Source organism: Thalassiella azotivora (assembly GCF_054781695.1).
The window spans coordinates 56,092-110,616 of record NZ_BAAGTX010000015.1 but is presented as its reverse complement, the minus strand read 5'-3'; the positions used below and the strand labels follow the sequence as shown (position 1 = coordinate 110,616).

49 protein-coding genes, 1 tRNA gene and 1 riboswitch (1 of these 51 only partly in view) are annotated in these 54,525 nt (G+C 74.4%); of the genes, 30 read left to right on the top strand and 20 right to left on the bottom strand.

The window, feature by feature from the left end; genetic code table 11:
- The first annotated feature begins 311 nt into the window (after positions 1-311).
- Complete coding sequence (locus tag ACYVQV_RS12065; protein ID WP_461023539.1) at positions 312-746, top strand: hypothetical protein; 435 nt, start codon at positions 312-314, stop codon at positions 744-746.
- Positions 747-1,002: 256 nt separating this feature from the next.
- Here the strand turns inward: ACYVQV_RS12065 and ACYVQV_RS12060 are convergent, their stop codons facing one another.
- Complete coding sequence (locus ACYVQV_RS12060) at positions 1,003-2,223, bottom strand: ATP-binding protein (RefSeq protein WP_461023538.1); 1,221 nt, start codon at positions 2,221-2,223, stop codon at positions 1,003-1,005.
- 369 nt (positions 2,224-2,592) lie between these two features.
- A tRNA-Gly gene (locus tag ACYVQV_RS12055) sits at positions 2,593-2,666 on the bottom strand.
- Positions 2,667-2,780: 114 nt separating this feature from the next.
- Here ACYVQV_RS12055 and dcd point away from each other — a divergent pair.
- From dcd to ACYVQV_RS12040, 3 genes are read left to right on the top strand one after another with little or no spacing between them, the layout of a single operon-like run.
- On the top strand, positions 2,781-3,356 hold the full coding sequence (gene dcd / locus ACYVQV_RS12050) for a dCTP deaminase (protein ID WP_461023537.1): 576 nt from the start codon (positions 2,781-2,783) through the stop codon (positions 3,354-3,356).
- Positions 3,353-4,360, top strand: coding sequence for a hypothetical protein (locus ACYVQV_RS12045; RefSeq protein WP_461023536.1), 1,008 nt, complete (start codon positions 3,353-3,355; stop codon positions 4,358-4,360). The genes dcd and ACYVQV_RS12045 overlap by 4 nt, the downstream gene beginning before the upstream one ends.
- Positions 4,361-4,370: 10 nt before the next feature.
- Positions 4,371-5,084 (top strand): maleylpyruvate isomerase family mycothiol-dependent enzyme, encoded by a 714-nt coding sequence (locus ACYVQV_RS12040; protein ID WP_461023535.1) that lies wholly within the window; start codon positions 4,371-4,373, stop codon positions 5,082-5,084.
- A 19-nt stretch (positions 5,085-5,103) separates the two neighbouring features.
- On the opposite strand, the gene ACYVQV_RS12035 is transcribed toward ACYVQV_RS12040, so the two are convergent.
- On the bottom strand, positions 5,104-6,039 hold the full coding sequence (locus ACYVQV_RS12035) for a VOC family protein (protein WP_461023534.1): 936 nt from the start codon (positions 6,037-6,039) through the stop codon (positions 5,104-5,106).
- A gap of 331 nt (positions 6,040-6,370) precedes the next feature.
- On the opposite strand from ACYVQV_RS12035, the gene ACYVQV_RS12030 reads away from it, so the two are divergent.
- Positions 6,371-7,741, top strand: coding sequence for a glycoside hydrolase family 68 protein (locus ACYVQV_RS12030; protein ID WP_461023533.1), 1,371 nt, complete (start codon positions 6,371-6,373; stop codon positions 7,739-7,741).
- Between the two features lie 60 nt (positions 7,742-7,801).
- On the opposite strand, the gene ACYVQV_RS12025 is transcribed toward ACYVQV_RS12030, so the two are convergent.
- The 5 genes from ACYVQV_RS12025 to ACYVQV_RS12005 form a co-directional block, all read right to left on the bottom strand.
- Positions 7,802-8,680, bottom strand: a complete 879-nt coding sequence (locus ACYVQV_RS12025) for a glucosyl-3-phosphoglycerate synthase (protein WP_461023532.1) — start codon at positions 8,678-8,680, stop codon at positions 7,802-7,804.
- Between the two features lie 76 nt (positions 8,681-8,756).
- Positions 8,757-11,351 carry a GH32 C-terminal domain-containing protein gene (locus ACYVQV_RS12020; RefSeq protein WP_461023531.1) on the bottom strand — a complete coding sequence of 865 codons (2,595 nt, stop codon included), beginning with the start codon at positions 11,349-11,351 and terminating at the stop codon, positions 8,757-8,759.
- 143 nt (positions 11,352-11,494) lie between these two features.
- A complete protein-coding gene (locus ACYVQV_RS12015) occupies positions 11,495-12,313 on the bottom strand; it encodes an ATP-binding cassette domain-containing protein (RefSeq protein ID WP_461023530.1) in 819 nt (272 codons plus the stop codon).
- Positions 12,310-13,347 (bottom strand): ABC transporter permease, encoded by a 1,038-nt coding sequence (locus tag ACYVQV_RS12010; protein WP_461023529.1) that lies wholly within the window; start codon positions 13,345-13,347, stop codon positions 12,310-12,312. Before ACYVQV_RS12010 ends, ACYVQV_RS12015 begins: the two co-directional genes overlap by 4 nt.
- A 5-nt stretch (positions 13,348-13,352) precedes the next feature.
- Positions 13,353-14,429 (bottom strand): substrate-binding domain-containing protein, encoded by a 1,077-nt coding sequence (locus tag ACYVQV_RS12005; protein WP_461023528.1) that lies wholly within the window; start codon positions 14,427-14,429, stop codon positions 13,353-13,355.
- Positions 14,430-14,651: 222 nt separating this feature from the next.
- Here ACYVQV_RS12005 and ACYVQV_RS12000 point away from each other — a divergent pair, with 222 nt between their 5' ends.
- Genes ACYVQV_RS12000 through ACYVQV_RS11990 form a run of 3 tightly spaced genes read left to right on the top strand, consistent with a single transcriptional unit; the run spans position 14,652 to position 17,044 of the window.
- Positions 14,652-15,797 carry a LacI family DNA-binding transcriptional regulator gene (locus ACYVQV_RS12000; RefSeq protein ID WP_461023527.1) on the top strand — a complete coding sequence of 382 codons (1,146 nt, stop codon included), beginning with the start codon at positions 14,652-14,654 and terminating at the stop codon, positions 15,795-15,797.
- Complete coding sequence (locus tag ACYVQV_RS11995) at positions 15,794-16,192, top strand: universal stress protein (RefSeq protein WP_461023526.1); 399 nt, start codon at positions 15,794-15,796, stop codon at positions 16,190-16,192. Before ACYVQV_RS12000 ends, ACYVQV_RS11995 begins: the two co-directional genes overlap by 4 nt.
- 33 nt (positions 16,193-16,225) lie before the next feature.
- Positions 16,226-17,044 carry an ArsR/SmtB family transcription factor gene (locus ACYVQV_RS11990; RefSeq protein WP_461023525.1) on the top strand — a complete coding sequence of 273 codons (819 nt, stop codon included), beginning with the start codon at positions 16,226-16,228 and terminating at the stop codon, positions 17,042-17,044.
- A gap of 99 nt (positions 17,045-17,143) precedes the next feature.
- On the opposite strand, the gene ACYVQV_RS11985 is transcribed toward ACYVQV_RS11990, so the two are convergent.
- The 4 genes from ACYVQV_RS11985 to ACYVQV_RS11970 form a co-directional block, all read right to left on the bottom strand.
- Positions 17,144-19,474, bottom strand: a complete 2,331-nt coding sequence (locus tag ACYVQV_RS11985; protein WP_461023524.1) for a (Fe-S)-binding protein — start codon at positions 19,472-19,474, stop codon at positions 17,144-17,146.
- A 312-nt stretch (positions 19,475-19,786) separates the two neighbouring features.
- Entirely contained in the window at positions 19,787-21,040 is a 1,254-nt protein-coding gene (locus ACYVQV_RS11980) for an MFS transporter (protein ID WP_461023523.1), read from the bottom strand.
- A 21-nt stretch (positions 21,041-21,061) separates the two neighbouring features.
- Positions 21,062-22,009, bottom strand: coding sequence for a homocysteine S-methyltransferase (gene mmuM, locus ACYVQV_RS11975; protein ID WP_461023522.1), 948 nt, complete (start codon positions 22,007-22,009; stop codon positions 21,062-21,064).
- On the bottom strand, positions 22,006-22,383 hold the full coding sequence (locus tag ACYVQV_RS11970; RefSeq protein WP_461023521.1) for a helix-turn-helix domain-containing protein: 378 nt from the start codon (positions 22,381-22,383) through the stop codon (positions 22,006-22,008). The genes mmuM and ACYVQV_RS11970 overlap by 4 nt, the downstream gene beginning before the upstream one ends.
- 104 nt (positions 22,384-22,487) lie before the next feature.
- On the opposite strand from ACYVQV_RS11970, the gene ACYVQV_RS11965 reads away from it, so the two are divergent.
- Genes ACYVQV_RS11965 through mnhG form a run of 6 tightly spaced genes read left to right on the top strand, consistent with a single transcriptional unit; the run spans position 22,488 to position 28,770 of the window.
- A complete protein-coding gene (locus ACYVQV_RS11965) occupies positions 22,488-25,367 on the top strand; it encodes a Na+/H+ antiporter subunit A (RefSeq protein ID WP_461023520.1) in 2,880 nt (959 codons plus the stop codon).
- Entirely contained in the window at positions 25,364-25,858 is a 495-nt protein-coding gene (locus ACYVQV_RS11960) for a Na(+)/H(+) antiporter subunit C (RefSeq protein WP_461023519.1), read from the top strand. Before ACYVQV_RS11965 ends, ACYVQV_RS11960 begins: the two co-directional genes overlap by 4 nt.
- Positions 25,855-27,447, top strand: a complete 1,593-nt coding sequence (locus ACYVQV_RS11955) for a Na+/H+ antiporter subunit D (RefSeq protein ID WP_461023518.1) — start codon at positions 25,855-25,857, stop codon at positions 27,445-27,447. The genes ACYVQV_RS11960 and ACYVQV_RS11955 overlap by 4 nt, the downstream gene beginning before the upstream one ends.
- Positions 27,444-28,070, top strand: a complete 627-nt coding sequence (locus ACYVQV_RS11950) for a Na+/H+ antiporter subunit E (RefSeq protein ID WP_461023517.1) — start codon at positions 27,444-27,446, stop codon at positions 28,068-28,070. Before ACYVQV_RS11955 ends, ACYVQV_RS11950 begins: the two co-directional genes overlap by 4 nt.
- Positions 28,067-28,405: a monovalent cation/H+ antiporter complex subunit F gene (locus ACYVQV_RS11945; protein ID WP_461023516.1), complete on the top strand. Its 339-nt coding sequence runs from the start codon at positions 28,067-28,069 to the stop codon at positions 28,403-28,405. The genes ACYVQV_RS11950 and ACYVQV_RS11945 overlap by 4 nt, the downstream gene beginning before the upstream one ends.
- The gene (mnhG, locus tag ACYVQV_RS11940; protein ID WP_461023515.1) at positions 28,402-28,770 is read left to right on the top strand and encodes a monovalent cation/H(+) antiporter subunit G; all 369 of its coding nucleotides are present in this window, start codon (positions 28,402-28,404) and stop codon (positions 28,768-28,770) included. The genes ACYVQV_RS11945 and mnhG overlap by 4 nt, the downstream gene beginning before the upstream one ends.
- A 179-nt stretch (positions 28,771-28,949) precedes the next feature.
- Here mnhG and ACYVQV_RS11935 read toward each other — a convergent pair whose 3' ends face one another.
- Entirely contained in the window at positions 28,950-29,735 is a 786-nt protein-coding gene (locus ACYVQV_RS11935; protein WP_461023514.1) for an IclR family transcriptional regulator, read from the bottom strand.
- Between the two features lie 96 nt (positions 29,736-29,831).
- Between ACYVQV_RS11935 and hutH the strand changes: the two genes are divergently transcribed.
- The 8 genes from hutH to ACYVQV_RS11895 all read left to right on the top strand — a co-directional run bounded on the left by hutH (position 29,832) and on the right by ACYVQV_RS11895 (position 38,829).
- Entirely contained in the window at positions 29,832-31,379 is a 1,548-nt protein-coding gene (gene hutH / locus ACYVQV_RS11930) for a histidine ammonia-lyase (RefSeq protein ID WP_461023513.1), read from the top strand.
- A gap of 71 nt (positions 31,380-31,450) precedes the next feature.
- Positions 31,451-33,115 carry a urocanate hydratase gene (hutU, locus tag ACYVQV_RS11925; protein WP_461023512.1) on the top strand — a complete coding sequence of 555 codons (1,665 nt, stop codon included), beginning with the start codon at positions 31,451-31,453 and terminating at the stop codon, positions 33,113-33,115.
- Positions 33,112-34,326, top strand: coding sequence for an allantoate amidohydrolase (locus tag ACYVQV_RS11920; protein ID WP_461023511.1), 1,215 nt, complete (start codon positions 33,112-33,114; stop codon positions 34,324-34,326). The genes hutU and ACYVQV_RS11920 overlap by 4 nt, the downstream gene beginning before the upstream one ends.
- Complete coding sequence (locus tag ACYVQV_RS11915) at positions 34,323-35,753, top strand: formimidoylglutamate deiminase (protein WP_461023510.1); 1,431 nt, start codon at positions 34,323-34,325, stop codon at positions 35,751-35,753. The genes ACYVQV_RS11920 and ACYVQV_RS11915 overlap by 4 nt, the downstream gene beginning before the upstream one ends.
- Entirely contained in the window at positions 35,750-36,907 is a 1,158-nt protein-coding gene (hutI, locus tag ACYVQV_RS11910) for an imidazolonepropionase (RefSeq protein ID WP_461023509.1), read from the top strand. The genes ACYVQV_RS11915 and hutI overlap by 4 nt, the downstream gene beginning before the upstream one ends.
- Before the next feature lie 200 nt (positions 36,908-37,107).
- On the top strand, positions 37,108-37,704 hold the full coding sequence (locus ACYVQV_RS11905) for a hypothetical protein (protein WP_461023508.1): 597 nt from the start codon (positions 37,108-37,110) through the stop codon (positions 37,702-37,704).
- On the top strand, positions 37,701-38,348 hold the full coding sequence (locus tag ACYVQV_RS11900; protein ID WP_461023507.1) for an OmpA family protein: 648 nt from the start codon (positions 37,701-37,703) through the stop codon (positions 38,346-38,348). The genes ACYVQV_RS11905 and ACYVQV_RS11900 overlap by 4 nt, the downstream gene beginning before the upstream one ends.
- Before the next feature lie 103 nt (positions 38,349-38,451).
- Positions 38,452-38,829, top strand: coding sequence for a hypothetical protein (locus ACYVQV_RS11895; protein WP_461023506.1), 378 nt, complete (start codon positions 38,452-38,454; stop codon positions 38,827-38,829).
- An 8-nt stretch (positions 38,830-38,837) separates the two neighbouring features.
- Here ACYVQV_RS11895 and ACYVQV_RS11890 read toward each other — a convergent pair whose 3' ends face one another.
- A complete protein-coding gene (locus tag ACYVQV_RS11890; RefSeq protein WP_461023505.1) occupies positions 38,838-40,961 on the bottom strand; it encodes an EAL domain-containing protein in 2,124 nt (707 codons plus the stop codon).
- A gap of 198 nt (positions 40,962-41,159) precedes the next feature.
- On the opposite strand from ACYVQV_RS11890, the gene ACYVQV_RS11885 reads away from it, so the two are divergent.
- A complete protein-coding gene (locus tag ACYVQV_RS11885) occupies positions 41,160-42,503 on the top strand; it encodes a multidrug effflux MFS transporter (RefSeq protein ID WP_461023504.1) in 1,344 nt (447 codons plus the stop codon).
- A 15-nt stretch (positions 42,504-42,518) separates the two neighbouring features.
- Here the strand turns inward: ACYVQV_RS11885 and ACYVQV_RS11880 are convergent, their stop codons facing one another.
- From ACYVQV_RS11880 to ACYVQV_RS11870, 3 genes are all read right to left on the bottom strand, one after another.
- Positions 42,519-42,989 carry an aminoacyl-tRNA deacylase gene (locus ACYVQV_RS11880; protein ID WP_461023503.1) on the bottom strand — a complete coding sequence of 157 codons (471 nt, stop codon included), beginning with the start codon at positions 42,987-42,989 and terminating at the stop codon, positions 42,519-42,521.
- Positions 42,990-43,075: 86 nt separating this feature from the next.
- Entirely contained in the window at positions 43,076-43,219 is a 144-nt protein-coding gene (locus ACYVQV_RS11875) for a hypothetical protein (protein WP_461023502.1), read from the bottom strand.
- 69 nt (positions 43,220-43,288) lie between these two features.
- Positions 43,289-43,576: a DUF4235 domain-containing protein gene (locus ACYVQV_RS11870; RefSeq protein WP_461023501.1), complete on the bottom strand. Its 288-nt coding sequence runs from the start codon at positions 43,574-43,576 to the stop codon at positions 43,289-43,291.
- 124 nt (positions 43,577-43,700) lie between these two features.
- Positions 43,701-43,806, top strand: a riboswitch (TPP riboswitch).
- Between the two features lie 76 nt (positions 43,807-43,882).
- Here ACYVQV_RS11870 and ACYVQV_RS11865 point away from each other — a divergent pair.
- From ACYVQV_RS11865 to ACYVQV_RS11855, 3 genes are read left to right on the top strand one after another with little or no spacing between them, the layout of a single operon-like run.
- On the top strand, positions 43,883-44,734 hold the full coding sequence (locus ACYVQV_RS11865) for an ECF transporter S component (protein WP_461023500.1): 852 nt from the start codon (positions 43,883-43,885) through the stop codon (positions 44,732-44,734).
- A gap of 40 nt (positions 44,735-44,774) precedes the next feature.
- Positions 44,775-46,286 carry an ABC transporter ATP-binding protein gene (locus tag ACYVQV_RS11860; RefSeq protein ID WP_461023499.1) on the top strand — a complete coding sequence of 504 codons (1,512 nt, stop codon included), beginning with the start codon at positions 44,775-44,777 and terminating at the stop codon, positions 46,284-46,286.
- On the top strand, positions 46,283-47,092 hold the full coding sequence (locus ACYVQV_RS11855; protein WP_461023498.1) for an energy-coupling factor transporter transmembrane component T family protein: 810 nt from the start codon (positions 46,283-46,285) through the stop codon (positions 47,090-47,092). Before ACYVQV_RS11860 ends, ACYVQV_RS11855 begins: the two co-directional genes overlap by 4 nt.
- Before the next feature lie 15 nt (positions 47,093-47,107).
- On the opposite strand, the gene ACYVQV_RS11850 is transcribed toward ACYVQV_RS11855, so the two are convergent.
- Complete coding sequence (locus ACYVQV_RS11850; RefSeq protein WP_461023497.1) at positions 47,108-48,328, bottom strand: ROK family protein; 1,221 nt, start codon at positions 48,326-48,328, stop codon at positions 47,108-47,110.
- A 120-nt stretch (positions 48,329-48,448) separates the two neighbouring features.
- On the opposite strand from ACYVQV_RS11850, the gene ACYVQV_RS11845 reads away from it, so the two are divergent.
- From ACYVQV_RS11845 to ACYVQV_RS11830, 4 genes are read left to right on the top strand one after another with little or no spacing between them, the layout of a single operon-like run.
- Complete coding sequence (locus ACYVQV_RS11845; protein WP_461023496.1) at positions 48,449-49,765, top strand: ABC transporter substrate-binding protein; 1,317 nt, start codon at positions 48,449-48,451, stop codon at positions 49,763-49,765.
- 35 nt (positions 49,766-49,800) lie between these two features.
- The gene (locus ACYVQV_RS11840) at positions 49,801-50,736 is read left to right on the top strand and encodes a carbohydrate ABC transporter permease (RefSeq protein ID WP_461023495.1); all 936 of its coding nucleotides are present in this window, start codon (positions 49,801-49,803) and stop codon (positions 50,734-50,736) included.
- Positions 50,736-51,632 carry a carbohydrate ABC transporter permease gene (locus ACYVQV_RS11835; RefSeq protein WP_461023494.1) on the top strand — a complete coding sequence of 299 codons (897 nt, stop codon included), beginning with the start codon at positions 50,736-50,738 and terminating at the stop codon, positions 51,630-51,632. The genes ACYVQV_RS11840 and ACYVQV_RS11835 overlap by 1 nt, the downstream gene beginning before the upstream one ends.
- The gene (locus ACYVQV_RS11830) at positions 51,629-53,275 is read left to right on the top strand and encodes a glycoside hydrolase family 13 protein (protein ID WP_461023493.1); all 1,647 of its coding nucleotides are present in this window, start codon (positions 51,629-51,631) and stop codon (positions 53,273-53,275) included. The genes ACYVQV_RS11835 and ACYVQV_RS11830 overlap by 4 nt, the downstream gene beginning before the upstream one ends.
- 18 nt (positions 53,276-53,293) lie before the next feature.
- Here ACYVQV_RS11830 and ACYVQV_RS11825 read toward each other — a convergent pair whose 3' ends face one another.
- The gene (locus ACYVQV_RS11825; RefSeq protein WP_461023492.1) at positions 53,294-53,773 is read right to left on the bottom strand and encodes a Fur family transcriptional regulator; all 480 of its coding nucleotides are present in this window, start codon (positions 53,771-53,773) and stop codon (positions 53,294-53,296) included.
- Positions 53,774-53,825: 52 nt separating this feature from the next.
- Positions 53,826-54,525, bottom strand: partial view of a polyphosphate kinase 2 gene (ppk2, locus tag ACYVQV_RS11820; RefSeq protein WP_461023491.1) — the 3' portion only. 143 nt of this gene lie beyond the right edge of the window; 700 of the gene's 843 nt are visible here — the last part of the coding sequence; the start codon falls outside the window, past its right edge; the stop codon is at positions 53,826-53,828.

The following is a 54,525-nucleotide window of genomic DNA, read 5'->3' as shown; positions in this document are numbered from 1 at the left end:
CAGGAGGTCGACACCGCTCAACTGCTCACGGCATGATCACCGCACTGACCCGCACGGTGTCGAGCAACTCCACCACTCAGCGGGACGTCACCCTCGATTGAAGACACAACCGTAGACACGCCAACGGATTTGACGCCACGACACCCTCCGTATTCGATCTTGCACGCACCGTCGGCGGGTACCACCCATCGAGCGTGCTCACCAGGCGTCGACCCGCGAACCGGGCTGCGCCGACGAGCCGTTCTCCGGCGGCGGCACACCACCCACCCTCCGCCCGATCGGCGGGGACAACCGGAAGGACAGGACGAACGATGACGTCTCTCGTCGCACGCACCCTCGGCACCGTGGCCCTCGTCGGGGCCGCGATCGGTGCAGCGGCCGTCCCGGCTGCCGCGGTCGACAACACGTTCCAGCTCGCCCACGGCGGCGTCACCGCCTCGGGCACCTACGACCGCATGATGAGCATCCCCGAGCGTCCCGTCCCGCCGGTCCGCGTCGCGGGCACCCTGGTCGTCGACTCCGCCAACCGCTGCGGCGTCGTGCAGATCGCCCAGAGCGGCCCGGCCGACCGCACCGTGTGGCACACCGTGGCCGGCCGCTGTGGCGCCGGTGCCACCACCTTCACCGTGAACGCCGACCTCCTGCGCGGGAGCGTCGACCCGGACGTGCGGCTGTGCGAGGGCGCCACCCCGTGGCAGGCGGTCCGTGGCGCGTCGTGCACGTCCTTCACCCCGGCGGCCGGCTGACCACTAGCTCGTCACGGACGCGGCGACTCGGTGCGCGTGCATTGAGGGCGCTTGACGAGGGCGCTCCCGGAGACCCTGGGAGCGTCCTCGTCGCGTCGGAGCGATCTTCGCGGATTCGAGAACCCGTAGGTCAGCGAAGTGATCGCGCGAACGGATGACGGAACGTGCAGCCATGTCGTCCCAAGGTGGACGCCGCCCTGAGCGGACACCATCACCGCAGCCACGAGGGAGCCACACGGCCGGACGCCGGGGGCCGCTACGTGCCGAGCGCACCGACCGGGATGACGACGACCCCGTCGGGGCGGGTGTATCCGTACCCGGTGGAGGTGATCACCCCGAGGACGGCGGGCGCGCCGACACGGCTGGTGTCGACCTTGGCAGCGAACGCAGTGAGCCCGGCGGCGGCCTCCTCGACCTGGCCGACGCCGAGCTTCACCTCGAACGCGCCCCACCCGGCGGAGGTGGACACGACCGCGTCGACCTCGAGACCGTCGCTGTCGCGGTAGTGGTGCACGGTCCCGTCGAGGGGGTCGGCGTAGATGCGCAGATCGCGGACAACCATCGACTCGAACAGCAGCCCGAGAGTGTTCAGGTCGGCCAGCAGTGCGGCAGGGGTCGCGCCCAGCGCGGCGACGGCGAGGGAGGGGTCGACGAAGTGGGTGCGCGCCGCAGTGCGCAGCCGGGCGCGGGAGCGCAGGTGGGTGTCGAACGCCGGCTGCGTCTCGAGCAGCAGCAGCCGCTCGAACGCGGCCAGGTAGTCGTAGGCGGTGGTGCGTGCCAGAGGTCCCTCGTCACCCTCGGCCTCTGCGGACAGGCGGGCGACCTTGTGCTCGCACGCGGTGTTGCGGGCCAGAGCCCGCAGCAGCCGCATCGCCCGGGTCGGGTCGTTGCGGGCGGGGTCCACGCGGCGGACGTCGACCTCGGCGACGGTGGTCAGGTAGTCGCGGTTGGCCCGCACGGCCTGGCTGATGCTCAGACCCAGGTTGAGTGGCCAGCCACCGCGGACGACGAGGTCGATGACGTCAGGGACGGTGAGCCCGGGGTCGGCGGTGGCGGGTCGCTGCCCGGCCAGGAGGGCGGCCAAGCTCATCACCCCGGTGGATTCCCCGGACTCGAGCAGGCTGAACGGGCGCATCCGCAGGCGGGCGAACCGGCCGGCGCCGGTGTGCCGGGACACGTCGTCGTGCGGCACTGCCGACCCTGTGAGGACGAACTGGCCGGGCAGGCCGCGGCGGTTCACCTGGTCGCGGACGTGGTTCCACACGGTCGTCGCCTCGAGCTGCCACTCGTCAACGAGCTGGGGTGGGGCGCCGTTGAGCACGATCGAGGGGTCCACGGCGAGCGCGGTCCGTGCACCCGGGTCGACGTCGAGGTAGGTGTAGGAGGCGCAAGCACGCTCGGCGCTGTAGGTCTTCCCGCACGCCTTCGGGCCCTCGAGCAGGACCGCCCCGGACGAGGCGAGCCGGTCGGCCAGCATGCCGTCGAGGACACGGGGATGGTAGGTACCGGACCGTTGAGGCACCGTCTTCACCTCCTGTCGATACCGGGGCTACACTTTGCAGCCATTCTAGGCTACATGATGCAGAGGATCGAGGCATCACTCTGCAGTCGGTGCAGGCTACACATTGCAGGAGCCCCAGGCTGCGCTTTGCAGACGATTTCGGCTTCAGGTGTTGTACGGCACCGCATTCTGCAGCGATCTCTGGGAGTGGGGGGTCGGGATCCGTCGTTCGGTCCGGCGCTCGTTCCTCGCGCCGTCCCCGCCTCCTCCCGGTTCCCGGCTCGCCTGGCGGGAACGCGACGAGGGCGCCCCCGAAAACCTTGGGGGCGCCCTCGTCGCGTCTGGTGGAGCGGGTGACGGGAATCGAACCCGCACTGTCAGCTTGGGAAGCTGATGTTCTGCCATTGAACTACACCCGCGTCGCGTGCCGGAGGCGCTGGCGACCGGTCGCGCGGTGGCCAGGATAGCCGAACGCCGAGGGTGCTCCGCCAGCACCCGCCACGGGCCGCCGCACCCCCCGCTACCGTGTGCTCGTGCTGCTCTCCGATCGGGACATCCGGGCCGAGCTGGACGCCGGGCGCGTGGTGCTGGAGCCGGACGACCGGTCCATGATCCAGCCGTCCAGCGTCGACGTCCGGCTCGACAAGTTCTTCCGGTTGTTCGACAACCACCGGTACCCGTTCATCGACCCGGCGGAGGAGCAGCCGGAGCTGACGCGGCTGGTCGAGACGCCCGACGGCGAGGCGTTCGTCCTGCACCCGGGCGAGTTCGTCCTCGCGTCGACGTTCGAGGTCGTCACGCTCCCGGACGACGTCGCCGCGCGCCTCGAGGGCAAGTCCAGCCTCGGCCGCCTCGGTCTGCTGACGCACTCGACCGCGGGGTTCATCGACCCCGGGTTCTCCGGCCACGTGACCCTCGAGCTGTCGAACGTGGCGACCCTGCCGATCCTGCTGTGGCCGGGCATGAAGATCGGGCAGCTGTGCTTCTTCCGCCTCACGAGCGCCGCGGAGGACCCGTACGGAAGCGCCCGGCACGGCTCGCGGTACCAGGGCCAGCGCGGCCCGACGGCGTCCCGGTCGTTCCAGAGCTTCCACCGGACGCAGGTGTGAGCACCCCAGCGCTGACCGCCGAGCAGATCCGGCACCTGCACGTCCTGCTGTTGCCGGCGGAGGTCGACCCCGAGGACGTCGAGGCGCTCGTCGTCACCCGGCACCCCGAGGCCGACCAGGACGACGGCGCCTACCGGATCGGCCGGCACCTGCGGCTCGTCGGGCCGCTCGAGGTGGACGACGCCCTCGCCGACGCCATCGAAGCGCCCCGCGGCTGGCCGCTGATGTACGTCCTGGACTCGCCCGTCGAGCGGGAGGACCCGCCGCTGCCCGGCACGTCCCACCCCGACGGCCTGCACCGCGCCTTCCACGACGGCATGCCCGTGCGCGCGGAGGCGCGGGGCGTCGAGCTGCTCGTCGCGATCGCCCGCCGCCTCGACGGCGCCGTCCGGGTGGCCGACCCCTACGGCACCGGGACCGTCCTGCGCCCCGACCCGGGCGCGCGGATCGACCTCGTCGTCCACTCCCCGTACTGGCTCGAGCCCGACACGCTCCTCGGCGTCGTCCGGCTGCACGAGCCGGGCGCCCGGCTCGCGCTCGACGGCGAGCAGTGGATGGGCCCGCCGCGCGGGCTGGTGGACAACCCCGCCGACGAGGCCGCGGCCGCGCTGCGCCCCGAGCTGCGGGTCGCCCTGCACGCCCAAGCGGACCGATACGACGCGGCGGCGCTCGCCGGGGACGACGTCCTCGACGCGTACGCGGTCGTGGTCGACCTCGGACCCGAGGGCCGGTTCGGCGGCATCGAGGTGATGGCGCACCCGGAGGAGGTGCGGATCCCAGCGCTGGCCGGCGTCGAGTGGGCGGACGACGTCATCAGCTACGAGGTGCGCTGGACCCCGCCGGACGAACGGGAACGCGCCCTGGAGGACCCGTCGCCCGAGTACGTGGCGTCCCGGGCCGTCGCCGCCACCGCGGTCGGTCTCATCGCGTCCGCGGTCGTCGAGGCCACCGACGGCGTCCTCGTCGACTCCGACGGGTTCCTCGTCGACCGGTACGACATCTGAGGACCGGCAGGTGCCCCTCCCGGACGCCGACTACCTGCCGCTGCTGCGCGCCGAGCTCGACGCGTTCGCGGCCACGCTGGCCGACGACCACCTGGGCGCGCCCGTCGCCGGCTGCCCGGGGTGGACGCTGCGGGACGTCGTCCTGCACCTCGGCGAGACGCACCGGTGGGCGCGGCACGCCGTCCTCGCCGGGACCGGTGACCACTGGCCGCAGCCCGGCCCCCGGGACGACGCCGGCCTGCGGGCCTGGTTCGCCGACGGTGCCGGCGCCCTCGTCGAGACGCTCACCCGCACCGGGCCGGACACCGCGTGCTGGACGCTGTGGCCGCCCCGCACCGCACGGTTCTGGCGACGGCGTCAGGCGCTGGAGGCGCTCGTCCACCGTTGGGACGCCGAGACCGCGACCGGGTGCCAGCCCGAGCTGCCCGCCGACCTTGCCGCCGACGGTGTCGACGAGGTCGTCGGCACCATGGTCCCCCGCCAGGTCCGCCTGGACCGGACGACGTGGCCCCGGCAGCCGATCGCGCTCGTCGCCACCGACACCGGGCACCGCAGGGTCCTCGGCGCACCCGGTGACTGGGCGGTGGCCGCCGCGGTCCACGGGACCGCGGCCGACCTGCTGCTCCTGCTGTGGAAGCGCCGGGCGCTGAGCGGTGACGGTCTGCGGGTGGACGGCGACGCCGACGCCGTCCGCGACGCGCTGGACCGGCCCCTGACCCCGTGACGACGGCAGCCCCCGCCCTTCAGTGACCGGCCCCGTCGCGGTAGCGGGCGGCCAGCGCCACGTACGTCTCGGCGTTGCGGTGGATGCGTTCCACCTCCTCGCCGGTCACCTCCCGCTTCACCGCGGCCGGGACGCCCGTGACGAGCGACCTCGGCGGGACGACGGTGCCCTCGCGGACGACGGCCCCGGCGGCGACGAGCGACTCCCGGCCGATGCGGGCGCCGTTGAGGACCACGGCCCCCATCCCGACGAGCACGTCGTCCTCGACGGTGCACCCGTGCAGGACCGCCCGGTGCCCCACGGACACCCGCCGGCCGACGGTGACGGGCAGGTCCCGACCGGGGTGGACGACGCACCCGTCCTGCAGGTTGGAGCCCTCGCCCAGGTGGATGGGGGAGTCGTCCGCGCGCAGCACCGACCCGAACCACACGCTCGACCCGGCGTCCAGGGTGACGGCGCCGACGAGGGCGACGTCCGGTGCCACCCACGACTCGGGGTGCAGCACCGGCCTCCCGCCGGCGAACGGCACCAGCCGCGGCCCCGGAGCCGTGGCGTCCCGGGCCGCGTGACCGGCCGCGTCGCCTCCGAGGACGTCCTGGACGGTCCGGCTCAGCAGGCAGAGCTCGTTGCCCTCCGGGTCTGCGAGCACGACCCAGGTGGCGTCGTCCGGCTGGCCGACGTCCACCCGGCGCGCCCCGAGGGAGAGCAGCCGGTCGAGCTCGGCCTGCGTGGTCGTCCCGTCGGCGCGCAGGTCCAGGTGGACCCGGTTCTTCCCGGTCTTGCCGTCGGGTGCGCGGATCACGTCGATCGCCGGCCACGACCCGTCCGGCGGCGCCAGGCTGACCCCCTCGTCGTCCACCTCGGTGACCGGCCAGCCGAGCGCGGCGGACCAGAACGCGCCGACGCGCGCAGGGTCGACGGCGACCAGGGAGATGGCGGAGATGCGGCTCGTCACGGGGCGAACCTAGCGCCGGGGCCGCGCGCGCCGACGACGGAGAACGAGCACGGTCAGGTGCCCGAGAAGTGACGGGATGTCGCCCTCGCGAACTTCTTGTCGGTCCCTCCCGTCGCTGCTAGCGTCGCGACGCTGCAGCATCACCGAACGCGTCCAGGACCCGACCGCCGTGACGACCCCGGCCGGCTCCTCCTCCGGCGGCCCCAGCCCGCCGGGTCTCCCGACCTCGGGCGCTGCCGCCCGTCCACCGTCCCCCGACCGGCGCGTCCCGTCGCGACGCGCCGGCGGGATGCGGTCCGCCGGTGGTGCCCACCCAGCTCCAGGAGCCCCCATGCGACGCCTCATCGCTCGACTGGCCGTCGGCTCGATCGCGCTGACCGCCTCGTTCGCCCTCGTCGTCCCCACCTCCGCCGCACCACCCGACACCGGTGGCGGCGGCGTCTCCGTCAACGCCGTCTTCGACCCGCGCGCCGACGTCCAGGCCAACTGGACCCGGGCCCAGGCCCTGCGGATCGCGCCGGACGCCACCAACACCAAGCCCCGGATCCCCGAGGACTTCCCGATCATGACCGACGAGGTCTGGGTCTGGGACACCTGGCCGCTGACCGACCTCGACATGAACCCGGTGAGCTTCAAGGGCTGGAACGTCATCTTCTCCCTCACCGCACCGCGGGACATCTTCTTCGGTGACCGGCACTGGCAGGCCAGGATCGGCTACTTCTACTCCCGCGACGCGCGGAGCTGGACGTACGGCGGGGACCTCTTCCCGGCCGGCTCGTCCTTCGGCTCGCGCGAGTGGGCCGGCTCCACGGTGCTCGAGCGCGGCAACCGCGTCCACGCGTTCTACACCGCCTCCGGCCGCGACGACGGCGGCATCGACCCGACGGACGCGCTGCAGCGCCTGGCGCACGCCGCGGGCCGCATCCACGCCGACCGCGACGGCGTGTTCTTCCGCGGGTTCAACGACCACACGATCATCGCCGAGGCCGACGGGGAGATGTACCAGACGCTCGAGCAGTCCGAGGCCGGGCCGATCATCTACGCCTTCCGCGACCCGTTCGTCTTCCGCGACCCGGTGGACCGGAAGATCTACGCGCTGTTCGAGGGCAACAACGGCGGCGTCGCCGGCAGCCACACCTGCGACCGGCACGAGATCGGCCGGGTCCCCGCGGGCCACGAGGTCCCCGCGGACGCCCGGTACTACACCGGCAACATCGGCCTGATGGAGGTGCAGAACGCGCGGATGACCCAGTGGAGGCTGCTGCCGCCGCTGCTGTCCGCCGAGTGCGTCAACCAGCAGACGGAGCGGCCGCACCTCGTCGTCCACGAGGGCAGGTACTACCTCTGGACCATCAGCCACACGTTCACGTTCGCTCCCGGGCTGACCGGTCCCGACGGCCTGTACGGCTTCGTCGGTGACGGCCTGCGCAGCGACTACCGGCCGCTGAACCGCAGCGCCCTGGTGCTCGGCAACCCGGCCGACGCACCGTTGCAGAACTACTCCGACTACGTCATGCCGAACCTGCTCGTCGAGAGCTTCATCGACACCGTCCCCACCAGCGACGGTGGGGTGAGGTACGGCGGGACCCTCGCGCCGACGATCCAGATCGAGATCCTCGGCGACCAGGGACGGCGCACCCGCATGGTCGGGGAGCTGCCCTACGGGTACATCCCGGCGCTCGCGGCGGCACCCGTCCGCTGACGCCCACCGGCACGACCCGCGAGGGTCCCGGCGCGCACCGCGCCGGGACCCTCGGCCGGCCTAGGGCCGCCCGGCACCGCACCGCGGGGGCAGCTCCTCCAACGGGACGGGGACCGTCACCTCCCGGCGGCCACCCGCCGCGCTGACGTACTGCCGGATCTGCCGTCCGGGGACGTCCACCCCCAGCCGCAGCAGCGCCGTCCCCATCACCTCGGCGGCCATCACGCCCAGGGCGTCCTGCGACTGCTGCCGGTGCGTGCGCCGGCCCAGGTCGACCTGGGCGATGACGTCGGACCCGTGCCGTCCCAGCGTGTCCAGCAGGACGGCGATCTCCACCCCGTACCCGGTGGGGAAGGGCAGCGACTCGAGCAGCGAGCGCCGACCGGACCACTCGCCCGCCAGCGGCTGGACGAGGGCCGCGAGCTCCGGCCAGTGCAGGTTCAGCAGCGGTCGCGCCACCAGCTCGGTGACGCGGCCACCGAAGCCGGTGACGGTGCCGTCGTCCCCGACGAGCGGCCGGTCGTAGAAGCCCTTGACCAGGAGCGTCTCCGGGTCCGTCAGCAGCGGCCCGAGGAGGCCGAGGCCGTAGTGCGGTCCGGCGTCAAGGAGGTCGGCGTCGCAGAACGCGACGAGCGAGCCGCTGGTCTCGCCGAGCGCGTGCCACATCGCCGCGCCCTTGCCGGCAGCCTCGCACCGGACGACTCGCGCGCCGGCGTCCGCGGCCACCTCGGCGGTGCGGTCGCCGGACCGGCTGTCGACGACGACGAGGTCGTCGACCAGCCCCGCGCAGTGCAGCGGGCGCAGCGACCGGACGACGTCCCCGACCGTCTCCTCCTCGTCGCGGGCGGGCAGCACGAGGCTCACGGTCTCGCCCAGCGCACGCTTCGCCTCCCGCAGCTGGTCGACCGTCCACGCGTCCGCCGGCCAGGTCGTCACCACCCGTGCACCGTACGCGTCGACCCCGCGGGGGCCACCCCGCGCCCGCGGGGCCGACGCGCCCCGCCCTACCCGGCGCTCACCCGCCCGTGCTGCGGTACGAGTCGAGCTCCCACACCCGCAGCGACTCCACCTGCGTCGCGGCACCGTCGGAGAACAGCTCGATGCCGTCGCTGGCCGGGTCCGGGAACACCAGGCTGGTCACCACGGCCTCACCCTGCCCACCGAACACCTCGACGGACGACGAGTCCACGAGGACCCGCAGCCGCACCGACCCGTCGACCGGGACCAGCGGCGCGGCGTGCCGGCCGCTGAAGTCCGGTCCGAGGTCCACGCCCGACCGGGTGCGGTCGACGTACACCTCCTGCCGCGCGACGTCGTACCCGACGACCGTCTCCTGGCCGTCCCCGACCCGCACGCGCAGCCCGAACGCGTCGGCGTCGCCGACCGCGAACGTCGCGTCCACCTCGAAGGACGTCGCTGCGACGGGCAGGCCCCGGGTCGTCCCCGTCCGCGTCGTCACCGCCGACGTCCCGGTCGGCGCCAGGCTCGGGCGGCCGGTCACGAGGGGGCGACCGCGCAGCCGCTCCAGCGCCCCGACCGGCTGCTGCACGAGCCGGACCTCGCCGTCGACCGTCTGCAGACCGACCTGGCGGGGCACGCTCATCGCCCCTCGCCAGGTGCCGGTCGGGGTGGCGCCGGCGTACTGCCAGTTGCTCATCCAGCCGATCATCCGACGCGTCCCGGTGGGGTCGCCGTCCCACGCGACCGCCGCGTAGTAGTCCTTGCCGTGGTCGAGCCAGTCGGCCCGCTGCAGCGCGGACAGCGCCGGCTCGGCCGCCAGCACCACGTGGTCGACGAGCACCTGCCCCCAGCCGCCGGGGTTGGCGTCGACGGCGCGCACACGGGCGGTGCGGCCCTGCCAGCGGCGCAGGTCGAACGACGCCCAGTCCAGGACGCCGCTGTTCGCGCCGGTCGCGCTGTCGACGACCTCGCCGTCGACGAGCAGCTGGACGGTCGTCTCCGTGGACGCCCGCTGCGCGGGGGCGTCCGACAGCATCACCGAGTCGACGTTGACGTGCCCCCACCCGCCGGTGTTGGCGTCGACCACCTGCAGCCGGGCGCTGCGGCCCGTCAGGTCCGTGACGTCCCACGCCCGCCAGCTCAGCCGCTCCTCGTCCCGCCCGGTCGCCGTGCGCACGACCTCGCCGTCCACGAGCAGGTTCACCGCCGTCGGGGCGTCCGACGTCATCGGGTGGCGACCGCCCCCGACGAGGAGGTTCACCCAGGCGTGGGTGAGCTCGAACTCCGGCGAGGTGAGGACGCCGGTCGTGCGGTCCCCGTCGACGAACGTGTTGACCAGGCCGGCCCCCTGGAACCCGGTGACCGCCTGCTGCCCGGGGAGGGTCCCGGTGGCGGGGGCGTCGCCGAACGCCTCGCCCTCGACGACCCAGCCCTCCCCGTAGGCGCCGCCCTCGAAGTCGGCGACCACCCGCGCCGCCACCGGCGGTTCGGGGTCGAGCACCGCGCCGGGGTCGTGCGGGTGCCGGCCGCCACCGACGAGGAGGTTCAGGTACGGCGCGTCGACGGTGAACTCCGGGGACGTGAGCGTGCCGGTCCCCGCGTCGTAGCGGTGGAAGCTGTTGGCGAGGCGCTCGCCGAGGTACCCGGTGACGCCGCTCTGGTCGGTGCCGTCGGCCCGCCCGGCGACCGGGCCGTCGCCGAACGCGTCACCGGTCACGGTCCACTCCCCGAAGCCGTCGCCCTCGAAGTCCGCGAGCACCCGCAGGGCCGGCGGGGGCTCGTACGAGCCGTCGTCGTCCGGCGTGAAGGTGGTGCCGTCCCACTCGCCGACGAAGTACTGCATCCCCGAGCCACCGTGCGGCCCGCCGGGGTTGAGGCTGACGACGAGCACCCACTTCTGCCGGTCGGGGTCGCCGTCGACCGGCAGCCGGAACAGGTCCGGGCACTCCCACACCCCGCCCACCGCGCCCTGCGGCCCGAAGTCCGACAGGTGGGTCCACTCCTTGAGGTCCGGCGAGGAGTAGAAGGCGATCCGCTTCTCGGTGGCCAGCGCCACGGCCATCAGCCACGTGCCGGTCGACTCCTGCCAGGTGACCTTGGGGTCGCGGAACTCCTCGTTGTCCAGGTCCAGCACCGGGTTGCCCTCGTACTTCTGCCACGTCCGGCCGTTGTCGAGGCTGTACGCCAGCGCCTGGTCCTGGCCCGGACCGTCCCTGCGCGCGCTCGTGTAGACGGCGACCATCGGCGGGTCCTCGACGCTGCCGAAACCGCTGGTGTTGCGGTGGTCGACGACGGCGCTCCCGGAGAACACGTACTCGTCCTGGTCGTGGGGGATCGCCAGCGGCAGCTCCTCCCAGCGCACGAGGTCACGGCTGACCGCGTGGCCCCACGACATGTCGCCCCACTGCGTCCCGTTCGGGTTGTGCTGGTAGAAGAGGTGGTACTCGCCGTCGTGGAAGACCAGCCCGTTCGGGTCGTTCACCCAGTTCCGCTCCGGGGTGTAGTGGTACGCGGGGCGGTACGGGTCTGCGCCCACGTCGGCTCCCGGTGGGGCGTCGGTCCGTCCCGTCGCCGTGGCCGGCGCCGTCGACAGCGCGGTGGCCACGGCGAGGGCCGCGGCGGCGAGGGTCGTGGTGCGGTGGCTCGTCATCGTGCCTCCTGGTCACCGGGAGGGCCTCGTCGCCCGCCCGAGGGTGTGACGGACCACGGGGACGGCGCTGCGCCGTCCCCGTGGTCGCGTCCGGGTGTGCCGGCCCGCCGGCGCCGTGGTGGCACGACGCCGGCGGGGGCGTCTCAGGCCACCTGCTCGGGCGGCTCCATCGCGCCGGTCATGATCGCGACGGCGTCGGACATCGAGATCGACCTCGGGTCGACCACGGCCTTGCGGCGTCCGAGGCGCTGGATGTGGATCCTGTCGGCCACCTCGAACACGTGCGGCATGTTGTGGCTGATGAGGATGACCGGCAGCCCCCGGTCGCGGACCTGCAGCACCAGGTCCAGGACGGCGCGGGACTCACGCACCCCGAGCGCCGCCGTCGGCTCGTCCATGATGACCACGCGGCTCCCGAACGCCGCGGCGCGGGCCACCGCGACGGCCTGCCTCTGACCACCGGACAACGTCTCCACGGCCTGGTTCGGGTTCTGGATCGTCATGATCCCCAGGTCGTCGAGGTGGCGGCGCGCCTCGTCCCGCATGCCGTTGCGGTCGAGCATCCGGAACACCGACCCCAGCACCCCCGGACGCCGGCGCTCGCGGCCGAGGAAGAGGTTGCTGGCGATGTCCAGGGACGGGGAGACGGCCAGGCTCTGGTGCACCGTCTCGATGCCGGCCTCCCGCGCGTCGATCGGCGTGCTGAAGTGGACGACCTCGCCGTCGACCCGGATCTCGCCCTCGTCCGGGACGAGCGCCCCGGACAGCGCCTTGATGAGACTGGACTTGCCGGCGCCGTTGTCGCCGATGACGGCGAGGATCTCCCCGGGCAGCAGGTCGAGGTCGGCGCCGGTGAGCGCGGTGACCCGCCCGTACCGCTTGACCAGCCCGCGGGCCTGCAGCACGGGGGTGGGCTCGGCGGCTGGGGCGCTGCGGCCGGCCGCCTCGGTCGTGGTGCTCACGGCTTCACCTTCCTGATCCACTGGTCGATCGAGACCGCCGCGATGATGAGGACGCCGACGGCGAAGTTCTGCCAGAGCACGTCGACGCCGGCCAGGGCGAGGCCGTTGCGGAACACCCCGACGATGAGGGCGCCGATGAGCGTGCCGACGATCGCGCCGCGGCCACCGAACAGGCTGGTCCCGCCGATGACGACGGCGGTGATCGAGTCGAGGTTCTCGGTCTGCCCGGCCTGCGGGCTCGCCGAGGCGATGCGGCCGATCAGGATCCACGCGGCCAGGGCGTAGACGGCGCCGGCCGCCGCGTACACGCTGAGCAGGACCCGCGCGGTGCGGATGCCGGACAGCCGGGACGCCTCGGCGTCGTCCCCCGTGGCGTAGACGTGCCGCCCCCACATGGTGTTCTTGAGGACGAACGCCATGGCGACCACGAGCAGCACCATGATCACCGAGCCGTAGGTGATCCTGGTGTTCCCGACGGTGAACGTCTCGCCGGTCCACAGCAGCAGCCGGGGCATGTCCGTGCCGCGGATCGTGGCGCTCTGGGAGTACCAGAGGTTCAGCGCGAAGAACACGTTGAGCGTCCCCAGCGTCACGATGAACGGTGGCAGCTTGAGCCGGGTGACGAGCAGTCCGTTGACCAGCCCGGCGGCGGTGCCCACGGCGAAGCCGATGAGCAGGGCCACCACCCCGGGCATGCCCTGCTCGGCGGCCATCTTCGCCATCACGATCGAGCTGAGGACCATGATCGCGCCGCAGGACAGGTCGATCCCCGCGGTGAGGATGATGATCGTCTGACCGACGGCGAGCGTGCCGACGACGGCGACCTGCTGGAGGATCAGCGACACGTTCCCCGGTTGGAGGAACCGGTCGGACAGCAGCGCGAAGACGATGACGGCGAGCAGCAGGACGACGGCGGGGCCGATCGTGGCCTGCGCGTGCAGCAGGTGCTGCAGCCTGGTCAGCGGGGTGCGCCGGCCGGCCGGCTCACCGACAGGGTTGGTCCCCCCGGGGCGCGTGGCGGTCAGGGTGGGCACGGTCCTCAGCCCCAGCAGTTCTCGAGGCCCCAGGCCGAGTCCTGGGACTCGACGCCGTCGAACGGCTCGTCGGTGATGAGCGTGACGCCGGTGTCGACGAAGTCCTTGCCCTCGGTGTTCTCGGGCTTCTCGCCGGTCTCGGCGTACTCGACGACCGCCTCGACGCCCATCTGCGCCATCTTCAGCGGGTACTGCTGGGAGGTCGCGCCGATGACCCCCGCCTGGACGTTCTCCACGCCCGGGCAGCCGCCGTCCACCGAGACGATCGTGACCTGGTCCTCCACGCCGGCCGCGCGCAGCGCCTCGTACGCACCGGCCGCGGCGGGCTCGTTGATCGTGTAGACGAGGTTGATGCCGGGGTCCTTCTGCAGCAGGTTCTCCATCGCCGTGCGCCCGCCCTCGGGGGAGCCGTCGGTCACGTCGTGCCCGACGATGCGGGGGTCGTCCTCGTCGCCGATCCGGGTCTCGTCCTTGACGTCGACGCCGAAGCCCTCGAGGAAGCCCTGGTCGCGCTGCACGTCGACCGACACCTGGTTGGGGTTGAGGTCGAGGAGCGCGATCCTCGCCTCCTTGCCCTCGGCCTCGAACTTGGCCTTCGCCCACTCGCCGATGAGCTGGCCCGCCCGGTAGTTGTCGGTCGCGAAGGTGGCGTCGGCCGCGTCGGCGGGCTCGAGCTGGGTGTCGAGGGCGATGACGAGCAGACCCGCCTGCCTGGCCTTGTCGACGGAGGGCACGATGGCCTTGGAGTCGTTGGGGGTGATGAGGATGCCCTGCGCACCGGCGCCGATGAGGTTCTCGATCGCGTCGACCTGCGCCTGGTTGTCGCCGTCCTGCTTGCCGGCGAACGACTGCACCTCGGCACCGGTCTCGCTGGCGGCCTCCTGGGCGCCTTCCTTCATCTTCACGAAGAACGGGTTCGTGTCGGTCTTGGTGACCAGGCCGACGAGGACGTCGCCGCCCGAGCCGGCACCGCCGGCGGTCGTGGAGTCCTCACCGCAGGCGGTGAGGGCCACCAGCGGCGCCGCGGCGAGGACGAGGGCGGCGGTCCGCAGACGCGCGGACCGGCGGTGGATGGCGCTCATGGGGGCTCCTGGGGTGATGTACGACAACGTTGACGTCACTGGGCGCACTCGGGCGTGCGTGAGAGGTGCGCAGCGGCCTCTCGGCCGTGCGATGCGTTGTGTCGCAGGGGCCTTGGGAAGTCGGTCGGCGTCGGCTGTTCCCTGACGACAACGTTGACGCTAATGTGACTTGGGACACAGCGACAACCCCGAGTTACCCAATCGTTACCGACAGGAGGCGACGTGGACGACCGACGACGGGTCCGCCGGCCGCACCCGACCATGCGGGACGTCGCCGCCCTCGCCGGCGTCAGCATCAAGACCGTGTCCCGGGTCGTGAACGGCGAGCCAGGGGCCGGCGCCGAGGTCACCCGGCGGGTCCGGGAGGCGGCCGAGTCGATCGGCTACCGGCCCGACCACTCCGCCAGCAGCCTGCGCCGGTCGGACCGGCGCAGCGGCACGCTCGGGGTGGTGTTCGAGGACCTGTCCAACCCCTTCGACGCGGCGATGCTGCGTGCGGTGGAGGACCGCGCGTCCGCTCGGGGGGTGCTCGTCCTGGCGTCCAGCAACGAGGACGACCCGCGGCGGCAGGAGGTGCTGCTGAGGTCCCTGTCCGTCCGGCGGGTCGACGGCATGGTCGTCATGGCGGCCGACGGGGTCCAGGACGCGCTGCAGCACGAGTGCCGCCGGGGGACCCCGCTCGTCCTGGTCGACCGGCCGCCCACGTTCGAGCACGCCGACAGCGTCACCACCACGAACCGGGAGAGCACCTGCGAGGCCGTCGTGGAGCTGGCGCGGCTGGGGCACCGGCGCATCGCCTTCCTCGGGGACCGCACCGCGCTCGCCACCAGCCGCGACCGGCGGACCGGCTACGTCGAGGGCCTGGCATCGACGGGTCTCGTCCTGGACCCCGCACTGGTCCGCACGGACCTGCGCGGTCCGGACGAGGCGTCCCGGGCCACGACCGCGCTGCTCGGGCTGGCCGACGCCCCGACGGCCGTCTTCGCGGCTCAGAACCTGCTGACGGTCGGGGCCATGCAAGCGCTCCGGGGCCGGGGGGTGCAGCAGCAGGTGGCGCTGGTCGGGTTCGACGACTTCCCCCTGGCTGACATGCTCGACCCGCCGGTCACCGTCGTCCGGCAGGACGTGCCGCGGATGGGTCGCGTCGCCGCCGACCTGCTCCTCGCCCGGGTGGACGGCGACGCCTCGCCCGCCGTGCACGAGGTCGTGCCGGCGTCCCTGGTCCGGCGCGGGTCGGGCGAGATCCCGCCGCCGGCCGCCCGCCGCCGGACACCGACGCGTCGGCGGCCGCAGCGCCGCGCGGACGACGCCCCCACGGGCCGGCGCCCCGCCGGTTCCCGGACCGCAGCACCGGAGGTACGAGCATGAGCATCGTCGTGGGCTACGTCCCCACCGAGACGGGGGCGGCCGCGATGGCGGCTGCCGCGGCCGAGGCCCGGCTCCGGGGCTCGGACCTCCTCGTCGTCAACACCGCCGTCGGCAGGGACTACGCCGCTCCCACCTACGCCGACGAGCGCACCCTGGACGGCGTCGTGGCGTCGCTCACCGAGGAGGGCGTGACCGCGCACGTGCGCCACCTGGACGACGCCGACCCCGCGGAGGCGCTGCTGCGTGCTGCAGCGGAGCCAGGGGTGGAGCTGCTCGTGATCGGGCTGCGCCGCCGGACCCCGGTGGGCAAGCTCATCACCGGCAGCACCGCCCAGCGCGTCCTCCTCGACGCCCCCTGCCCGGTGCTGGCGGTGAAGGCGCCGGGAGGCCCTTGATAGGTGACTATTGAGTCACCTATTGTCGTCGTCGTGAACGACGACCGCCGTGAGGCCGAGACCGCCCGGGTCCTCCGGGCGCTGTCGGACCCGCACCGCAGGGCGATGCTCGACGCCCTGAGGCAGCGCGACGGTCGCAGCGTCACCGAGCTCGGCGAGCGGCTGCCCGGCCTCGGCCGGCACGCCGTCCTCAAGCACCTCGGGGTCCTCGAGGACGCCGGCCTCGTCACCACCCGCAAGGTGGGCCGCCAGCGCCTGGCCCACCTCAACCCCGTCCCCGTCGTCGCCCTCGCGCGGCGGTGGCTGGACGACTTCGGCGCCCGGATGGGCCTCACGCTCACCGGCCTCCGCGACCTCCTCGAGACACCCGAACACCAGGAGCCCCCCATGACCGAGACGGTCACCCGCGTCGCGACGGTCGTCGTCGCCGCCTCCCCGGAGCAGATCTGGGCCGCCATGACCGATCCGCACCAGACCGTGCGCTACTACCACGGCACCGAGGTCCACTCGACGTGGGAGGTCGGTGCCCGGATCGAGTACCGCTACCCCGGCGGACCGGCCGCCCTGGAGGGCGAGATCCTCGAGATCGAGCCCGGGCGGCGTCTGGTGCACACCTTCCACGCCGTGTGGGACGACACGATCGCCGCGGACGCGCCCACCCGCTACGAGTGCCGGCTCGAGCCGGCCGGCGACGGGCTGACCCGGGTGACCGTCGAGCACTCGCAGGTCGTCGCGGGGTCGGTGACCGACCAGCAGACCAGCGGCGGGCACGAGTACGTCCTCAGCGCCCTGAAGACGCTGGTGGAGACGGGCCGCAGCATCGACGAGCTGGCAGCCACCGCCGCGCGCTGACGCACGTGGGGACGACGGCGCCCGCGGCGGGTCGACCGGCTCGGAGCCGGTGACCACTCGCCGCGGGCGACGTCGTGGGTGCCCTGCGGGCCCTGGGGGTCAGCCGGCCGGGACCGGCTCCGGGTCGGGGTCGGCCTGCCCGCCGGCGGCCGGGCCGGCGTCGCTGCCCCCGTCGCCGCGCCGGACGGCGGCCAGCAGCATCTGCGCGACGTCCAGGACCTGGACCTCCTCGCGCGCCTCGCCCTTGCCCTTGGCCTCGGTCAGGCCGTCGGAGATCATCACGCGGCAGAACGGGCAGCCGATGGCGATGGTGTCGGCCCCGGTGGCGACGGCCTCCGCCGTGCGGTTGCCGTTGATCCGGGTGCCCAGCTTCTCCTCCATCCACATCCGCGCACCGCCGGCGCCGCAGCAGAACGAGCGCTCCTTGCTGCGCTCCATCTCCCGCATCTCCACGCCGGGCAGCGAGCCGATGAGGTCGCGCGGCGGCGAGTACACGCCGTTGTGGCGGCCGAGGTAGCACGGGTCGTGGTACGTCACGGACGGCGCCGACGCGCCGGCCTTGGACGCGCCCACCCCGCTGACGGGACCGGACGGCGGCGCGACCGGAACCAGCTTCTTGTCCCGCACGAGGCGGTTCAGCAGCTGGGTGTGGTGCACGACCTCGTACGTCCCGCCGAGCTGCGGGTACTCGTTCGACAACGTGTTGAAGCAGTGGGCGCAGGTGACGACGATCTTCGTCGCCTTCATCTCGTTGAGGACCTCGACGTTCTGCTGCGCGAGCATCTGGAAGAGGAACTCGTTGCCGGCGCGCCGGGCCGGGTCGCCGGAGCAGCCCTCGCCGTCACCGAGGACCGCGAAGTCCACGCCCGCGGTGTGCAGCAGCTCGGCGACGGCCTGCGTGGTCTTCTTCGCCCGGTCCTCGAACGCGCCCGCGCAGCCGACCCAGAACAGGTACTCGACCGCGGAGAGGTCCTCGACGTCCGAGCCGACCTGCTTGACCTCGAACGGCAGGTCCTTGGCCCAGTCGAGGCGGCCGCGCGGGGACATGCCCCACGGGTTCGCGTTCTTCTCGAGGTTCTTGAACAGGCCGCCGAGCTCGGACGGGAACGCCGACTCGATGAGCACCTGGTTGCGGCGCATGTCGACGATGTGGTCGACGTGCTCGATGTCGACCGGGCACTGCTCGACGCACGCGCCGCAGGTGGTGCAGGACCACAGGACGTCGGGGTCGATGACCGCGGACTCGCTGTCGTACGCCTGGAGCACGTCCGCCATGTCGTAGCCGGTGTCGCCGACCAGCGGCTTCTCGGCGAGGGCCAGGACGTCGGCGGGCAGGTCGGCGCGCGTCTCCTCCGACGCCATCAGCCACGGGGCCTTCGCGTGGGCGTGGTCGCGCAGCGCCAGGACCATCAGCTTCGGCGACAGCGGCTTGTCGGTGTTCCACGCGGGGCACTGCGACTGGCAGCGGCCGCACTCGGTGCAGGTGGAGAAGTCGAGCAGCCCCTTCCAGGTGAAGTCCTCGACCTTGCCGACGCCGAGGGCGGCGTCCTCGTCGAGCTCGTCGATGTTCTCGAAGTCGACGGGCTCGCCCTTGACCTTCATCGGCTGCAGGGCACCGAGGGAGGTGCGGCCGTCGGCGTGGCGCTTGAACCAGATGTTGAAGAACGCCAGGAAGCGGTGCCAGGCGACGCCCATCGTCGGGGTCAGCGCGATCGTGATCATCCAGACCATCGAGATGAGGATCTTGATCGCCGCGACGACGAGGATCGCCGTCTCCAGCGCACCGACGGAGGCGCCGGAGAACAGCTCGCCCATCCACGCCGTCAGCGGGAAGTGGAAGGCGCTGGCGTACTCCTCGCCGGTGGCGCTGAACAGCGCGTACTCCAGACCGCGCAGCAGCAGGATGCAGGTGCCGACGCCGAGGATGACCGCCTCGACGAAGTACGCCTGCCAGAAGCTCGAGCCGAAGAACCGCGACCCGCGCTCGCCGGACGCGATGGTGCGGCCCTCGTCGCCGCGGAACGACCTCGGGTGCTTGAGCTGCCGGATCACGATCAGGGTGAGGATGCCGAGCAGGCCGGCCCACGCCATCAGCTCCGTGACCCACTCGTACGGTGCGAAGTGCCCGATGAGCGGGAGGGTGAAGTGCGGGTCGAACAGCTGCCCGTACGCGTTCACCAGCGTCAGGAAGAGGACGCCGAACGAGACCATGACGAACCAGTGCGCGGCGGCGACCACCGGCAGCCGGGCCATCCGGGTGTGCCCCAGGAACTCCCGCACGAGCGTGACCGTGCGCGCCCCGGGGTCGTCCGAGCGGTTCTCCGGTTGGCCGAGCTTGAACTGGCGGACGAAGCCCGCCACCGTCCGCGCCAGCAGCGCGACCCCCACGGCCGTGACGGCCAGGCAGATCACGATCAGGGCCACCTGCATGAGTCGCGCTCCTCGTCCGGGGAACCTGCTGCGGGTCGCGACCACAGTAGGCCGCGGACCAAGCCAATAGCCTACTCGCCGGTAACTTCGACTGCCCGGCCAGGTGAGTCGGCTCACTCGCCCGGCCGCCACCCCCGCGACCGCACCTTTCCACCAACCTGCGGGCTCGAGGGCCCCCGTGACCGCACCTTTCCACCGACCTGCGGGCCCGGGGGCGCCCGTGACCGCACCTTTCGACCAACCTGCGGCTCCGGAGGGGGGCTGGACCGCACCTTGGTGGAAGGGTGCGGTTCGGGTGGGTCAGTGGCCGGGTCAGTGGCCGGGGCCGGGGGACGGCGGCGGGGTCAGCAGGGACGTCGTCGGCACGAGCGCCACCGCGAGCGCCAGGGTGACTCCCACGAGCGCCCCCGTCAGCAGGAGGACGCCGGCCCAGCCGCCGGCGGCCCACGCGGTCCCGGCGAGCCCGCCGAACACCGACGACCCCAGGTAGTAGGAGAAGAGGTACAGCGACGAGGCCTGCGCCGTCCCGCCGGCGCCGAGGTGCGCCCTCGCCGCGACCCACCCGCTGGCGAGCCCGTGCGCGGCGAAGAAGCCGGTCGTCAGCACGCCCAGGCCCACGACGACCAGCCACAGCGGCTCGGCGGCCGTCAGCGCCAGACCCGCCGCCATCACCACCACGGTCACCGGCAGCACCGGACGGCGACCGCGGACGGCGACCACCCGGCCGGTCACGGTCGACGCGACGCTGCCCAGCGCGTAGACGACGAACACCGAGCCGGCGACCGCCGGGCCGAGCCGGTACGGGTCCGCGGCCAGCCGGAAGCCGGTGGCGTTGTACACGGCGACGAAGGCGCCCATCGCCGTCCCGCCGACCGCGAACAGCGCCACGAGCACCGGGTCGCGCAGCAGCGCCGCGGTCTGCCGGCCCAGGTGCCGCCAGGACGTCGGCGCGGGGCTGAAGCGCCGGGACGGCGGCAGCAGGCGGACCACCAGCACCGTGCACGCCACGGCCACGACCGCGATGCAGCCCAGTGACCACCGCCACCCGCCGACCTCGGCCAGGACCCCCGCCAGGAGCCGGCCCGTCATCCCGCCCAGCGCCGTCCCGCCGATGTAGAGCCCCGTCGCCCGGCTGAACGCCCGCTCGGACAGCTCCTCGCGCAGGTACGCGACCGCCACCGCCGGCAGGCCCGCCAGCGCGAACCCCTGCGCGGTCCGCAGCCCGAGGACGACGTCCCACGTCGGGGCGACCGCGACGAGCAGGCCCAGGAGGGACGACAGCCCGAGCGACCAGTGCATCAGCCGCACCCGGCCGCGGACCTCGGACAGCGGCCCGGCCACGAGCAGCGCGGCGCCGAGCCCGAACGTCGCCACCGACACGCTGAGCGCGGCGCGGCCCGCGGTCAGGTCGAAGTGCTCGGCGAGCTGCGGCAGCAGCGGCTGGGGTGCGTAGAGGAGGGCGAACGTGGCCAGCCCCGCCGCGAACAGGGCCACGCTGACGCGGCGGTACGCGGGGTCGTCCAGCTCGTACGGCGCGGCCCCCTCACCCGCGCGGCCGTCGCTCATCCTCGCGTGCTCACGGGCCGGTCACGGGCCCGCCAGCTGCGCCGCCACCCGCCGGACGTCGTCCGGCCCGACCCGGCAGCAGCCGCCGACCAGGCGCGCCCCGGCGGACACCCACCGGCGCGGCAGGTCGTCGTCCCAGCGCGCGTCGCCTCGCCACGTCCTGGCGACCGCGTCCCAGGTCTCCCCGCTGTTGGGGTAGGCGACGAGCGGGACGTCGACCGCCGCACCCAGGGCCGCGAGGGCCGGCTCGACGTCCGTCGGCTCGCAGCAGTTCACGCCGGCGGCGACGAGACCGGGGACGTCGCGCAGCGCGGCGCCGACGTCCGCCAGGTCGTCACCGGCGCGGGTGCGGACCGCGCCGTCCGGGCCGGTGGCCACCGTCACCGACACCCAGGTCGGCACCCGGGCACCCGCGAGCTCGAGGGCGAGCGCCTCGACCTCCGTCAGGGAGGGGACCGTCTCGCACGCCAGCACGTCCGCCCCGCCGTCGGCGGCGCCGTCCGCCACGCGCTGGGCGAGCACGTCGAGGCGCGGTCGGTGGAACCGTCGCAGCGCCGCCACGGTCGCGTCGTGCCCGCCGAGCCCGTAGGCGCCGGTGTACTCCGACCCGTCGGCCAGGCTGGCCCCGTACGGCCCGACGGACGCCGCCACCCAGGTGCCGGGTGCGTGCTCGACGCGGGCCCGGTGGGCGACGTCGACGGACCGGCGCAGCAGGTCGGGTGCGCGTTCGGCGGGGACGCCGGCGCGCGCCAACGAGGTGGCGCTCAGCTGGTACGACGCGGTCGTGCTGACCTGGGCCCCGGCGTCGAGGAAGTCGCGGTGGGCGGCGGCGACCGCGTCGGGGTCGTCCAGCAGCAGGCGCGCGGACCACAGGGCGCCGCCGAGGTCGTGGCCGGACGCCTCGAGCCGGGTGGCCAGCCCGCCGTCGAGGACGACGGGACCTGCGGCCAGCGCGTCGGCGAGTCTCACGACGCACCCGGGTCGTCGTCGCCGTCGCCGTGGTGGCACTGCCGCTGGAAGGCCAGGACGTCGGCCAGGTGGACGCGGCGGTGGCGTCCCGGCTGGTCGTAGGGGATCCGGCCCTGCTCCAGCAGCCGGACGAGCGTGGGGCGGCTGACCCCGAGGACGTCGGCGGCCTCCTGCGTCGTCAACGTCGCGGCGTGGGACGTGACGGTGACGGACAGCCCCCGGTCGAGGGCGTGCCGGATGTCCTCGAGGACGCCGTCCAGGTCGTCCCCGGGGACGAGGGTGCGGCAGTGCTGCTGGTGGCCGTGACCGCCCGGCGGTGCCGCCCGGTCCGCGGTGCCGCCCGGGCTCGCTCGGCCGTCGTCGTGGCTGTGCACGAGAGCATCCTCCGTCCTTCAAATCGAACGATTCGAACGTAGCGTGTACGCTGCGACCAGTCCACCCGCAGCCGCCCCGACCGCAGCGACCGCCAGGAGGTGACGTGACCGCCCTGCTGGCCCTGCACGTCCTGGCTGCGGCATTCGCCCCCTGGCTGGTCCACCGGCTCGGGTCGCGCGCCTTCCTGCTGCTGGCAGCCGTCCCGGCGTCGGCGTTCGCGTGGGCCCTGGCGGTCACCGGCGACGTCCGGTCGGGCGACGGCCCCCGCGAGTCGGTCACGTGGGTGCCCTCCCTGGGCGCCGAGCTCTCCCTGCGGCTGGACACGCTGGGCTGGTTGATGGTCCTCGTCGTCGGCGGCGTCGGTGCGCTGGTCCTGCTCTACTGCGCCGCGTACTTCGACGACGCGGAGGTGGCCCTGGGACGGTTCGCCGCCAGCCTGGTCGCGTTCGCGGGGGCGATGCTCGGCCTCGTCGTCAGCGACGACATGCTCGTGCTCTACCTGTTCTGGGAGCTCACGACCGTCCTGTCGTACCTGCTCATCGGGCACCTGTCCGACAAGCGCACCAGCCGCGCCGCCGCCATGCAGGCCCTCGTCGTCACCACCGCGGGCGGGCTCGCGATGCTGGTCGGCGTCGTGGTGCTCGGGCAGAGCGCCGGCACCTACTCGATGTCGGAGCTGTTCGCGGACCCGCCGACCGGCGCGGCCACCACCGTGGCCGTCGTCCTGCTCCTCGCCGGGGCCGTCACCAAGTCGGCGCTCGTGCCGTTCCACTTCTGGCTCCCCGGGGCGATGGCCGCGCCCACCCCGGTCAGCGCGTACCTGCACGCCGCGGCGATGGTGAAGGCCGGGGTCTACCTCGTCGCGCGGTTCGCGCCCGCGTTCGCCGACACCCCGCTCTGGCGGCCCGTCGTCATCGTCCTCGGCGCGACGACCATGGTGCTCGGCGGGTGGCGGGCCCTGCGCCAGACCGACCTGAAGCTGCTGCTGGCGTTCGGCACCGTGTCGCAGCTCGGCTTCCTGGTCACCCTCGTCGGGGCGGGCACGCGGGACGCCGCCCTGGCCGGCCTCACCCTGCTGGTCGCGCACGCCCTGTTCAAGGCGTGCCTGTTCCTGGTCGTGGGCGCGATCGACCACTCCACCGGCACCCGGGACCTGCGCCGGCTCACTGGCTTACGGCGGAGCATGCCGGTCGCGTTCTGGGCGTCGGCGCTCGCGCTCGCGTCGATGGCCGGGCTGCCGCCGATGCTGGGGTTCGTCGGCAAGGAGGCCGCCTACACCGCCTTCCTCGCCAGCGGCACCCTCGCGGACGGTGCGACCCTGGCCGTCCTCGTCGCCGGCTCCGCCCTCACGTTCGCGTACGGGGCGCGCTTCCTCTGGGGCGCCTTCCTCGACGTCCCCGGCCGCGAGCCGACCCCGGTGCACCGGCCGGGGTGGCTGCTGCTCGGGCCCTCCGCGCTGCTCGCGGGGATCGGCCTGGTCGCCGGGCCGCTGTCACCGGCCGCCGAGCCGATGCTCACCGGGTACACCCAGGCCTGGCCGCAGAGCGAGCACCCCGCGCACCTCGGCCTGTGGCACGGCCTCGGCCTGCCGCTGCTGCTGTCCGCCGTCAGCCTCGCCCTCGGCGCCGGGCTGTTCCTGCTCCGCAGCCGGGTCGAGGCCGCGCAGCAGCGGCTGACCACGCGGCTGGACGCCGACACCGGCTACCGGGTGACGATGCGCGCGCTGGACCGTGTGTCCCTCGAGGTCACCGGCGCCCTGCAGCGCGGCTCGCTGCCCCTGTCGCTGGGGCTGATCTTCGTCGTGCTCGTCGTGCTGCCCGGCGGGGCGGTGCTGCTGCACGGTGTGTGGCCCGACGCCGTCCGGCCGTGGGATAACGCGGGGCAGGTCGTCGTCGCCGTCATCACCGCCGTCGCCGCGGTCTGGACGGCGCGGTCCCGGCGGCGGCTGCGGGCGGCGATCCTCGTCGGGGTCGTCGGCTACGGCACGGCGATGCTCTTCCTGCTGCACGGCGCGCCAGACCTGGCCCTGACCCAGGTGCTCGTCGAGACGGTGACGCTCGTCGTGTTCGTGCTCGTCCTGCGCCGGCTGCCCGCGAAGTTCTCGGACACCCCACCAGGCCTGGGGCGCTGGGTGCGCGTCGCGCTCGGCACCGCGGTCGGCGTCGTGGTCACGGGGCTGGCGCTCACGTCCGCGGCCGTGCGGACCGCCGTCCCGGCGTCGGAGGACTTCGCCGAGGGCGCCGTCGGGTTCGGCGGCGGCTACAACATCGTCAACGTCACCCTCGTCGACATCCGCGCCTGGGACACGATGGGTGAGCTGTCCGTCATCCTGGTCGCCGCGACCGGGGTCGCCAGCCTCGTCTTCCTCCGCGAGCGGCACGCCGCCCGGCACGCGGCCGCCCTCGAGCAGACCCGCAGCGCCCGCGGCACCCACGCGGCCGTCGGCGGCGCCGGCGGGTACGCGTGGCTCGCCGGGGTAGGAGTGGGCCGTGACCGGCGCAGCGTCATCTTCGAGGTCGTCACCCGGCTCGTCTTCCACACGATCGTCCTGTACTCGCTGTACCTGCTGTTCTCCGGGCACAACAACCCCGGCGGCGGCTTCGCCGCGGGGCTCGTCGTCGGCCTCGCCCTGGCCGTCCGCTACCTGGCCGGCGGTCGCGACGAGCTCAAGGCCGCGGCACCGGTGATGCCGGGCTGGCTGCTCGGCACCGGCCTGTTCCTGTCCGCGGGCACCGGCCTGGTCTCCATCCTGCTCGGCGGCGACGTGCTGCAGAGCTGGATCCTGCAGGCCGAGCTGCCCCTGCTCGGCGACGTCAAGCTCGTCACGTCGCTGTTCTTCGACGTCGGCGTCTACGTCGTCGTCCTCGGGCTGATGCTCGACGTCCTGCGCAGCCTCGGGGGCGAGCTCGACGTGCAGATCGCCGCCGAGCGCGGGGAGGACGACGACCCCTTCGTCCGGGCCGACACGGGAGGACCGGCGTGATCCCCAACCTCACCCTCTGCCTGCTGGTCGGGCTGCTCTTCGGCACCGGCGTCTACCTGGTGCTGGCGCGCAGCATCTCCCGGGCGCTGCTCGGCCTGCTGCTGCTCGGCAACGGCGCCAACATCCTGTTCCTCGTCGCCAGCGGCGAGCCGGGCCGGGCGCCCATCGTCAACGTCAACGACGAGGCGGAGATCAGCGACCCGCTGCCCCAGGCGATGGTGCTCACCGCCATCGTCATCACCCTCGGCATGACCGCGTTCATCCTCGCGATGGCGCACCGCTCCTGGCAGATCGCGCAGTCCGACGTCGTCGAGGACGACGTCGAGGACGTCCGCATCCTGCGCAAGGCCGCCCAGGACGACATGACGCACAGCGACTTCGCCGGGGACGACGACATCACCGACGACGTCCACGACGCCGAGGAGCTGCACGTCGCCGGCACCCCCGGTCTCGTCGTCGACCCGGACCGACCCGAGGACCTCGCCCCGTGACCGCCGGCCTGAGCCCGCTCATCGCGCTCGTCGGCGCCGCCGCCGACACCACGGCCACCGCCTGGCACACCCTGGTGCCGCTGCCCGTCGTCCTGCCGCTCGTCGGTGCCGGCATCACGATCGCCGTCGCCCGCCGCACGCACCTGCAGCGCGTGGTCTCGGTCCTGGTCCTCACCGCCGTGCTGGCGGTGAACGGCGCCCTGCTCGTCGGTGCCGACCGCGAGGGCCCGCTCGTCGTCGAGGCCGGAGGCTGGCCCGCGCCCACGGGCATCGTCCTCGTCGTGGACCGGCTGTCCGCGCTGATGCTCGTGGTGTCAGGCCTCGTCACCCTCGGGGTGCTGCTCTACTCCATCGGCCAGGGCCGCGCCGCAGGCGACGACGACGAACGGGACGGCGAGGCGCCGCTGCCGATCTTCCACCCCACGTTGCTCGTGCTGTCCGCGGGCGTGGCGAACACGTTCGTCTCCGGTGACCTGTTCAACCTGTACGTCGGCTTCGAGATCCTGCTCGCCGCGTCGTTCGTCCTGCTCACCCTCGGGGGGACGGCGCCACGCATCCGCGCCGGGATCACGTACGTCGTCGTCAGCCTCGTGTCGTCGCTGGTGTTCCTCGTCGCGATCGCGCTCGTGTACGCCGCCACCGGCACGGTGAACCTGGCGCAGCTCGCGGGACGGTTGGACGACCTGCCCGACGGCACCCGGCTGGTGCTGCAGCTGATGCTGCTGCTCGGCTTCGCGATCAAGGCCGCCGTCTTCCCCCTGTCGGGGTGGCTGCCCGACTCCTACCCGACCGCGCCCGCGCCCGTCACCGCCGTGTTCGCCGGCCTGCTGACGAAGGTCGGCGTGTACGCGATCATCCGCACGCAGACGCTGCTGTTCCCCGACGGACGGCTCACCGACCTGCTGCTGTGGGCGGCGCTGGCGACGATGCTCGTCGGCATCCTCGGGGCGGTCGCACAGGACGACATCAAGCGGATGCTGTCGTTCACCCTCGTCAGCCACATCGGGTACATGGTGTTCGGGATCGCGCTCGGCTCCTGGACCGGGCTCTCGGCGGCCATCTTCTACGTGGCGCACCACATCACGATCCAGACCACGCTGTTCCTCGTCACGGGCCTGATCGAGCGGCGCGGTGGCAGCACCTCGCTCACCGAGCTCGGCGGGCTGGCCCGGCTGGCGCCGGTGCTGGGCGTGCTGTTCTTCGTCCCGGCGATGAACCTGGCGGGCATCCCGCCGTTCTCCGGCTTCCTCGGCAAGGTGGGGCTGCTCCAGGCCGGCGTGGACGACGGGTCGTGGCTGGCGTACGTGCTCGTCGCCGGGTCCGTCGTCACCAGCCTGCTCACCCTCTACGCCGTGGCCCGCACCTGGGGTCGCGCGTTCTGGCAGGCGCCGCCGGAGCGACTGGCGAGGACCGCGGGCCGGGTGGCCATGCCGCTCGGGATGGTCCTGCCCGCCACCCTGCTCGTCGTCGCCGGGCTGAGCCTGACCGTCGTCGCCGGTCCGCTGTTCGCCGTCACGGACCGGGCCGCCGCCGACCTGCTGGCCCGCACCCCCTACGTGGACTCCGTCTTCCCCGGCGGTGCGCCGTGACCCGCGCGCGCAGGGTGCAGGCCTTCCCGGTCCTGTGGCTGGCCGCCGTCTGGGTGCTGCTGTGGGGCAACCTCAGCTGGGCCAACGTGCTGGGCGGCCTGGCGCTCGGGCTGTTCATCACGGTCGTCTTCCCGCTGCCGCGGGTCGTGGCGGGGGTGCGCGTCCGGCCGCTGAAGGCGTCGGCGGTGGTGCTGCGCTTCCTGCGCGACGTGCTGGTCGCGAGCTTCCAGGTGTCGTGGCTGGCGCTGCGGCCCCAGCCGCTGCCGGCCAGCAGCCTCGTCGTCGTCCACCTGCACGGCCGGGCCGAGCTCTTCCAGACGATCGTCGCGGAGATGACGGCCCTCGTCCCGGGCTCCGTCGTCATCGACCTCGACCCCGAGTCGGGCCGGCTGGCGCTGCACGTCCTGGCCGCCGACACCCCGGAGAAGGTGGAGGGCATGCGCCAGCGCACCCTGGACCTCGAGCGGCGCGTGGTCGCCGCCCTGGCCGCCGACCCCGAGGACGTCGGACGCCGCGACTCCGGCTTCGAGACCCGCGACACCGACGACTCCTCCGACGGCTCCTCCGGCGGTGCAGGTGTCGAGGACGTCGACGCGGGTGTCGAGGCGCGGGAGGGGATGTGAGCGACCTGCTGACCGCCGTGGCGACCGTGGTCGTCGTCGCCCTGCTGGGCACGGCCGCCGCCCTCGTCGTGGCGCGGATCGTGCGCGGTCCGACGGTGCTGGACCGCGTCATCGCGATCGACGTGCTCATCTCCATCGTGGTGTGCGCGCTCGGGTTGGAGGCTGCGGTCAACCGGCACTCCACGACCCTGCCGATCCTCATCGCCCTGTCGCTCATCGGGTTCGTCGGGTCGGTCAGCGTCGCCCGGTTCGTGGCCCGGGACGTCGACGACCCCGACGACGTGGGCACGGCGACCCCCGGCCCTGCCGGCTCTGGCGGGGAGGTGACCCGGTGAGCGGCGGTGACGTCCTGGACGTTCTCGGACTGGCCTGCCTCGTCGTCGGCGCGTTCCTGTCCCTGGCGGCGGCGGTCGGGATGCTGCGCTTCCCCGACCTGCTCGCGCGGATGCACGCGGCCACCAAGCCGCAGGTCCTCGGCGTCCTGCTGACCCTGCTCGGGGTGGGCCTGCGGATCCGGTCCGGCCTCGACATCGGCATGCTCGTGCTGGTGGGTGTCTTCCAGCTGCTGACCATCCCCGTCGGCGCGCACATGGTCGCGCGCGCCGCGTACCGGACGGGCCAGATCGGCGACCTCGACCTGGCCGTCGACGAGCTCGCCGAGGAGCCCGAGATCGAGGAGCGGCGCCCGCCCACCCCCTGACCGCACCTTTCCACCACCGTGCGGTCCGAGCGCGCCCCGTGACCGCACCTTTCCACCAACGTGCGGCCTGAGTGCGCCCCTTGACCGCACCTTTCCACCAACGTGCGGTCCCAGAGGCCCGATCTACCGCAGGTTGGTGGAAAGGTGCGGGAGGGGCAGGGGAGGGGCAGGGGGCGGGGTCAGGGGGTGGTGGACGGGCGCCCGGCGAGCCGGGTGGTCAGGCCCGCGGCGACGCGCCGGGCGTGCCGGGCGGCGTCCACCGTCGCCGCGTCGTCCAGGTCGTCCGCCGGGTAGGTGATCGCGACGGCGGCCACCGGGTGCCCGGTGTGGTCGTGCACCGCCGCGGCGACCGACGCGAACCCCGGGGTCACCTCGCCGTCCTCGACCGCCCACCCGCGCGAGCGCACCTCGACCAGCAGCCGGCGCAGGGCCGTCAGGGACCGCGGTCCCGTCCCGTGCCGGTCCACGAACGCCGACGCGTCCGGGAAGAGCGCGCGCACCTGCGCGGCCGGCAGGGAGGCGAGCAGCGCCCGCCCGCTGGCGGTGAGCTGCGCCGGCAGGCGCACGCCCACGTCCGTCACGAGCGGCGGGCGCCCCGGCGCGCGTTCCTCGATGACGTACAGCACCTCCCGGCCGTGCAGGACGGCGAGGTGCGCGCCGTGCCCGACCTCGTCGACGAGCCGGGCGAGCGGCCCGGCGGCGAGGCGGGCCAGCGGGGCCTGGCGGGAGTACGCCGAGCCGAGCTCGAAGGCGCTGACCCCCAGACCCCAGCGCCGCTCCGCGGGCAGGTGGACGACGAAACCGGCGCGCTCGGCCTCCGCGAGCAGGTGGTAGGTGCTCGACCGGGGGAGCTCCAGCTCCCGGGCGATCGTGGCCGCGGGGAGCGGCTCGGCGCGCCGGGCCATCAGCCGCAGCAGCCGCAGGGTGCTGCGCGCCGCCGGGACGGAGGACGACGGTGACGGCACGGGCGCCTCCGGGTCGCGGCGAACGGTCTGGGATCCCAGACACTAGCGGTCGGCGGTGGGTCGCTCCGGCCGGGGTGCGGCGGTTCGATGGACCCCATGGGGATCGAGCAGGTGGTGGTCGGCGTCGGGCCGGTGACGCCCGAGCAGGTGGTGGCGGTCGCGCGCGAGGGTGCGGGCGTCCGGCTGGGGGACGACGCCCTGGCGGCGATGGCCGCGAGCCGCGCCGTCGTCGAGGCGCTCGCGGACGACGACCAGCCGCACTACGGCGTCTCCACCGGGTTCGGTGCCCTCGCCACCCGGCACATCCCGGTCGAGCAGCGGGCGCAGCTGCAGCGCAGCCTGATCCGCTCCCACGCCGCCGGGTCCGGGCCGGAGGTGGAGCGGGAGGTGGTCCGCGCGCTGATGCTGCTGCGGCTGTCGACCCTGGCGACGGGCCGCACCGGCGTCCGACCGTCCACCGCGCAGGCGTACGCGGCGATCCTCGACGCGGGGCTGACCCCCGTCGTCCACGAGTACGGCTCGCTGGGCTGCTCCGGCGACCTCGCCCCGCTCAGCCACGTCGCGCTCGCGCTGATGGGCGAGGGGCAGCTGCGGGACGCGGGCGGCGCCCTCCGCCCGGCCGCGGAGGCGCTGCGCGAGAACGGCATCGAGCCCGTCCGGCTCGCCGAGAAGGAGGGACTGGCCCTCGTCAACGGCACCGACGGGATGCTCGGCCAGCTCGTCCTCGCCCTGCACGACCTGCGCCGGCTGCTCGAGGTCGCCGACGTCGCCGCGGCGATGAGCGTCGAGGCGCTGATGGGGACCGACGCGGTGTTCGCCGAGGACCTGCAGGCCCTGCGCCCGCACCCGGGGGTCGCGACGTCCGCGGCGAACCTGCGCCGGCTGCTCGCGGGCAGCGGGATCATGGCCGCGCACCGCGAGCCGTTCGAGTGCACCCGCGTGCAGGACGCGTACTCGCTGCGCTGCTCCCCGCAGGTGCACGGCGCGGCCCGGGACACCGTCGACCACGCGGCGCTCGTCGCGTCCCGCGAGCTGGCCGCGGCGATCGACAACCCCGTCGTCACCCCCGACGGGAGGGTCGAGTCCAACGGCAGCTTCCACGGCGCACCGGTCGGCTACGTCCTGGACTTCCTCGCGGTCGCCGTCGCCGACGTGGCGAGCATCAGCGAGCGGCGCACCGACCGGTTCCTCGACCGCGCCCGCAACCACGGCCTGCCGCCGTTCCTCGCCGGCGACCCCGGCGTCGACTCCGGGCACATGATCGCCCAGTACACGGCCGCGGGGATCGTCAGCGAGCTCAAGCGCCTGGCCGCCCCGGCGAGCGTCGACTCGATCCCGTCGTCGGCGATGCAGGAGGACCACGTCTCGATGGGCTGGGCCGCCGCCCGCAAGCTGCGCCGGGCGCTCGACGGGCTGACCCGGGTGCTGGCGGTGGAGGTCCTGACGGCGGCCCGCGCCCTCGACCAGCGCGCCCCGCTCGACCCCGCGCCGGCCACCGCGGCCGTCAGGGACGCCGTCCGGGCCGCCGGGGTCGCCGGTCCGGGCCCGGACCGCCACCTGTCACCCGAGATCGAGACCGTCGTCCGGCTCGTCGCCGACGGCACCCTGCTGGACGCGGTCCCCGGCGCCCCACGACCGGTCTGACGGACGTCGGACAGCCAACGGACAGCCACGAGACACCAGTCACCGCACGGCACGCGAGAAGAGGACTCCCCATGGACGGCGCACGACCGGTCCGCGCACCGCGCGGCACCACCCTGACCGCCCGCAGCTGGCAGACCGAGGCGCCGCTGCGGATGCTGATGAACAACCTCGACCCCGAGGTCGCCGAGCGCCCGGACGACCTCGTCGTCTACGGCGGCACCGGCCGCGCCGCGCGCGACTGGCGCAGCTACGACGCGATGGTCCGCGCCCTGACCACCCTCGCGGACGACGAGACGATGCTCGTGCAGTCCGGTCGCCCCGTCGGGGTGATGCGCACGCACGAGTGGGCGCCACGGGTGCTCATCGCGAACTCCAACCTCGTCGGCGACTGGGCGACGTGGCCGGAGTTCCGGCGCCTGGAGCACCAGGGCCTGACGATGTACGGCCAGATGACCGCCGGCTCGTGGATCTACATCGGCACCCAGGGCATCCTGCAGGGCACCTACGAGACGTTCGCCGCCGTCGCCGCGAAGCGGTTCGGGGGGACCCTCGCCGGGACGCTCACCCTCACCGGCGGGTGCGGCGGGATGGGCGGCGCGCAGCCGCTCGCCGTCACCCTCAACGGCGGCGTCTGCCTCGTCGTGGACGTCGACCCGGCGCGGCTGCACCGTCGGGTCGAGCACCGCTACCTCGACGTCGTCGCCGACGACCTGGACGACGCCGTCCGGCGCTGCCTGGACGCGAAGGGCGCCCGCGAGGCCCTGTCCGTCGGCCTGGTCGGGAACGCGGCCGAGGTCTTCCCCGAGCTGCTGCGCCGCGGCGTGGAGGTGGACGTCGTCACCGACCAGACGAGCGCGCACGACCCGCTGAGCTACCTGCCCGAGGGCGTCGACCTCGCCGACTGGCACGAGTACGCCGAGAAGAAGCCGGAGGAGTTCACCGACCGCGCCCGGGCGTCGATGGCGAAGCACGTCGAGGCGATGGTCGGCTTCCTGGACGCCGGCGCGGAGGTCTTCGACTACGGCAACTCGATCCGCGACGAGGCGCGGCAGGGCGGGTACGACCGGGCGTTCGCCTTCGCCGGGTTCGTGCCCGCGTACATCCGGCCGCTGTTCTGCGAGGGCAAGGGCCCGTTCCGCTGGGCGGCGCTGTCCGGCGACCCGGCGGACATCGCCGCGACCGACCGGGCGGTGCTCGACCTCTTCCCGGAGGACGACCACCTCGCCCGGTGGATCCGTGCCGCCGGGGAGAAGGTCGCCTTCCAGGGGCTGCCGTCGCGGATCTGCTGGCTCGGCTACGGCGAGCGCCACCAGGCGGGGCTGCGGTTCAACGAGATGGTGGCGTCCGGCGAGCTGTCCGCGCCCGTCGTCATCGGCCGCGACCACCTCGACTCCGGGTCCGTGGCCTCCCCGTACCGCGAGACCGAGGCGATGGCCGACGGGTCCGACGCGATCGCGGACTGGCCGCTGCTCAACGCGCTCGTCAACGCCTCGTCCGGGGCGACGTGGGTGTCGATCCACCACGGCGGCGGCGTCGGCATCGGCCGGTCCCTGCACGCCGGGCAGGTCAGCGTCGCCGACGGCACGCCGCTGGCCGCCCAGAAGCTCGAGCGGGTGCTGACCAACGACCCGGGGATGGGCGTCATCCGGCACGTGGACGCCGGGTACGACCTGGCCGCGGACGTCGCCGTGCAGCGCGGTGTGCGGGTGCCGATGCGCGAGGGCGACCCGGCGTGAGCGTCACGGGCTCGTCGTTCGACCGGTCGTGGGCCGATCTCGCCCCCGTCGGCCGGAACCCGCGCACCGGCGGCTACCGGCGGTTCGCCTGGACGCCCGAGGACGCGACGCTGCGCGAGTGGTTCACGGCCGCAGCCACCGAGCGCGGGCTGGAGGTCGTGACGGACCGCGTCGGCAACCTGTGGGCGTGGTGGGGCGACCCGGACGCCGACGGGCCCGGGCTGGTGCTCGGCAGCCACCTGGACTCCGTCCCCGAGGGCGGCGCCTTCGACGGCCCGCTCGGGGTGGTGTCGTCCCTGGCGGCGCTGGACGTCCTGCGCGACAGCGGGTTCAGACCGCGCAGACCCCTGGCGGTCGCCGTGTTCGGTGACGAGGAGGGCGCGCGCTTCGGGGTCGCCTGCGCGGGCAGCCGCGTCCTCACCGGCGCGATGACGGCCGAGCGGGCGCTCGCCCTGCGCGACGCCGAGGGCACCACCATGGCCGACGCGATGCGTGCCGCGGGTCACGAGCCGGGGCAGGTCGGCCGCGACGACGAGACGCTGCGCCGGGTCGGGACGTTCGTCGAGCTGCACGTCGAGCAGGGCCGGGCGCTCGTCGACGCCCACGACGGCGCGGGCGCGGCGGTCGGCGTCGCGTCGTCGATCTGGCCGCACGGCCGCTGGCGGCTGGACCTGCCCGGCCGTGCCGACCACGCCGGCACCACCCGGCTGGAGGACCGCGACGACCCGATGCTGCGGCTGGCCGCGGCGATCACCACCGCCCGCAGCGCGGCGGCGGCGCGCGCCGCGGTCGCCACCGTCGGCAAGGTGGCCGTCGAACCCAACGGCGTCAACGCGATCCCGTCGTCCGTCACCGCCTGGCTGGACTCCCGCGGGCCCGACCCGGACGACGTCCGGGCCGTCGTCGCCGACGTCGCCGCTGCGGCGGGTGCCGAGGCGGTCGAGGAGTCGTGGACGGCGTCCACGCCGTTCGCCGCCGACCTGCGGGACCGGCTCTCGACGCTGCTCGCGGACGACCGCGGGCCAGCGCCGGTCCTGGCCACCGGCGCCGGGCACGACGCCGGGATCCTCGCCGCCGCCGGGGTGCCGACCGCCATGCTGTTCGTGCGCAACCCGACCGGCGTCTCCCACTCGCCCGACGAGCACGCGGAGCGGGACGACTGCCTGGCGGGGGTCGACGCGCTGGTGCGGGTGGTGGAGGAGCTGGCGTGACGGACCACGGTGGCGGGCGGGCGTACTGGTGCGAGCACGCCTGGCTGCCCGCGCAGACCCCCGGCGCGACCGCCGGCCCCGTCGCGTCCGTGCGCGTCGTCGTGGACGGCGAGCGCATCGGGTTCGTGAGCCCGGGCGCGAGCCCGGAGCCGGGCGACCACCGGCTCGCCGGGCTCGTCCTGCCGGGCTTCGCGAACGCCCACTCGCACGCCTTCCACCGGGCGCTGCGTGGACGCACCCACGGCGACGACCCGCACGCCCCGGGCGAGCACGGGTCCTTCTGGACCTGGCGACGGCGGATGTACGAGGTCGCCGCCGTCCTCGACCCCGACCTGTACCTGGCCCTCGCGCGGGCCACCTACGCGGAGATGGCCCTGTCCGGGGTGAGCGCGGTGGGGGAGTTCCACTACCTGCACCACGGTTCCGGGGGGCAGCCGTACGCCGACCCGAACGTGATGGGCGCGGCGCTCGTCGAGGCCGCCGCCGACGCCGGGATCCGGCTGACGCTGCTCGACACCTGCTACCTCGCCGGCGGGCTCGACGCCGGTGGCCACCGCCCCCTGGACGACGTCCAGCGCCGGTTCGCGGACGCGGACGCCGACGCCTGGGCGGAGCGGCAGGCGGCGCGGTCGGTGCAGGACCCCGGGCACCGCCACGTCCGGCACGGCGTCGCCGCCCACTCGGTGCGCGCCGTCCCGGCCGAGCACCTGCACGTCGTCCGGGACGCCGCCGCGGGCCGTCCGCTGCACGTGCACCTGTCCGAGCAGCCCGCCGAGAACGAGGCGTGCCACGCCCGGTACGGGCTGACCCCGACGGGTCTGCTCGCCGAGCACGAGGTGCTCGGTCCGCGGACCACCGCCGTGCACGCCACCCACCTGACCCGCCTGGACGTCCAGACCCTGGCCGCCACCGGGACGACCGTGTGCGCGTGCCCCACGACCGAGGCCGACCTCGCCGACGGCATCGGACCGTTCGGCGCGCTGCGGGACGCCGGCAGCCCGGTGTGCGTCGGCAGCGACCAGCACGTCGCCACCGACCTGCTGAGGGAGGCCCAGCTCGTCGAGGGGTACGAGCGGCTCGCCACCGGCCGACGCGGCACGTTCGCGCCGGCCGACCTCGTCGGCGTCCTGACCCGAGACGGCCACCGCGCGCTCGGGTGGGACGGCGGCGAGCTGCGGCCGGGTGCCCACGCGGACCTGGTGGCGGTGCGGCTCGACGGCCCGCGCACCGCCGGTGCCGCCCTCGACCAGGTCCCCGTGGTCGCCGCCGCGGACGACGTCCACGCCGTCGTCGTCGACGGCCGGGTCGTCGTCGACGACGGCCGGCACACCCTCGGGGACGTCGGGGCGCTGCTGCGGGACGCCGTCCGGGACGTCTGGGCCGCCGTGGCGTCGCGACACTCGACGACCGGGAAGAGGGACGCATGACCACGCTCGTCACGGGTATCACCGAGCTCGTCACCAACGACCCGTCACTGGGGAGCGGGCCGCTGGGACGGGTGGCCGGTGCCGCGCTCGTCGCGGACGAGGGGACGGTCGTCTGGATCGGGGAGCAGGCGTCGGCACCGGCCGCCGACCGGCGCGTGGACCTCGGCGGGCGGGCCGTCGTGCCCGGCTTCGTCGACGCGCACGCGCACCTGGTGTTCGCCGGGGACCGGTCGGCGGAGTTCGAGGCCCGGATGAGCGGCGTCCCGTACGACGGGGGCGGGATCGCGTCGACCGTGCAGGCCACGCGGGCCGCCCCGGACGACGTGCTGCAGGCGCGGCTCGTCGGGTTCGTCGCCGAGATGCGGGCCCAGGGGACCACGACCGTCGAGGTGAAGTCCGGGTACGGGCTGACCGTCGCCGACGAGGAGCGGGCCCTGCGGCTGGCGCGCGAGGTCACCGACGAGACCACGTTCCTCGGTGCCCACGTCGTCCCGCCGGAGTACGCCGGTCGCGTCGACGACTACGTCGCGCTCGTGACCGGGCCGATGCTCGACGCGTGCGCGCCGCACGCCCGGTGGGTCGACGTGTTCTGCGAGCCGGCGTCCCCGCACGCGTTCGACGCCGACGCCGCGCGCACCGTCCTCGAGGCCGGGGCGGCGCGCGGTCTCGGCCTGCGGGTGCACGGCAACCAGCTCGCCCCCGGGCCGGGTGCGCGGCTGGCGGTCGAGCTCGGGGCGGCCAGCGTCGACCACTGCACGTACCTGGACGACGCGGACGTCGACGCGCTCGCGGCGGGGACGACCGTCGCCACGCTGCTGCCCGGCGTGGAGTTCTCCACCCGCTCGCCGTACCCGGACGCCCGCCGGCTGCTCGACGCCGGAGTGACGGTCGCGCTGGCGACGGACTGCAACCCGGGCACGTCGTTCACCTCGTCGATGCCGTTCTGCGTCGCGCTCGCGGTCCGGGAGATGGGGATGACCCCGGCCGAGGCCCTGTGGGCGGCGACCGCGGGCGGCGCCGCGGCGCTGCGGCGCGACGACGTCGGGGTGCTGCGGGTCGGGGCCCGCGCCGACCTCGCCGTCCTGGACGCCCCGTCGTACCGGCACCTGGCCTACCGGCCGGGGGTGCCGTTGGCCCGGGCCCTGGAGGTCTGAGCGGCGAGCCGCCCGGGGCGCCGCGACGTCACGCGTGGTCGCCCTCGGTCATCCCGTCCGGCTGTCCTGGGGACGACCTCGACCGCCGTCGGGTCCGCGCGGGTACGGTGCGCACGACCGAGCAGGACCGAGTCGTACAGCGCGCCCGCCCGGGCGGCGAGGGGGATGGGATGAGCCGGACCGCGTGGAGGAGCCGGAGGGTGCGCGCCGTCGCCGGCGCGGCCGTGGGGGCGGTGCTCCTCGTCGGGTGCACGGGAGGCGGTGAGGACGCCGAGCGGGCGGACGGCGCTACCGAGCAGGAGCAGGAGGCGCTGTCCGACACGGCGGGGACGCTGTCCTCCGAGGGGGGCCAGGACGCGGAGGCGGTCCCGGTCGAAACCGAGCTGCCGGTCGTCGCCGAGCGCAGCACCACCCTGGACGAGCAGCCCGTGACCATCGCCGTCAACGGGGTCGTCGTGCAGGGCGAGCTGATGTCCGTCCTGTTCACGGTCGTCAACGACAGCGCGGACGAGGACGTCCAGATCTCCTCGGCCTTCGGTGGCAGCGTCACGTCGGGCAACCACTTCACGACCGCCGCCGTCACGGTGCTCGACGGGGTGAACGGCAACCTGCACCAGGCCGCGATGACCGAGGACGACACGTGCGTGTGCAGCGGGGAGCTGCAGGCCGTGGTCCTCCCGCCGGACGCCCACGCGGTGCTGACGACGACGTTCACCGCCGTCCCGGAGGACGTGGAGACGGTCACGGTGACCATCCCGCTGGCCGGTGCGTTCACGGACGTGCCGGTCACCCGATGACGGTCCGCCGTGCCGCTGCCCGGCGCGTCGCGGTGACGGCGGGCCCGCTGCTGGTGGCGTCGGTGCTCGTCGGCGCCGCCGGTCCGGCCGTCGCGAGCGACAGCGCGACCACCACACCGGCGACCCCTGAGGTCGTGGGCGTGCCGTGGCAGGTCGACCCCGGTGAAGCGGCCGGTGCCGAGGGGGCCGTGCACGCCCTCGGTCCGGAGCCGCAGGATCTGGCTCCGCGGGTGGAGCGCGTCCTGGGGCGCATCGGGACCCCGGACGGCGCCCTGACCTCCGTGGCGGAGGGTGAGGAGTTCGTGCTCGCGGCGGACGTGTACTTCGCCTTCGACTCGGCGGACCTCCAGCCGCGGGCCGCCGAGGACCTGCAGCGGGTGGTCGCCCAGGTCCGCGAGAACGGGACGACGTCCCTGCTGGTGACCGGCCACACCGACTCGGTCGGGGACGACGCGTACAACGACGACCTGTCCCTTCGTCGTGCCCAGGCGGTGGCCGCGGCCCTGACCGGGGCGCTGCCGGAGGTGGCCGTCTCCGCGGAGGGCAGGGGTGAGCGGGAGCCGGTCGTGGACGAGTCGCAGGCCCCGGACGTGGACGCGGCCCGAGCGGCGAACCGGCGGGTGGAGATCACCGCCGAGGGGTGACCACCCGTCTCGGGTCGACATCACTCACTGAGTGCGACAGGGTGATTACTGACAGTTCAGGGGTGGACATGTCCGGTCATCACGTCGACCAGGGGAGTGGGACATGCCTCAGGGGGGCAACCGATCGTCCGCGCACGTCAGCAGCCGGTCCGTCGGGCCGGGCGGCGCCCGCGGCTCCAGCGGCCCGAACGGCCACGACGCAGGACCGGGAGCGCGCCTGCCGCGGCGGCACGTCGAACCGGCGATGCGTCCCGCCGGGGAGCGCCGGCTCGCCGAGTCGTGCCCCGGTTGCCGGGGGACGACGCTCGTCGCCATGGACTTCCGGCTCAAGGACGGCGGGACGGCCAGGATGCGACGCTGCGGCCGGTGCGAGTGGCGCAGCTGGTGGCTGGGCGACCGGCAGGTCCCGCTCGTCGAGCTGCTCGAACGGGTCTCCACGGCCGGGCTGCCTAACGCCCCCCGCCAGAAACGGGCGTCCTGAGCGGCGGCTCAGACGCCGGCGGCCTCGGTCGTGCGCCACTGCGCGCCGGGGCGACCCAGCAGGTAGCCCTGGGCGAAGGAGATGCCCAGACCGCGCAGGTGGGTGAGGTCGTCGGCGTCCTCGACGCCCTCGGCGCACACCTGTACGTCGAGGGCCTGGGCGTAGGCGACGATCCCGCGCAGCACGGCGCTGCGCTCGGGGTCGCGGGCGCACCCGTCGACCAGTGAGCGGTCCACCTTCACCACGTCGGGCCGCAGGGACGCCAGCCGCATCAGCTCGGCCGAGCCGGCCCCGAGGTCGTCGAGGGCCACCCGCGCCCCCCGCTCCCGCAGCCGGTCCAGGCTGGCCGACACCACCGGCATGTCGAGGTGCTCGACCTCCTCGGTGAGCTCGACGACCACGCCGTCGAGCCGGTCGGGCAGGCGCTCCCAGAACCGGTCCGAGGCCAGCGCCCGGGAGGAGACGTTGACGAAGAGCTCCTGGTGGGCGGGCCGACCGGGGTGCTCCACGGCCGCACGCACGGCGGCCGCCTCGAGCAGGTCCCCGTGCCCGTCGACGTGGGCGCGGCGGAAGACGGTCGCGACGTCCGCCCGCTGGTCGGGGAACCGCGACAGGGCCTCGTGGCCCACGACGGCGCCGCTGGTGAGCTCCATGATCGGCTGGACCACCACGTGGAAGTCCGGCAGCAGCTGGCCGAGCGCCCCCTCGACCAGGCTGGTCCGCGACACCACCCGGTCGCGTCCGCGGTGCTTGGCGGCGTACAGCGCCTCGTCGGCGTGCGCGACGGCCGTCGCCGGGTCGGTGTCCGGGTGCCACGGGGCGACGCCGATGGACGCCGTCTGCCCGTCCGGGACGAGCGAGCGCAGCACCTCGAGCTCGGCGACCGCCTCGGTCACCGTGCGGCCCGGCAGCAGCACGGCGAACTCCTCGCCGCCGTACCGGGCGAGGGTCGCACCGTCGCCCAGGGCCGCGGTCCACGCGCGCACGGCGTCCTTGAGCAGCCGGTCACCGCGCTGGTGCCCGTGCCGGTCGTTGTACGCCTTGAAGTGGTCGAGGTCGAGCAGGGCGACGCTGAGCGGCTGGCCGGTGTCGTGCGAGACCTGGCAGGCCCGGGACAGCTCGTGGTCCCAGGTGCGGCGGTTGGGCGCCCCGGTCAGGGCGTCGGAGCGGGCCAGCGCGGCCAGCTGGACGGCCTGCTGCTGGACGACGTGCAGCAGGCCGTTGAGCCGGGCCACGACGAGCCCCGACAGCAGGAGCATCCCGACGCCGACGGTCACCCAGGAGACGTCGTCCCCGATCGTCCCGTCGAGGATCAGCACGACAGCAGGCAGCTGCAGGCCGGCCGTCAGCGCGCCGATCCGGCCACGGGTCAGCGTGGGGACGGGCCGTGACGGGCCGGGCTGGGCGACGACGTGCATCGTCGGGTGCGCCGCCGCCGACGCGAGCAGGAGGTAGCTCGCGAGCCACAGGCTGTCCGCGATGCTGGCGACCGTCGTGTCGCTGGTGGTGAGCACCAGGACGTTCCAGGCGATGTCCCCGGCGCCCATGGTGAGCAGGGCGGCGACGAGGAGGCGGTAGGACGCCGTCCGCGCACCGGGGGAGGCCCACATCCGTGCGGCGACCGCGAGCAGCAGGAGGTCGCCGACCGGGTAGGCGGAGGCGACCACCCGGGCCGGGACGGACAGCGAGGCGTCCTCCGCGAGCGGCTCGAGCAGCAGCACCACGACGAGCACGGCGACGCCGGCGGTGACGATCGCGGCGTCCAGCACGATCGCCACACCGCCGGCGTCGCGGCGTGAGCGCACGATCGACACGAGCCCGGTACCGGCGAGGACGTAGGCGCTGAGGTACACGGCGTCGGACGGCGCCGGGAAGGGGGCGGTGCCGGCGAGCTGCTCGAGCAGCCAGACCAGGTCGGCCACCACCCAGGCGGTCAGCCCACCGAGCACCCAGGACCAGGCGCGACCGTCGGCCGGGCGCCGGGCCACCCGCGCGGCCCAGCCGACGGCGACCGCACCGACCGCCACGACGTAGTAGAGCCACCCGAGCGCGCCAGGGGCCAGCGAGTAGGCCACGGCACCCGTCCCCAGCAGCAGCACGGCTGCGACCAGGGCGCGGTCGACACGGGTCACGTCACCTCATCGGCAGGTACGGCCCCGCGGTCAAGCGTCGACCCGTGTGACGTGCGCCGGCCCTCGTGCTCGCCGGGTGAAAAGCGGTTCGGCACCGGGAACACGTCGTGGGATGATTTTGCTGCGCTTTCGGGCCCGCGTGCGCGCACGGGGCCGGGAGCGCCGACCGACCACCCCAGCACCTGACGGGAGACCCCTGTGACGCCACCGCCGCACGCCACCGCGTGCGAGCCGACCCTGCCCCGGACCGCCGACGCCCCCGTGGACGTCGTCCCCGCCGCGCCGCAGGTCCCGGCGCCGGCCCCGGAGGCGGTGGCGCCCAGCACGGGCCCCGAGCCCGCACCGACCGGCGGCCGCTACCTGCAGCTCGTCCTGGTGCTCGGCCTGCTCGTGGCCCTCGGCCCGCTCACGATCGACCTGTACCTGCCGGCGCTGCCCGCCGTCGCCGCGGACCTGCGGACCACGGACGCCGCGGTCCAGTTCACCCTGACCGGGATCATGCTCGGGCTGGCCGTCGGCCAGCTGCTCATCGGCCCGGTGTCCGACGCGGTCGGTCGGCGCAGGCCGCTGCTCGTCGGTGTCGCCGCCCACGGCCTGGCGTCGGTGGCGTGCTCGCTCGCCCCGAGCATCGGCGTCCTGTCCGGGGTGCGGGTGCTCCAGGGCTTCGCCGGCGCGGCGGTGTCGGTCGTGGCGATGGCCGTCGTCCGGGACCTGTTCAGCGGCCGCCGTGCCGCGACGCTGCTGTCGCACCTGATGCTCGTCATCGGCATCGCCCCCGTCCTCGCCCCGAGCCTCGGCGGGTACCTGCTGACCTTCACCGACTGGCGGGGGATCTTCTGGGTGCTCGCCGCGGTCGCCGTCCTGCTCGTCGGCCTGGCCGCGGTCGGGCTGCGCGAGACCCTGCCCCCGGCCCGCCGGCAGCCCGCCCGGGTCGGCGCGACGCTGCGCACCTACCGGCGGCTGCTGCGCGACCTGCCGTTCGTGGGGCTCGTGCTCGTCGGCGGGCTGATGATGGCCACGCTGTTCGCGTACGTGTCCGGCTCGCCGTTCGTCCTGCAGGAGGTGTACGGCCTCGACGAGCAGAGCTACGGGCTGGTGTTCGGGGCCAACGCCCTCGGGATCGTGCTGGCCAGCCAGACCAACCCGCTGCTGCTGCGCCGGTTCACCCCCCAGCAGATGCTCGTCGCGGGCGTCGTCGGCGCCACCACCGGGTCGCTGGGCCTGCTCGTGCTCGCGGCGCTCCAGGCGCCGCTGCCCCTGCTCCTCGTCCCGCTGTTCGTCGCCGTCTCCTCGGTGGGGTACTCCTTCCCGAACGCGCCGGCGCTGGCCCTGTCCCGGCACGGCGAGTCCGCCGGGACCGCCGCGGCGATCATGGGGGCCACCCAGTTCGGGGTCGCGGCCGCGTCCGCGCCCCTCGTCGGGGTGCTCGGGACGGCGTCCGCGGTGCCGATGGGCCTCGTCATGGCCGGGACGACGGCACTCGCCTCGGTCGTGCTGCTCGCCGGCGTCCGGCCCTGGACGCTGCCCGCGATCGACGACTGACCGGCCCGCGACCGCTCAGCGGGCGGGGTCGGTGACGTCCGCGACCTGCGCGCCGAGCGCGGTGACGACGTCCGCCCCGTCGGCGACGACCGCGACCCCGTGCGCGCCCGCGCCCAGGGACACCTCGCCGCGGGGCACCCGCACGTCCGCGACCACCGGCAACGGCGTGAGCGACCCGAACGGGGTGATGGTGCCCCGCTCGTACCCCGTGACCCGGCGCGCGTCCTCGGCGTCCGGCATCGACAGTCGGTTGACGCCCAGCAGGGCCCGCAGCCTGGGCCAGGCGATCTCCCGGTCACCGGGGACGAGCACCACCAGGTAGTCGTCCGCGGCGCGCCGCACCACGATGGTCTTGAGCACCTGCGACGGCTCGACGCCCCGGACGGCGGCCGCCTCGGCCAGGCTCGACACCCGGCCGTGCCGCACGACGCGGTGGTCGATGCCGCTGGCACGCACCGCGGCCAGCGCCCGGTCCTGCGGGCTCACCCGTGGGAGGTCCTCGCCGGACGCTGCCCCGCCGTCCGCGCGGCCGTCCGTGCCGCCGTCCACTGCGCCGTCCACTGCGCGCGACCTCAGAACAGGGACGACAGCCAGCGCAGCACCGGCATCGCGACCGGTGCGCTCACCGCCAGCATCCCGAGCACGACGAGCACCGCGAGCAGCCTCGCCAGCGGCGAGGGACGGCCCGTCCCCGGTTCGCGCAACGACCTCAGCACGCGCCCAGTGTCACAGACGGCGGGCCGGTGCCGCAGCCACCTCCCGCCGCGTCCCCGGGCGGCGGCAGGTCAGCCGACCTGCTCCAGGCCCTTCGGCAGGTGGCCGGTGCTCTTGCGGTAGTAGTCGGCGGCCTTGCGCGCCGCCAGCATGCGCGCGACGCCGACCAGCGCCCCGGAGAACAGCGCCCAGCCGAGGGCCTCCTTCCAGGAGGTGTCGGGCGACTCGGGGTTGGCCGGCGGTGCGTTGCCGGTGCCCTTCGTCCACGCCAGCGTGATGACCTTCTTCGCCGCGATGCCGGCGAGCACGGCCGAGCCGGTGCCCATGATCGTCCAGACCTTGCTGCTGTCACTGCTCACGCCGGGGCCTCCAGCTCCTCGGGCCGCCGGTCCGGCGGCGACGTCGACTGCGCTGCCTCACGCTCGCGCACGCCGGGGAGCGCGGCAACTCGTCCGAGCCCCGACCCCGGCGGGTGTACCGTGGCCGCAGCGACAGGGGAGCGCCACCAGGGCGCTGAGAGTGCGGGCAGCCGCAGACCCTCGAACCTGATCCGGTTAGCACCGGTGTAGGGAGTCGGGACCTCCCACCGCGCACCCGACCGCGGCGTCCGCCGCGGCCCGGGGCGCGGTGCCCCTCCTGGAGCGCACCGCGCAGGAGGACACACGATGAGCAGCACCCGGGACGACGCGTCGAGCCCCACCACGCAGGACGCACGGACCACCGCCGCCGGTCACGGCCAGCACCCCACGGCCAGCGGGCACCGGCTCCGGCCGCTGTCGCTCGCGCTCGCCGGTGCCGGGCTCGTCGCCGGCGCCGTCACCTGGGCGGTCGGCCTGCCGCAGGAGCCCACGCTGTTCGGCACCCCGCTGGTCGACCTCACCGTCCCCGCGGCGCTGCTGCTCGCCCTCGCCGGGTTGTGGCTCGCCGGCTGGACGTCGACCACCCGGCCCCGCTGGCGGGTGGTCGACGTCGTCGTCGCCAGCGTCCTCGGCGTCGCCGGCGGGTTCCTCTTCGTCGCCTGGAACATCGGCTGGGAGCCGCTGTCGGCCGGGCTCGCCGCGTTCCCGCCGGCCAGCGCGATCGGCGTCGGCGTCTGGCTGCTGCCCGGCGTCCTCGGTGGGCTCGTGATCCGCCGCCCCGGCGCCGCCGTCTACGTCGAGGTGGTCGCCGCCACCGTCAGCGCCCTCGTCGGCAACCAGTGGGGCTTCGCGACGGTCTGGTACGGCCTCCTCGAGGGACTCGGCGCCGAGGTCGTGCTCGCCCTCCTGCTGTACCGCCGGTTCGGGATCTGGGCCGCCGCGGCGGCCGGCGCCGGGGCGGGCGTCGTCGTCGGGCTGCTGGACACCTTCGTCTACTACCCGGAGTTCGAGCCCGTCTACAAGACCGTCTACGTCGCCCTGGCGGTCCTCTCCGGCGTGGTCGTCGCCGGCATCGGCTCGTGGGCCCTGACCCGCGCCCTGGCGGCGACCGGTGCCCTGGCGCCCCTCGCCTCCGGCCGCGACGCCGAACGCGTCTGAGCCGCGCCGTCACGATGACCCACGCCCCGGCGGGAGGACCGTGACCACCCTCAGCCTGCGCGGGTGGGGGTGGCGGCACCACGGCCGCCGGGCGTGGGCGCTGCGCGGCGTCGACCTGGACGTCGGCCCCGGTGAGCGGGTGCTGCTGCTCGGCCCCAGCGGCGCCGGCAAGTCCACCCTCCTCGCCGCCGTCGCCGGGCTGCTCGACCCCGGCCCGGACGGCAGCGGCCAGCAGGAGGGCGAGGTGCTGCTCGACGGCGTCCCCGCCCACCAGGCACGGCTGCGGGCCGTCGAGGAGGCGGTGGGCCGCGCCCGGACCGGCCTCCTCCTGCAGGACCCCGAGGCGCAGACCGTGCTCGCCCGCTGCGGGGACGACGTCGCCTTCGGCCTGGAGAACCACGCGGTCCCCGCCGACCGGATCTGGCCCCGGGTCGACGCCGCGCTCGCCGACGTCGGGCTCGACCTGCCGCGCGACCACCCGACGTCGCGGCTGTCCGGCGGGCAGCGGCAGCGCCTCGCCCTGGCCGGCGTCCTGGCCCTGCGGCCCGACGTCCTGCTCCTCGACGAGCCGACGTCCATGCTCGACCCGGACGCCGGACGCGCGCTCGCGAGGACCGTCCGCGAGCTGCTCGACGGGACGTCGGCCACCTGCGTGCTCGTCGAGCACCGCGTCGCCACCTGGTGGGACGTCGTCGACCGCGTCGTCGTCCTCGAACCCGGCGGCGGCGTCGTGGCCGACGGCGCCCCTGCGGCCGTGCTCCAGCGCGAGGGGGCGCGGCTCGCGGCCCGCGGCGTGTGGGTGCCGGGGCACCTGCCGGGCGGCCCCACCCGGCCGGCCGCGCCGCACGCCGCCGAGCCGCTGCTGACCGCGCGGGGCCTGGAGGTGTCGCGCCGCGGGCTCGAGCGGGCCGTCCTCGGCGGCGTCGACCTCGACGTCCGGGCCGGTCACGCCACCGCCCTCGTCGGCGCGAACGGTGCCGGCAAGTCGACGCTCGCGCTCGCCCTCGGCGGCCTCGCACGTCACACCGCGGGTGACCTCACCGCCTCCGCCGCGCTCCGCGCCGGGGCGCGGCTGGCCGCCGACCCGTCCGGCTGGCGACCTCGGCAGCTCGTCGGGCGGATCGGCTCGGTGTTCCAGGACCCCCGCCACCAGTTCGTCGCCGCCACCGTCGCCGACGAGCTCGCCGTCGGCCCGCTGCGCACCGGCCGGTCCGAGGGCGAGGCCGCCGCCCGGGCCGCCGAGCTGATGGAGCGGCTGCGGCTGGCGCACCTCGCTCGCGCCAACCCGTTCACGCTGTCGGGCGGTGAGCAGCGGCGGCTGTCGGTCGCGACCGCGCTCGCCACCCGGCCGCGGGTGCTGGTCCTCGACGAGCCGACGTTCGGCCAGGACGCGCTGACCTGGGCCGAGCTGGCGGAGCTGCTCGCCGAGCTGCTCGCCGGCGGCTCCGCGGTCGTCGCCGCCACCCACGACGGCGCGCTCGTGCACGCGCTCGCGGACGAGGTCGTGACCGTGGGCGGCGGGCGGGCCGACGTCCGGCAGGTGGCCCGGTGACCGCCGTCGACCTGCTGGCCGGCGCGGCCGACGCCGACCGGGGGGCGCCGCTGGCCCGGGCCAACCCCGTCGCGAAGCTCGCCGTGTCCGTGGTGCTGTCGCTGGCGCTGCTGCTGACGGTGGACGTCGTCACCGCCGGTGTCGCGCTGCTGCTCGAGCTGGTGCTGCTGCCCTGGGCCGGCCTGGGGCCCCGGGCGCTGTGGCGGCGGGCCTGGATCGTCGTCCTGGCCGCAGCGTCCGCCGGGGTCGCCACCACCTGGCTGGGCGTCGACTCCGGTGCGGTGCTGCTCGGCCTGGGGCCGGTCACCGTCACGGAGGGGTCCGCGACCGCCGGCGCCGCGATCGCGCTGCGGGTGCTCGCGATCGGCCTGCCCGGCGTCGTCCTGCTGGCGACCACCGACCCGACCGACCTCGCCGACTCGCTCGCCCAGGTGCTGCGCCTGCCGCACCGGTTCGTCCTGGCCGCCCTGGCGGCGACGCGCCTGTTCGGGGTGCTCGCCGAGGAGTGGCAGCTGCTGTCCCTGGCCCGCCGGGCCCGAGGGATCGGCGACGACGGTCCGGTGGGACGGCTGAGGACCACCGCGGGGCAGACCTTCGCGCTGCTCGTGCTCGCCGTCCGGCGCGCCACCACGCTGGCGACGGCGATGGAGGCGCGCGGGTTCGGGGCGTCCACGGAGCGGACCTGGGCGCGCCGCAGCCGGTTCACCGGCCACGACGTGCTCGTCGTCCTCGGTGGGATCGCGGTCGCGGCGGTCGCCACGACCGCCGGGGTGCTGGCCGGGACGTGGTCGCTGACGCTGGCCTGACGGGCAGTACGGGACTCAGGTCCCGGTCGCCGCCGCAGCCCCCGGCAGGTCGATCGACAGGGCGCGCTCCCGGACGTCCGCGACCGCCCGCTCGACGGCGCCCCGGACGACACCGTCCCCGCCGAACGAGGAGATCGCGACCACCGGGCGCGGCGGGTCCAGGTAGGCGGGCAGGCCGCGCCTGACGGCCTCGGCGAGCGGTCCGCAGTGCTCGGCGAGGTGGCCGGCGAGCACGACGACCGACGGGTCGAACGTCGTCGCGAGCACGGCGACGACCCGCGTCAGCCGCGCGGCCAGCTCGGCCACCACGCGCGCCGCGACGGCGTCCCCGTCCTGCGCGGCGGCCAGGACGGCGACCGCGTCCACGGCCCGCGGTGGCAGCGTCGCCAGGACCGAGCCCGGCCCGCCGGGCGCGTCCAGGGCCTCCAGGGCCAGGTGCCGGGCCTGCGCGGCCACCCCGGCCGGCGAGCCGACCCCGTCGACGTGGTCGAGGAAGCGCATCTCGCCCACCCCGCCGTGCGCACCGCGCAGCAGGCGCCCGTCGACGACGACCCCCGCGCCGAAGCCCTCGTCGACCAGGAGCGTGACGTGGTCCGCGACGCCGACGCCGAGCCCGCGCGTCGCCTCGCCCGTCGCCGCCAGGTTGGCGTCGTTGTCGACGACGACCGACCACCCCCGGGCGCGCAGGTGGGACGCGAGCGAGGGGTTGACGGCGCGCCAGAACGGGTTGCCGCGGAACGTGGTCAGCCCGTCGGCGTCGACGGGCGCCGGCACGCCGACGACCACCGAGAGCGGGCCGTCGTGGGCGGGTGCGGCCCGCTCGACCGCGGACCGGACGCTGCGCTCGACCACCTGCCGGCGGCGGGGGGCAGCGGTCGTCGGGCCGACGGTCTCCGCGTGCCGGGCGAGCTCGTTCCCGCGGAGGTCGGCGGCGACCGCGGTGACACGGTGCACCCCCGCGTCCACGCCCACGACCACGCCGGCGTCCGAGGCCAGGCTCCAGCGCCGGGCGGGCCTGCCGAGGCGGTAGCCGCCGTGCTGGCGCTGGTCGGCGGCCTCCAGCAGCCAGCCGCGACGCAGCAGCTCGTCGCAGACGTCGTGCACCGTCGCCCGCGACAGGCCGGTCGTGCCCATGAGGTCGGCCGCGGTGACGGCTTCGACGTCCCAGGCGACGCGCAGCACGGCGCGGGCGTTGACCTCGCGCAGGCGGCGGGGCGAGGAGATGGCGTGGTCCAAGGTCTTGACCCTCCCGGTCGGCGAGCCTACCTTCTCACCAGGTGTTTATTTAGTCTCCTGATCATCCCATCTATCCCGCTTCGTCCGGTCCTCGGCCTGACAGGTGAGGGAGGGGCAGCAGTGGGCACGCGACCGCCGGGAGCACGCACCGCGTCCGTCACCGCGCCGGCGCCTCACGGGCCCACCCGCCGGTCCGCGCTGAAGGCCGCGCTGCTCGGCGTGGGCGCGGCCTGCGGCGTCCCGCTCGCCGGCTGCTCCGCCGGCGGGGGCTCGGAGATCCGCTTCCTGATGAACAAGCCCGAGGTCGTCGGCTACTTCCGTCAGCTGGTCGACGACTTCAACGCCTCCCAGCAGGACGTGCGCGTCGTCCTGGACACCACGCCCACCTCGATCACCGCGCAGTTCGTCCGCGAGGCCCCACCCGACCTGGCCTGCTACAACTACAACCTCGAGGCCGCGAACTTCGTGCGCCGCGACGTCCTGACCGACCTGGCCGACGTCCCCGCGGCGCAGCAGATCGCCCCCGACGTGCAGGAGCTGGTCGGGCAGTTCGCCGGCAGCGGCGACCAGACCAGCGTCCTGCCGTTCTCGGTGACCGCCGCGGGAGTCATCTACAACCAGGCGCTGTTCGACCAGGTGGGCGTCGAGATCCCGACGACGTGGGCCGAGCTGCTCGCTGCCTGCGAGACCTTCGCCGCCGCCGGCGTCACGCCGCTGTACAGCACCTACCGGGAGACCTGGACGATCCAGCAGGGGCTGTTCGACTACTGCACCGGCGGCATGGTGGACGTCGCCGGCTTCTACGCCGACCTGCAGGAGGTCGGCACCGACTTCGAGCCCGGTGGTCCGCAGTCGTTCACGCAGGTCATGGGACCGGCCGTGGACCGGATGCTCGAGCTCGCCGCCTGGAGCAACGACGACGCCGCCTCACGCACCTACTACGACGGCAACCTCGCGTTCGGCCAGGGGCGGGCGGCGATGTACCTGCAGGGGCCGTGGGCGCTGGGCGAGATCGCCAAGGTGGACCCGGACCTGCCCGTCGGCACGTTCGCGCTGCCGATGACCGATGACCCCGACGAGCGGCGCGTGCGGGTCAACCTCGACCTGGCCCTGTGGATCCCGAGGTCGACACCGTCGCCCGACGCCGCCCGCACGTTCCTCGAGCACCTGATGTCCCCGGAGATCGTCAACACCTACAACACCGAGAACCAGGCCTACTCGCCGCTCGTCGACGCCCCGGACCAGCCGGACCCCCGCGTCGCCGGGCTGCAGCCGTACGTCGACGCCGGTCGCTTCTACCAGGGCGCGGGCACGTACATCCCCCCGACCGTCCCCCTGGGCAACTACCTCCAGGAGGCCGTGCTGTCCGGTGACGGCGAGGCGTTCCTGGAGACCCTGGACGCCGACTGGCAGCGCCTGGCGCTGCGCTCGGCCTGAGCGAACCCGGCCCCAGCCCCGCGCGAGGAGCGACCGTGACCGCGACCAGTCCCCCCACCACCGTCCAGCCGACCGCCGGGGACGCCGGACGGACCGGCCCGCGTCGCCGCCGACGCGGCGTGGACCCCGTCTACTACCTGTTCCTGCTGCCGGCGATGCTGCTGTTCACGCTGTTCATCACGGCACCCGCGATCGCCGGGGCGTTCTTCAGCCTGACCAACTTCGTCGGGTTCGGGGAGTGGGAGTTCGTCGGCCTGTCGAACTACCGGGTGATGTTCACCGACCCGCGGATCCTGTCCGCGTACACGTTCACCATCGGCTTCGCCGTCGCGACGGTGCTCCTGGTCAACGTCGTCGCCCTCTTCATCGCGATCGGCCTGAACTCCCGGATCAAGGCCAAGACGGCGCTGCGCGGGGTGTTCTTCCTGCCGATGGTCGTCTCCGGCATCGTCATCGCCTACGTCTTCAACTACCTGTTCTCGACGTCCCTGCCGACCCTCGCGTCCGGCCTCGGGCTGGAGTCGTTGCAGACGAGCATCCTGGCCAACGAGGACCTCGCCTGGCTGGCCATCGTCCTGGTCACCGCCTGGCAGGCCGTCCCGAGCGCACTGATCATCTACCTCGCGGGGCTGCTGTCCATCCCCGAGGAGGTGTACGAGGCGTCGTCCCTCGACGGCGCGTCCGCGTGGCGGCAGCTGACGTCGATCACGCTGCCGCTGCTGTTCGGGTACGTCGTCATCAACACGGTCCTCGGCGTGAAGAACTTCCTCAACGCCTACGACATCATCGTCGGCCTGACCAACGGGGGTCCGGGCACCGCGACGATGAGCGTCGCGATGACGATCTTCACCGGCTTCAGCAGCGGTGACTACGCCTACCAGATGGCCAACGCCGTGCTGTTCTTCGTCGTCACGGTGGTCGTCTCCGTCCTGCAGCTGCAGATCATCCGCCGCCGAGGAGTGTCGCTCTGATGGCCGTCGCCGCCGATGCCCCCGCCGTCGCCGCGAGCACGCGGCCCACCCGCCGCCGCGGCAGCTGGCACGACCGCGGCCAGCGCCGCTCGTGGGCGCTGACCCTCGTCCTCGCCGTCTGCTCCCTCACCGTCCTCGTCCCGCTGTACTTCACGGTCGCGATGGCCTTCAAGACCAGCGAGCAGGCGGTCGCGGGCGCGGGCTTCGACTGGCCGTGGCCGATGAACTGGTCGAGCTTCTCCGAGGCCTGGACCCTGACCAGCTTCCCGCGGTCGTTCACCATCTCGTTCCTCGTCGCCGCCGGCACGGTGGCCGGCACCCTGGTGCTGGCGTCCTGGGCGTCGTACGCCATCGCCCGCAACTGGGACCGCAAGCTGTTCCGGTACTCCTACTTCTACCTGCTCGGCGCGATGTTCCTGCCGTTCCCGGTGGTCGCCCTGCCGCAGGTGAAGCTGACCGCGTTCCTGTCGATGGACAACCCGGTCGGCGTCACCGTGCTGCACGTGATGTTCCAGCTCTCGTTCAGCGTGCTGCTCTACTCGGCGTTCCTGCGCTCCATCCCGCACGAGCTGGAGGAGAGCGCCCGGATCGACGGCGCCTCGACCTGGCAGACGTTCTGGAAGCTCATCTTCCCGCTGCTGGCGCCCATGAACGCGACCATCGGCATCTTCGCGTTCCTGGCGTCCTGGAACGACTTCATGATGCCGTCGCTCATCACCGCCGACCCGTCGCTGCAGACGCTGCCGGTGATCCAGAACGTCTTCCAGCTGGCGTTCTCCACCAACTACAACGTCGCGTTCGCGTCGTACCTCATGGCGATGGCGCCGACGCTGGTCGTCTACGTCCTGGCGCAGCGGTGGATCCTGTCCGGCGTCACGAGGGGTGCGATCAAGTGACGGGCGCGGCGGGCGGGACGGCTCCCTGGTGGCGGCAGGCGGTCGTCTACCAGGTGTACCCGCGCAGCTTCGCGGACGCCGACGGCGACGGCGTCGGCGACCTCGCCGGGGTGACCTCGCGGGTGCCCTACCTGCGGTCGCTCGGCGTCGACGCCGTGTGGCTCAGCCCGTTCTACCCCTCCGCCCTCGCGGACGGCGGGTACGACGTCGACGACCACCGCGCCGTGGACCCCCGGCTGGGCACCCTCGCCGACCTCGACGCGATGGTCGCCGCCCTGCACGCGGCAGGGATCAAGGTCGTCGTGGACGTCGTCCCCAACCACACCTCCGACCGCCACCGCTGGTTCCGCGACGCGCTCGCCGCCGGGCGCGGCTCGCCCGAGCGCGACCGGTACGTCTTCCGCGACGGCCGCGGCCCGGACGGCGCCCTCCCACCGTCCGGCTGGCAGTCGGTGTTCGGCGGGCCGGCCTGGGAGCGCGTGGCCGACGGGCAGTGGTACCTGCACCTCTTCGCCCCCGAGCAGCCCGACCTGAACTGGGCCGACCCGGACGTGCGCGAGGACCTGCTGCAGACCCTGCGCTTCTGGGCCGACCGGGGCGTGGACGGGTTCCGCGTCGACGTCGCGCACGGCCTCGTCAAGGACGTCGACGGCCACCTCGAGGTGGAGCTGGACCCCGCCGAGCCGCCCCGGTCCGACGGCAGCCACCCGTTCTGGGACCGTGACGACCTCCAGCACGTGTACGCCGAGTGGCGGCAGGTCCTCGACGCCTACGACCCGCCGCGGTCGGCTGTCGCGGAGGCCGCCGTCCACCCCGAGCGCCGTTCGATGTACGCCAACCCGCGCAGCCTGGACCAGGCGTTCAACTTCGACCTCTTCGAGGCGGCCTGGGACGCGGCGGCCGTGCGGGCCGCGATCGACCGCGGTCTGGAGCAGGCGCGACGCGGGTCGTCGGCGACGTGGACGCTGTCCAACCACGACTCGGTGCGGCACGCCACCCGGTTCGGCCTGCCCCCGCAGGAGGGCCTGTCCTCGCAGGTGGGGGCCAAGGCCTGGGTGACGACGGACGGCACGCACCCGGTGGTCGACTGGGAGCTGGGGCTGCGGCGCGCCCGCGCCGCCGTCCTGCTGGAGCTCGCCCTGCCGGGCGCGACGTACCTGTACCAGGGGGAGGAGCTCGGCCTGCACGAGGTCGCCGACCTGCCCGCCGAGGTGCTGCGGGACCCGCTGGCCCGACGGTCCGGCGGCCGGGAGAAGGGCCGGGACGGGTGCCGCGTGCCGCTGCCGTGGACGCCCGACCCGCCGTCCTTCGGCTTCGGCGGGTCCCCGACGTGGCTGCCGCAGCCGCCCTGGTTCGCCGACGTGTCGGTGCAGCGGCAGGAGCTGGACCCGTGGTCGACCCTCAGCCTGTACCGGACGGCTCTGGCCCTGCGGCGGCGGCTGCTCACCGACGAGTCGCTCACCTGGGTCGGCGACGATCCCGACGTGCTGCACCTCGCGCGCCCCGGCGGGTGGCACAGCGTCACCAACCTCGGCGCCGCACCGGTCGGGTTGCCCTCCGGCGAGCTGCTGCTGTCCAGCGACCCCGTGGGCGACGGGCTCACGCTCCGCCCGGACACCACGGCCTGGGTGCGCGTCGGCTAGCGCGCCTCGTCCGGCCGCTCAGGCGCCGGCGCAGTCACGGCACGTCCCCGACAGGGCGACGTGCTGCGGGTCCAGGACGAACTCGCCCTGCTCGGCCAGCCGGGTCCGGACCGGGTCGAGCAGGTCGCCCGGCAGGTCGACGACGCGACCGCACAGCCGGCACCGGGCGTGCAGGTGCTGCCCGACGCCCCCCGGGACGACGAGGTGGTAGACCGTCCCCGCCGTCCCCAGGTGCACGTGCGTGGCCGCGCCGAGGTCGGTGAGCCGCTCCAGGGTCCGGTAGACGGTGGCCCGGTGCACCGACGGGTCACGCTGCTCGACGGCTGCGCACAGCTCGTCCACCGACGGGTGGCCGGTCTGCGCGGCGAGCGCCTCGACGACGACCTGCCGGGCCCGCGTGACCCGGTGGCCCCGGGAGCGCAGCCGGTCGAGGACGGCGCGGGCCGTGGCGTCTGCACGGGCGGCGTCAGCGCGGTCGGCGTCAGCGGGCGCGGTCACGCGCACAGTCTCCCCGCTGCGTCCCGTGGCGACCAGCCGCCCCGGCGCCGGCTCAGGTCCCCAGGGTGGCGGCGTGGTCCGGCACGTAGCGCTGGGTGTCCCGGGGCGGGCGCACGTACCCGGTGGGCGCCGGCCGGTCCGGCAGCGTCAGGGACGGCGGCGGCACCTGCTCGTAGGGGACGGTGGACAGCAGGTGGGCGATCATGTTGATCCGCGCGCGCCGCTTGTCGTCGCTCTCCACGACGTACCAGGGCGCCTCCGGGACGTCGGTGTGGACGAGCATCTGGTCCTTGGCCCGGGAGTAGTCCTCCCAGCGGGCGATCGACTCCAGGTCCATCGGCGACAGCTTCCACTGCCGCATCGGGTCCTCGAGCCGGGACCGGAACCGTGCCTCCTGCTCGGCGTCGCTGACGGAGAACCAGTACTTGCGCAGCAGGACGCCGTCCTCGACGAGCAGCCGCTCGACGATCGGGCACTGGTGCAGGAAGCGCCGGTACTCGTCGTCGGTGCAGAACCCCATCACCCGCTCGACGCCGGCGCGGTTGTACCAGGACCGGTCGAACAGCACGATCTCGCCGGCGGCGGGCAGCTGCTCGACGTACCGCTGGAAGTACCACTGGCTGCGCTCGCGCTCGGTCGGGGCGGGGAGGGCGACGATCCGCGCGACGCGGGGGTTGAGGTACTGGGTGACGCGCTTGATGGTGCTGCCCTTGCCGGCGGCGTCCCGTCCCTCGAAGACCACGACGAGGCGC

Bases quoted from the DNA above. Each gene is read 5' to 3' on its own strand.
- hutH (WP_461023513.1), top strand. From the start codon at position 29,832: ATGGGGATCGAGCAGGTGGTGGTCGGCGTCGGGCCGGTGACGCCCGAG.
- ACYVQV_RS12060 (WP_461023538.1), bottom strand. From the start codon at position 2,223: ATGCTGGCCGACCGGCTCGCCTCGTCCGGGGCGGTCCTGCTCGAGGGC.
- ACYVQV_RS11835 (WP_461023494.1), top strand. From the start codon at position 50,736: ATGGCCGTCGCCGCCGATGCCCCCGCCGTCGCCGCGAGCACGCGGCCC.
- ACYVQV_RS12020 (WP_461023531.1), bottom strand. From the start codon at position 11,351: ATGACGAGCCACCGCACCACGACCCTCGCCGCCGCGGCCCTCGCCGTG.
- ACYVQV_RS12065 (WP_461023539.1), top strand. From the start codon at position 312: ATGACGTCTCTCGTCGCACGCACCCTCGGCACCGTGGCCCTCGTCGGG.
- ACYVQV_RS12005 (WP_461023528.1), bottom strand. From the start codon at position 14,429: ATGAGCGCCATCCACCGCCGGTCCGCGCGTCTGCGGACCGCCGCCCTC.
- ACYVQV_RS11995 (WP_461023526.1), top strand. From the start codon at position 15,794: ATGAGCATCGTCGTGGGCTACGTCCCCACCGAGACGGGGGCGGCCGCG.
- hutI (WP_461023509.1), top strand. From the start codon at position 35,750: ATGACCACGCTCGTCACGGGTATCACCGAGCTCGTCACCAACGACCCG.
- ACYVQV_RS12030 (WP_461023533.1), top strand. From the start codon at position 6,371: ATGCGACGCCTCATCGCTCGACTGGCCGTCGGCTCGATCGCGCTGACC.
- ACYVQV_RS11865 (WP_461023500.1), top strand. From the start codon at position 43,883: ATGAGCAGCACCCGGGACGACGCGTCGAGCCCCACCACGCAGGACGCA.
- hutU (WP_461023512.1), top strand. From the start codon at position 31,451: ATGGACGGCGCACGACCGGTCCGCGCACCGCGCGGCACCACCCTGACC.
- ACYVQV_RS11895 (WP_461023506.1), top strand. From the start codon at position 38,452: ATGCCTCAGGGGGGCAACCGATCGTCCGCGCACGTCAGCAGCCGGTCC.
- ACYVQV_RS11985 (WP_461023524.1), bottom strand. From the start codon at position 19,474: ATGCAGGTGGCCCTGATCGTGATCTGCCTGGCCGTCACGGCCGTGGGG.
- ACYVQV_RS11980 (WP_461023523.1), bottom strand. From the start codon at position 21,040: ATGAGCGACGGCCGCGCGGGTGAGGGGGCCGCGCCGTACGAGCTGGAC.
- ACYVQV_RS11900 (WP_461023507.1), top strand. From the start codon at position 37,701: ATGACGGTCCGCCGTGCCGCTGCCCGGCGCGTCGCGGTGACGGCGGGC.